The sequence below is a fragment of the Pseudarthrobacter arbutini genome (genome assembly GCF_054510915.1).
The window spans coordinates 111,499-168,264 of record NZ_JBTNDQ010000009.1; the positions used below are offsets into that span (position 1 = coordinate 111,499).

54 protein-coding genes and 1 pseudogene (2 of these 55 cut by a window edge) are annotated in these 56,766 nt (G+C 64.3%); 20 read left to right on the forward strand and 35 right to left on the reverse strand.

The genetic code is table 11. The features are described 5' to 3' along the window. The 4 genes from ACX80V_RS11980 to ACX80V_RS11995 all read right to left on the reverse strand — a co-directional run. Positions 1-455, reverse strand: the 5' end (the start) of a protein-coding gene (locus tag ACX80V_RS11980) for an ABC transporter permease (RefSeq protein ID WP_485843305.1). Its footprint begins 1,312 nt before the window's first position; 455 of the gene's 1,767 nt are visible here — the first part of the coding sequence; the start codon lies at positions 453-455; the stop codon falls past the left edge of the window. Then, positions 437-1,534 (reverse strand): ABC transporter ATP-binding protein, encoded by a 1,098-nt coding sequence (locus ACX80V_RS11985; protein ID WP_485843306.1) that lies wholly within the window; start codon positions 1,532-1,534, stop codon positions 437-439. Before ACX80V_RS11985 ends, ACX80V_RS11980 begins: the two co-directional genes overlap by 19 nt. Before the next feature lie 84 nt (positions 1,535-1,618). Continuing rightward, positions 1,619-2,695, reverse strand: coding sequence for an extracellular solute-binding protein (locus tag ACX80V_RS11990; protein WP_485843307.1), 1,077 nt, complete (start codon positions 2,693-2,695; stop codon positions 1,619-1,621). 59 nt (positions 2,696-2,754) lie between these two features. Continuing rightward, entirely contained in the window at positions 2,755-3,909 is a 1,155-nt protein-coding gene (locus ACX80V_RS11995) for an ROK family protein (RefSeq protein WP_485843308.1), read from the reverse strand. Between the two features lie 545 nt (positions 3,910-4,454). On the opposite strand from ACX80V_RS11995, the gene ACX80V_RS12000 reads away from it, so the two are divergent. From ACX80V_RS12000 to ACX80V_RS12020, 5 genes are all read left to right on the forward strand, one after another. Beyond that, entirely contained in the window at positions 4,455-4,940 is a 486-nt protein-coding gene (locus tag ACX80V_RS12000; RefSeq protein WP_485843309.1) for a DUF2127 domain-containing protein, read from the forward strand. A 286-nt stretch (positions 4,941-5,226) separates the two neighbouring features. After that, positions 5,227-5,664, forward strand: a complete 438-nt coding sequence (locus ACX80V_RS12005) for a DUF1003 domain-containing protein (RefSeq protein ID WP_485843310.1) — start codon at positions 5,227-5,229, stop codon at positions 5,662-5,664. A 177-nt stretch (positions 5,665-5,841) separates the two neighbouring features. Beyond that, positions 5,842-6,138 carry a hypothetical protein gene (locus ACX80V_RS12010; RefSeq protein WP_485843311.1) on the forward strand — a complete coding sequence of 99 codons (297 nt, stop codon included), beginning with the start codon at positions 5,842-5,844 and terminating at the stop codon, positions 6,136-6,138. Between the two features lie 99 nt (positions 6,139-6,237). Then, the gene (locus ACX80V_RS12015) at positions 6,238-6,462 is read left to right on the forward strand and encodes a hypothetical protein (protein WP_485843312.1); all 225 of its coding nucleotides are present in this window, start codon (positions 6,238-6,240) and stop codon (positions 6,460-6,462) included. A gap of 76 nt (positions 6,463-6,538) precedes the next feature. Next, on the forward strand, positions 6,539-7,969 hold the full coding sequence (locus ACX80V_RS12020; RefSeq protein WP_485843313.1) for an MFS transporter: 1,431 nt from the start codon (positions 6,539-6,541) through the stop codon (positions 7,967-7,969). 108 nt (positions 7,970-8,077) lie between these two features. Here ACX80V_RS12020 and ACX80V_RS12025 read toward each other — a convergent pair whose 3' ends face one another. From ACX80V_RS12025 to ACX80V_RS12040, 4 genes are all read right to left on the reverse strand, one after another. Beyond that, positions 8,078-8,746, reverse strand: coding sequence for a GntR family transcriptional regulator (locus tag ACX80V_RS12025; RefSeq protein ID WP_485843314.1), 669 nt, complete (start codon positions 8,744-8,746; stop codon positions 8,078-8,080). A gap of 35 nt (positions 8,747-8,781) precedes the next feature. After that, the gene (locus ACX80V_RS12030; RefSeq protein WP_485843315.1) at positions 8,782-9,768 is read right to left on the reverse strand and encodes an ornithine cyclodeaminase family protein; all 987 of its coding nucleotides are present in this window, start codon (positions 9,766-9,768) and stop codon (positions 8,782-8,784) included. 86 nt (positions 9,769-9,854) lie between these two features. Beyond that, positions 9,855-11,192: an amidohydrolase family protein gene (locus tag ACX80V_RS12035; RefSeq protein ID WP_485843316.1), complete on the reverse strand. Its 1,338-nt coding sequence runs from the start codon at positions 11,190-11,192 to the stop codon at positions 9,855-9,857. Between the two features lie 160 nt (positions 11,193-11,352). Then, positions 11,353-12,831, reverse strand: coding sequence for an amidohydrolase family protein (locus tag ACX80V_RS12040; RefSeq protein ID WP_485843317.1), 1,479 nt, complete (start codon positions 12,829-12,831; stop codon positions 11,353-11,355). A gap of 144 nt (positions 12,832-12,975) precedes the next feature. Here ACX80V_RS12040 and ACX80V_RS12045 point away from each other — a divergent pair, with 144 nt between their 5' ends. The 3 genes from ACX80V_RS12045 (at position 12,976) to ACX80V_RS12055 (ending at position 16,814) form a co-directional block, all read left to right on the forward strand. Further along, the gene (locus ACX80V_RS12045) at positions 12,976-14,433 is read left to right on the forward strand and encodes a DUF3100 domain-containing protein (protein WP_485843318.1); all 1,458 of its coding nucleotides are present in this window, start codon (positions 12,976-12,978) and stop codon (positions 14,431-14,433) included. An 86-nt stretch (positions 14,434-14,519) separates the two neighbouring features. Beyond that, complete coding sequence (locus ACX80V_RS12050; protein WP_485843319.1) at positions 14,520-15,752, forward strand: amidohydrolase family protein; 1,233 nt, start codon at positions 14,520-14,522, stop codon at positions 15,750-15,752. A gap of 150 nt (positions 15,753-15,902) precedes the next feature. Then, the gene (locus tag ACX80V_RS12055) at positions 15,903-16,814 is read left to right on the forward strand and encodes an alpha/beta fold hydrolase (RefSeq protein ID WP_485843320.1); all 912 of its coding nucleotides are present in this window, start codon (positions 15,903-15,905) and stop codon (positions 16,812-16,814) included. Positions 16,815-16,824: 10 nt separating this feature from the next. On the opposite strand, the gene ACX80V_RS12060 is transcribed toward ACX80V_RS12055, so the two are convergent. From ACX80V_RS12060 to ACX80V_RS12085, 6 genes are all read right to left on the reverse strand, one after another. Next, positions 16,825-17,580, reverse strand: a complete 756-nt coding sequence (locus tag ACX80V_RS12060) for a GOLPH3/VPS74 family protein (RefSeq protein ID WP_485843321.1) — start codon at positions 17,578-17,580, stop codon at positions 16,825-16,827. 308 nt (positions 17,581-17,888) lie between these two features. Beyond that, a complete protein-coding gene (locus ACX80V_RS12065) occupies positions 17,889-19,061 on the reverse strand; it encodes a M24 family metallopeptidase (RefSeq protein WP_485843322.1) in 1,173 nt (390 codons plus the stop codon). Between the two features lie 46 nt (positions 19,062-19,107). Further along, on the reverse strand, positions 19,108-19,926 hold the full coding sequence (locus ACX80V_RS12070) for an HpcH/HpaI aldolase family protein (RefSeq protein ID WP_485843323.1): 819 nt from the start codon (positions 19,924-19,926) through the stop codon (positions 19,108-19,110). 179 nt (positions 19,927-20,105) lie between these two features. Next, the gene (locus tag ACX80V_RS12075; protein ID WP_485843324.1) at positions 20,106-21,059 is read right to left on the reverse strand and encodes a sugar ABC transporter substrate-binding protein; all 954 of its coding nucleotides are present in this window, start codon (positions 21,057-21,059) and stop codon (positions 20,106-20,108) included. 16 nt (positions 21,060-21,075) lie between these two features. Further along, positions 21,076-21,873 carry an ATP-binding cassette domain-containing protein gene (locus ACX80V_RS12080; RefSeq protein ID WP_485843325.1) on the reverse strand — a complete coding sequence of 266 codons (798 nt, stop codon included), beginning with the start codon at positions 21,871-21,873 and terminating at the stop codon, positions 21,076-21,078. Next, a complete protein-coding gene (locus tag ACX80V_RS12085) occupies positions 21,870-22,847 on the reverse strand; it encodes an ABC transporter permease (RefSeq protein WP_485843326.1) in 978 nt (325 codons plus the stop codon). Before ACX80V_RS12085 ends, ACX80V_RS12080 begins: the two co-directional genes overlap by 4 nt. A gap of 321 nt (positions 22,848-23,168) precedes the next feature. Between ACX80V_RS12085 and ACX80V_RS12090 the strand changes: the two genes are divergently transcribed. Beyond that, positions 23,169-24,371, forward strand: a complete 1,203-nt coding sequence (locus ACX80V_RS12090; protein ID WP_485843327.1) for a Gfo/Idh/MocA family protein — start codon at positions 23,169-23,171, stop codon at positions 24,369-24,371. A 2-nt stretch (positions 24,372-24,373) separates the two neighbouring features. Further along, positions 24,374-25,495: a Gfo/Idh/MocA family protein gene (locus ACX80V_RS12095; protein ID WP_485843328.1), complete on the forward strand. Its 1,122-nt coding sequence runs from the start codon at positions 24,374-24,376 to the stop codon at positions 25,493-25,495. Positions 25,496-25,544: 49 nt separating this feature from the next. On the opposite strand, the gene ACX80V_RS12100 is transcribed toward ACX80V_RS12095, so the two are convergent. The 13 genes from ACX80V_RS12100 to ACX80V_RS12160 form a co-directional block, all read right to left on the reverse strand. Continuing rightward, on the reverse strand, positions 25,545-26,270 hold the full coding sequence (locus ACX80V_RS12100) for a FadR/GntR family transcriptional regulator (protein WP_485843329.1): 726 nt from the start codon (positions 26,268-26,270) through the stop codon (positions 25,545-25,547). Positions 26,271-27,037: 767 nt separating this feature from the next. Further along, complete coding sequence (locus tag ACX80V_RS12105) at positions 27,038-27,205, reverse strand: hypothetical protein (RefSeq protein ID WP_485843330.1); 168 nt, start codon at positions 27,203-27,205, stop codon at positions 27,038-27,040. Between the two features lie 56 nt (positions 27,206-27,261). Further along, the gene (locus ACX80V_RS12110) at positions 27,262-28,908 is read right to left on the reverse strand and encodes a serine hydrolase (RefSeq protein ID WP_485843331.1); all 1,647 of its coding nucleotides are present in this window, start codon (positions 28,906-28,908) and stop codon (positions 27,262-27,264) included. Between the two features lie 160 nt (positions 28,909-29,068). Then, a complete protein-coding gene (locus ACX80V_RS12115; protein ID WP_485843332.1) occupies positions 29,069-29,878 on the reverse strand; it encodes an HAD family hydrolase in 810 nt (269 codons plus the stop codon). Next, positions 29,875-32,415, reverse strand: a complete 2,541-nt coding sequence (locus ACX80V_RS12120; protein WP_485843333.1) for a phosphoribosyltransferase domain-containing protein — start codon at positions 32,413-32,415, stop codon at positions 29,875-29,877. Before ACX80V_RS12120 ends, ACX80V_RS12115 begins: the two co-directional genes overlap by 4 nt. After that, a complete protein-coding gene (locus ACX80V_RS12125; protein WP_485843334.1) occupies positions 32,412-33,632 on the reverse strand; it encodes an HpcH/HpaI aldolase/citrate lyase family protein in 1,221 nt (406 codons plus the stop codon). The genes ACX80V_RS12120 and ACX80V_RS12125 overlap by 4 nt, the downstream gene beginning before the upstream one ends. A 9-nt stretch (positions 33,633-33,641) precedes the next feature. Beyond that, the gene (locus ACX80V_RS12130; protein ID WP_485843335.1) at positions 33,642-34,436 is read right to left on the reverse strand and encodes a hypothetical protein; all 795 of its coding nucleotides are present in this window, start codon (positions 34,434-34,436) and stop codon (positions 33,642-33,644) included. A 3-nt stretch (positions 34,437-34,439) separates the two neighbouring features. Next, the gene (locus tag ACX80V_RS12135; RefSeq protein WP_485843336.1) at positions 34,440-34,991 is read right to left on the reverse strand and encodes a TerD family protein; all 552 of its coding nucleotides are present in this window, start codon (positions 34,989-34,991) and stop codon (positions 34,440-34,442) included. Beyond that, positions 34,991-35,494: a hypothetical protein gene (locus ACX80V_RS12140; RefSeq protein ID WP_485838255.1), complete on the reverse strand. Its 504-nt coding sequence runs from the start codon at positions 35,492-35,494 to the stop codon at positions 34,991-34,993. Before ACX80V_RS12140 ends, ACX80V_RS12135 begins: the two co-directional genes overlap by 1 nt. Positions 35,495-35,525: 31 nt before the next feature. Continuing rightward, positions 35,526-36,719, reverse strand: coding sequence for a toxic anion resistance protein (locus tag ACX80V_RS12145; RefSeq protein ID WP_485843337.1), 1,194 nt, complete (start codon positions 36,717-36,719; stop codon positions 35,526-35,528). A gap of 118 nt (positions 36,720-36,837) precedes the next feature. Further along, entirely contained in the window at positions 36,838-37,419 is a 582-nt protein-coding gene (locus tag ACX80V_RS12150) for a TerD family protein (RefSeq protein ID WP_248763928.1), read from the reverse strand. 38 nt (positions 37,420-37,457) lie between these two features. Beyond that, a complete protein-coding gene (locus tag ACX80V_RS12155; protein ID WP_485843338.1) occupies positions 37,458-38,039 on the reverse strand; it encodes a TerD family protein in 582 nt (193 codons plus the stop codon). Positions 38,040-38,060: 21 nt separating this feature from the next. After that, complete coding sequence (locus ACX80V_RS12160) at positions 38,061-38,651, reverse strand: TerD family protein (protein WP_252568464.1); 591 nt, start codon at positions 38,649-38,651, stop codon at positions 38,061-38,063. A 442-nt stretch (positions 38,652-39,093) separates the two neighbouring features. On the opposite strand from ACX80V_RS12160, the gene ACX80V_RS12165 reads away from it, so the two are divergent. Then, entirely contained in the window at positions 39,094-40,212 is a 1,119-nt protein-coding gene (locus ACX80V_RS12165; RefSeq protein ID WP_485843339.1) for a type I restriction enzyme HsdR N-terminal domain-containing protein, read from the forward strand. 99 nt (positions 40,213-40,311) lie between these two features. Here the strand turns inward: ACX80V_RS12165 and ACX80V_RS12170 are convergent, their stop codons facing one another. Beyond that, entirely contained in the window at positions 40,312-41,073 is a 762-nt protein-coding gene (locus tag ACX80V_RS12170) for a FadR/GntR family transcriptional regulator (protein WP_485843340.1), read from the reverse strand. A 209-nt stretch (positions 41,074-41,282) separates the two neighbouring features. On the opposite strand from ACX80V_RS12170, the gene eat reads away from it, so the two are divergent. The 6 genes from eat (at position 41,283) to ACX80V_RS12200 (ending at position 49,165) form a co-directional block, all read left to right on the forward strand. After that, the gene (gene eat / locus ACX80V_RS12175) at positions 41,283-42,719 is read left to right on the forward strand and encodes an ethanolamine permease (protein WP_485843341.1); all 1,437 of its coding nucleotides are present in this window, start codon (positions 41,283-41,285) and stop codon (positions 42,717-42,719) included. A gap of 62 nt (positions 42,720-42,781) precedes the next feature. Beyond that, a complete protein-coding gene (locus ACX80V_RS12180) occupies positions 42,782-44,164 on the forward strand; it encodes a glutamine synthetase family protein (RefSeq protein WP_485843342.1) in 1,383 nt (460 codons plus the stop codon). Next, positions 44,145-44,906 (forward strand): gamma-glutamyl-gamma-aminobutyrate hydrolase family protein, encoded by a 762-nt coding sequence (locus ACX80V_RS12185; RefSeq protein ID WP_485843343.1) that lies wholly within the window; start codon positions 44,145-44,147, stop codon positions 44,904-44,906. Before ACX80V_RS12180 ends, ACX80V_RS12185 begins: the two co-directional genes overlap by 20 nt. Continuing rightward, positions 44,887-46,254 (forward strand): aldehyde dehydrogenase family protein, encoded by a 1,368-nt coding sequence (locus ACX80V_RS12190; RefSeq protein WP_485843344.1) that lies wholly within the window; start codon positions 44,887-44,889, stop codon positions 46,252-46,254. The genes ACX80V_RS12185 and ACX80V_RS12190 overlap by 20 nt, the downstream gene beginning before the upstream one ends. 26 nt (positions 46,255-46,280) lie before the next feature. Next, on the forward strand, positions 46,281-47,060 hold the full coding sequence (locus ACX80V_RS12195; protein ID WP_056340975.1) for a 3-oxoacyl-ACP reductase: 780 nt from the start codon (positions 46,281-46,283) through the stop codon (positions 47,058-47,060). An 884-nt stretch (positions 47,061-47,944) separates the two neighbouring features. Then, positions 47,945-49,165 carry a CBM96 family carbohydrate-binding protein gene (locus ACX80V_RS12200; RefSeq protein ID WP_485843345.1) on the forward strand — a complete coding sequence of 407 codons (1,221 nt, stop codon included), beginning with the start codon at positions 47,945-47,947 and terminating at the stop codon, positions 49,163-49,165. A 36-nt stretch (positions 49,166-49,201) separates the two neighbouring features. On the opposite strand, the pseudogene ACX80V_RS12205 reads toward ACX80V_RS12200, so the two are convergent. Continuing rightward, positions 49,202-49,376, reverse strand: a pseudogene (locus ACX80V_RS12205) (M18 family aminopeptidase); the annotation flags it as partial. Positions 49,377-49,418: 42 nt separating this feature from the next. Between ACX80V_RS12205 and ACX80V_RS12210 the strand changes: the two are divergent. After that, positions 49,419-49,694, forward strand: a complete 276-nt coding sequence (locus tag ACX80V_RS12210; RefSeq protein WP_485843390.1) for a hypothetical protein — start codon at positions 49,419-49,421, stop codon at positions 49,692-49,694. 72 nt (positions 49,695-49,766) lie between these two features. Here the strand turns inward: ACX80V_RS12210 and ACX80V_RS12215 are convergent, their stop codons facing one another. From ACX80V_RS12215 to ACX80V_RS12240, 6 genes are all read right to left on the reverse strand, one after another. Then, a complete protein-coding gene (locus ACX80V_RS12215; RefSeq protein WP_485843346.1) occupies positions 49,767-50,030 on the reverse strand; it encodes a hypothetical protein in 264 nt (87 codons plus the stop codon). Next, positions 50,027-50,830, reverse strand: a complete 804-nt coding sequence (locus ACX80V_RS12220; protein WP_485843347.1) for a putative hydro-lyase — start codon at positions 50,828-50,830, stop codon at positions 50,027-50,029. Before ACX80V_RS12220 ends, ACX80V_RS12215 begins: the two co-directional genes overlap by 4 nt. Beyond that, a complete protein-coding gene (locus tag ACX80V_RS12225) occupies positions 50,827-52,191 on the reverse strand; it encodes an MFS transporter (protein ID WP_485843348.1) in 1,365 nt (454 codons plus the stop codon). Before ACX80V_RS12225 ends, ACX80V_RS12220 begins: the two co-directional genes overlap by 4 nt. A 288-nt stretch (positions 52,192-52,479) precedes the next feature. Continuing rightward, the gene (locus ACX80V_RS12230) at positions 52,480-53,523 is read right to left on the reverse strand and encodes a metallophosphoesterase family protein (protein WP_485843349.1); all 1,044 of its coding nucleotides are present in this window, start codon (positions 53,521-53,523) and stop codon (positions 52,480-52,482) included. A 34-nt stretch (positions 53,524-53,557) separates the two neighbouring features. Next, positions 53,558-54,415, reverse strand: coding sequence for a phosphatidylinositol-specific phospholipase C/glycerophosphodiester phosphodiesterase family protein (locus ACX80V_RS12235; protein ID WP_485843350.1), 858 nt, complete (start codon positions 54,413-54,415; stop codon positions 53,558-53,560). 172 nt (positions 54,416-54,587) lie between these two features. Then, positions 54,588-55,760 carry a response regulator gene (locus tag ACX80V_RS12240; RefSeq protein WP_485843351.1) on the reverse strand — a complete coding sequence of 391 codons (1,173 nt, stop codon included), beginning with the start codon at positions 55,758-55,760 and terminating at the stop codon, positions 54,588-54,590. Between the two features lie 201 nt (positions 55,761-55,961). On the opposite strand from ACX80V_RS12240, the gene ACX80V_RS12245 reads away from it, so the two are divergent. Together ACX80V_RS12245 and ACX80V_RS12250 are read left to right on the forward strand one after the other, a co-directional pair. Continuing rightward, a complete protein-coding gene (locus ACX80V_RS12245) occupies positions 55,962-56,285 on the forward strand; it encodes a hypothetical protein (RefSeq protein WP_485843352.1) in 324 nt (107 codons plus the stop codon). A gap of 89 nt (positions 56,286-56,374) precedes the next feature. Continuing rightward, positions 56,375-56,766: the start of a type I glutamate--ammonia ligase gene (locus tag ACX80V_RS12250; RefSeq protein WP_485843353.1), read on the forward strand. Its footprint extends 973 nt past the window's final position; only the first 392 of its 1,365 coding nucleotides appear in the window; the start codon lies at positions 56,375-56,377; the stop codon falls past the right edge of the window.

Consider the following 56,766-nt stretch of genomic DNA (forward strand, 5'->3'; position numbering starts at 1 on the left):
ACCGCCGCGGCGTCGGCGCCGAAGTAGCGCTCCAGGAAGCGCGGAACAATGCCGCTTTCGGCGTACAGGAAGTAGAAGGACACGGCGCCGATCAGCGGAGGCAGCGCCATGGGCAGCAGCGCAAAGAGCCGCAGGACCTTTCGGCCCGGAAAATCAAAGCGCGACAGCAGGACAGCGAGCGCCGTGCCGAGTACGCCCGTGGTCAGAACCGATCCCACGGAGATGCCCACCGAGAGGCCCAGCGCGTTTGCTGACGAGCCGCTGAGGAATCCCTTGTACGCGCTTCCGCCCCCCTCGGCACTGGTGGTGGCGGTGGCAAGCATCGGCACCACGATGTACACCAGGAGCACCAGCACCACCGGGGCGGCGAGGAAGTAGACGAACCGGTCCGACGACGTGAGGGAGGACCGGTTCCGCAGCCTCGGAACGGCGACCGTCACGGCTCCACCAGCCACACGCGGTCCTGGTGCGGTGCCATTGATACGAGGTCCCCGGGTTCGGCACGGTCCACGGTGTCCGGCGCAGAGACAACGATCTGCTCGCCGTGCCAGTCGATCTCGTAGATATTGACCGCGCCGGTGAACTCCGCGGTAAGGACCCTCCCGCCGAGTTGGCCCGCCGTCTCCTTCCCCGGGCTGACGGTGAGGCCGATGGATTCCGGCCGGAGCGACACCGCGGCCTTATCCCCGGCAGAGACCCGGGCCGAGATCGACCCCTCCACCCGGGGTGTTTTGAGGACTGTGCCGTCGGCCAGGCTGATGCTGACGGAGCCGCCGTCGACGCCGCCGTCCACACCCAGCACGGTACAGGGCAGCACGTTGGAGCGGCCGATGAATCTGGCGACGAATGCCGTGGCGGGGCGGTTGTAGACCTCGCGGGGTGACCCGACCTGATGGAGCTCGCCTTCATTAAGCACCGCCACGCGGTCGCTCATCGCCATGGCCTCGGCCTGGTCATGGGTGACGTAGAGGCACGTGGTGCCTGCCGCCTTCTGCGTGGACCTGATTTCCGTACGCGTTTCCTCGCGCAGCTTCGCGTCCAGGTTGGAGAGCGGCTCGTCCAGCAGCAGGGCCGCCGGGCGGATCACCAAGGCCCGGGCCAAAGCCACGCGCTGCTGCTGCCCGCCGGAAAGCATGTCGATCCGGCGGTCGCCGAACTCCTGGAGTCCCACCTGGGCGAGTGCCTCGTCGATCCGCCTGTTTTTGTCCTGCTTGGGCACATTGCGCGCATTCAGGCCGTAGGCAACGTTTCCCCGGACGGTCATGTGCGGGAACAAGGCGTAGTTCTGGAAGACCATGCCGGTGTCCCGCTTGTTCGGTGCCGTGTTGGTGACGTCCTTGTCGCCGAAGTGGATGCTTCCGCTGGAAGGCTGGATGAATCCTGCCACCATCCGCAGCGTTGTTGACTTGCCACAGCCGGAAGGACCCAGCAGGGTGAAGAATTCGCCGTCCTCGATGGTGACCGTGAGGTTCGATACCGCCGGCTTGGCCCCCGGGTACTGCTTGCTGATGGCGTTGAGGAAGACGCGTGTCATGGTTGCTCCACAGGGGTGGTAGTTGTGTGCTGGCCGTGGGGTGGTTCGGCGGGGCAGCCGGTGGCCGCCCCGCCGTGCGCGGTGCTATTTGTTGCCTTGGCCCTTGATGTTCGCGGCCCAGTAAGCGCTCCATTCGGGCTCGCTCTTGTTGACGCGTTCCCAGTTGACCTTCATTTCCTTCAGGTCCAGGTCAGCCAGCCAGGACGGTTCCTTGGGCAGTGAGATCGTCGGGATCTGGAAGTACGTCTCTGACAGCTTGGTCTGTTCGTCCTTGCTCATAAGGAAGGACAGGAAGGCGTCCGCTCCGGCAGGAGACGGGCCGTCCTTGATCTTTGCCACACCGTCAATGAGCATCGGCGCACCGGATGCAGGCACCACTGGTGTGAAAGGGGCCTTCTGGTTCTTAATCTGCAGCATGACATCCTGCAGGTTCCAGGCAGTCACCGCAGCTTCCTGGCGTGTGATCCTCAGGTAGAGGTCCGTCGGGTTGGCAGCGTAGACCTTGGTGTTGGCATCGAGTTTCTTGAGCCACTCGTAGCCTGCGTCGGGGCTGCCCGCGGCGTCGAATTGGCGGTCAATCATCGCCGCATAAATGCTGCGCATGGTGCCGGATGCCAGGACGTCGCGGATGGCGATCTTGTCCTTCATCGCGGGGCTGATGAGGTCATCCCAGTCCTTGGGAGCCTGGTCGGCGGTGAGCATGTCCTTGTTGTAGAAGATGACCTCGGCCAGCTTCATCTCACCTACCCAGAGGCCGTCGGCGTCGCGCTGTTCGGCGGGGACGGCGTCGATAACGTCCTTCGGCGCAGGAGACAGGACCTGCTCGGCAGCGGCCTGCTGCATCTGCTGCTGAGTGCCGCCCCACCAGATGTCGCCCTGCGGGTTGGACTTCTCGGCCTTGACGCGTTCCAGGGCCTCCTGGGCGCCAAGTGTCAGCAGTTGGACTTTGCCCGCGTACTTCGGGTTGGCCTTTTCGAAATCTGCTATCACCTCGGTAGCGAGGGCTTTGTCCCGTGCCGTGTAAATGGTCAGGGTCCCGGTGTCCTCGGCACCGGCCGACGTTCCAGAGGGCTGCGGCGAGTCGAGTCCGCAGGCAGACATTCCAAGCGTGAGTGCGAGACCACCTGCTAGCATCGCGGATCGCAATGGTCGTAACGTCATTGGTTTCTCCTAGTACTTTTGTGTGGCTGATGGCTGGAATTTGAAACTTCGTGGTTCGTTCATCCGGCGACCTCGGTGAAGAGGGTCGCGGGGCTCTTCACCACCTTCGCGATGGCGCCATGCAGGATTGCCGCCTGTCCGAGCTCTGCGAAGACGACGTCGGTCAGGGACGGCGCTGACCTCTGGACCGTGCCGCGGAGCTTTTCCCGCGCATCGCGGGTCAGGAGGACGGCGTCGCCGGAGAAGATCACACGTGCCGGGTTGACGACGCAGGCGCAGATGATGGCGGCGAAGGCCCAGGCCTGAATAACGTCATCCAGCAGCCGGACAGCCGCCGGCGAATCGGCGCTGCAGAGGGATTCAACCACCGTTTCCTCAGCGAGCGACAGACCGAGCCGCGCGCCGGACTCGCGGATGCCGGCGGCGGTCCAGCGCCGTTCGTAGTCTCCGCGTTCCCCACGCGGGCTTGCCGCCAAACCCTGCGGAAGGAAGCCGATTTCGCCTGCGGAACGGCTTGATCCCTCCAGGACCTCTCCGCCGGCGATGATCGTCGCCCCAATGCCTTCGGCAACGTGGATCAGGACCAGGTCCTCCACGCCGTTGCCCGCGCCGTCCACCCGCTCCCCCAGGGCGATGAGGTTGACGTCGTTTTCCACCGTGGTGCGGAGCCCTGTTGTGGCTTCGAGTTCGTCCACGAGGCGGAGGTGGGCAACGGGGCCGAACGCGGGCGCCAGGGCCACGGAACCGTCGGAGGCGACGACGCCGGGCAGTGCCACCACCACGTGAACGGGCGGAATCACCGCCCGGCGGTGGAGTGACATCACAGTGCTCGCCGTGCTGCCCACTGGGTCCGCGGGATCGAAATCCTGTTCAGCGGCATCCAGGCGGTTGCCGTCCAGGTCCACCAGGGCGCACCAGATCCGGGTGCCGCGGAGACCGACGACGGCGATGGTCACCGAGGAGCGGTTGAGCTCGATCAGGGTCCGCCGCCGGCCGCCGGTCGATTCCTGTTGCCCCACAACCCGCAGGTAGCCGGCCTCGCTGAGGTCCTGCACGATGCCCGTGACCGTGGAAGGGCTGTAACCGGTCCGGTGCGCCAGGTCTGTCCGGGCCAGGGGTCCTGCCTCCAGCAGGGTGCTGAAGATGGCGCTGACCCGGATTCTGCGCAGCGCATCCCTCCCCGTCGGGGCGCTGCGCTGTGATCCAGGTAACATACTTACTTTATACGGCGAATAAAGTAAGAGTGCAAGGGTGCAGGGACGTACGACGGCGGGACCTCCCGCCGTCGTCCGCTTGCCTTGGGTGCCCGGCCCGTTGAACACCGCCGTACCGTGGAGGACTTCGTCGAGATACACCTCTGTGACCGTGTCCGCGACTGACAGTTGTCAGTAAACTGGGACGCGTGACCGAGCACGAACCGGCCCCGGCCGGCGTCGCAGCGGCTCTAGGCCCGGCCGATGCCGACGCTATCGACACGTCCTTACGCAGTTCGGCACAGCCGTCCCGCACGCCCTGCCCTCTGGGGCGTGCTCATCACTCGCCCTTCGACCAGATCCGCGGAGGGGCTGCGTCACTCGGGAACCTTAGCGGCTGCCGCGCAAGGAGGGCCAGCGTGTTGAGGGTTGAATGCGCAGTGCGGCGCATCGGGTTACTGTGAGGCAGACTCCGCAGCGGGAGGAAGGCCCGTTCGGGCCCGGTGCCAGGGTGGACCCGCCAAGGCATCCCGTGAAAACTCGTTGACGGAAGAAGTGAGGGAACCGTGGGATACTCCAGGCCCCGCGACTGGTGGGACCGGTTCTTCGCCGCCGGTGTTGTCCTCAAGGGACTGGACGGCGTGGCGGAACTAACCGGCGGCTTGCTGCTGCTCTTGCTGGATCCTGCCCGGATTCACCGCTTCGTCTTGCGCCTCGCTCAGCCGGAGCTGTCCGCAGACCCGAAGGACTTCATTGCCGTCCACCTGTTACAAGCCGCCGGCACCCTGACTGGCAGCACCGTCTTCTACGCCGCGCTCTACCTTCTCGCTCACGGTGCGGTAAAGGTGGTGCTCGTGGCGGCCCTGCTAATGAACAGGCTCTGGGCCTACCCCTGGATGATCGGGGTGCTCCTGGCCTTCATCGCCTACCAGCTTTACCAGTTCGCGGTCGCGCCGACGGCAGGTCTGGCCGCCCTGACCATCTTCGACGCACTGGTCGTATTCCTGACCTGGCACGAATACGGCAGGCAGCGCCGGTACCAAGGAACCTAGCCAGCCGACCGGACAAGTGCTCCGGGCCGCCTACTGGGTTTCGCTGACAACACGCGATGAAGCTTTGACGCGACAGACGGGGCCCGGCCCAGGATCTCGTTCTGCTGCTCCAGCAGCCGGATCCGCTTCCTGGCATCCCTGCTGGCTTCGCCCGGTAGTAGGGCACGTCAGCTCCTTGTCGGGCTGGCCGACTGGGCGGTCGCTGACACCGGGGTTGGGCAACCGGTTCCTGAGAGCCTGTCTCAGTCCCTCGTAGATTCCTGAACCGCCGGGACTACTCTGAGGCATGAATAATCGAGTACAGACCTGGCACGACAAGCACAAAGCATCCCTGACACGAGGCCAGCGGGCCGCCGATGTCATGCGCAACGGCATGGGAAGCTGGCCCTTCGTGGGAAGCTTCATCGGTTTCATGCTGATTTGGGCCGCCATCAACACCTTGGCGCTGGCGAACAACGCCTGGGACCCATATCCCTATATTCTTTTGAACCTCTTGCTCTCCATGCTGGCCGGGCTCCAAGGCGCCATCCTGCTTATCGCCGCCAAGCGCCAGGATGCGATCGCCGCGGCGATGGCGCAGCACGACTACGACACCAACGTGAAAGCAAGAGAAGAGATCGAGCTTTTGCTGGCCATCAACAACCAGCAACTGGAAATCCTGCACGAGCTAAGAAGGCTGGCGACCGCAGAAGGCCTTGACCGGGACCGCAGCCCGGGCACCTGACACGCCGTTACCCTCCCAAAATTTGCGCACTTCACCGTGCGCACGGCACAACGCTGAGGTCGGTGGATCTCACCGCCGGTGTCTGGCAGTGGATGAGCATCGGGGCGGACTGGCTTTCACAGCCTCCCCAAAGGCAAGCGGTGCCCTGTTCCCATGTGGGGAGACCCTGATCAGGGTATGAGCGCATGGAGAAGAAAAATAGTTCCCGGGCTGGCAGCCGTCGCGGCGTTTCTCCTGATCGCAGCCGGCGTGGCCGGAATCGATGAAATGGCCAACGCCAAAATACCGGGTCTGGCCACCGGAACCGTCCAGACAACGACCATGAACACCGAGCCGGGACTTGAGCATGTCCTTCTGGCTGGCCTGAACCACGGCACACTTCCCGGTGGTTTCCCGAATGATGAACCCCGGGACGAAAAGTACGAGGAAAACTATCTTGAAACACTCCACTTCCGGCCACGTCCCCCGGCCTGAGAACACCGGACCACCAGCAGGCCATCGATACCGGAACGGTCTGCTGCGCAAGCTACGACTCCCGATCGTATCCCCAGTCTGGGGGCGCTGCCAGGGCCCATGCTGATCCTCGACGGCGTTGTAACGCTCATGAATAACCGGGCCATCACCATCTATCTGTGGCACAACCTGCTGCTCGTCGCCGCAGTCCCGCTAATAGACCTCCGCTGGGACCCGACCCACAGCGAGGCCGTTCCCTGGCTGCTAGAAAGTGAAGACCTCGCCGCCCGCAGATCCCCGCGGACGTGGCCGGTAGGATCCGGCCCCGCGCCGGTTTCCGCGTGATCGACTGCCCGGCGCTGGGCCAGATAGATCACTGTGACCGTGTCCACGACCGCCACCCGTCAGTAAACTGGGACCCATGACCGAGCACGAACCGGCACCGGCCGGAGTCGCCGAGTCTCCAGGCCCGGCCGACGCTATCAACACGTCCTTGCGCAGTCCGGCACAACGGTCCCGCACGTTCGCCGGGATCCTGGTGAACACCGCCCTGGCCAACATCACCACCAGCTACCTGTGGTTCGCCCTGACGTTCTGGGTGTACCTGGAGACGCGAAACGTGATCGCCACCGGGGTGATCGGCGGCGCGTACATGCTGTTGATCGCCCTTTCCAGCATCAGTTTCGGCACCTTCGTGGACCGCTACCGCAAGCTGGCCGTGATGCGCTTCGCCGCCGGTTTCACGCTGGTGATGTTCGTCCTGTCCGGGGTTATGTTCCTGCTGACACCTGCCGCCAGCATGCTGGACCTGACACAGCCGTGGTTCTGGATCTTCGCCATGATCATCCTGATCGGCGCGGTGGTGGAGAACATGCGGAACATCGCCCTTTCCACCACGGTCACCATCCTCATCGACCCGGACCGGCGGGCCAATGCCAACGGGCTGGTGGGCATGGTGCAGGGGCTAATGTTCCTCGTCACCTCCGTGCTCTCGGGGCTGTCGGTGGGACTGCTTGGCATGGGCTGGACGATCGTCGTCGCCCTGGTGCTCACGGCGCTGGCCTTCGCGCACCTGCTGACGCTCCGCATGCCCGAGGAGGTGCGCGCGGCCGCCACGGACGCGCACGGCGGATTCGACCTCCGCGGTTCGCTCGCCGCAGTGCTGGCCATTGCCGGACTGTTCGCCCTGATCCTGTTCTCCACCTTCAACAACTTCATCGGTGGCGTCTACATGGCGTTGATGGATCCCTACGGCCTGGAGATGTTCCCCGTGGAACTGTGGGGAACCGTCTTCGCAGTCGGCGCCACCGGGTTCATCCTGGGTGGCGCTGTGATCGGCAAATTCGGGCTCGGGTCCAACCCGCTGCGCACCATGCTCATCGCGGTGATCCTGATGGGGGTCCTCGGTGCGGTGTTCACGGTGCGGGAGTGGGCATGGCTGTACATCGCCGGCATCTGGCTGTACATGGTCCTGATCCCCTTCGTGGAGGCCGCCGAACAGACGGTCATCCAGCGGGTGGTGCCCTTGCCGCGGCAGGGCCGGGTATTCGGATTCGCCATGGCGTTCGAGTCCGCCGCAGCGCCGATCACCGCATTCCTCATCGCGCCGATCGCCCAGGTCTGGATCATCCCGTACGCGCGGTCCACGGAGGGCGCCGCCCAGCTGGCCCCGCTGCTGGGCGAGGGCGTCTCCCGCGGCATCGCCCTGGTGTTCCTGGTGGCCGGGATCATCATGATCGCGGCCGCGCTGCTGGCCTTCCTGACCCCGGTCTACCGCCGCGTCTCGGCGTCGTATGCGCAGGCGGCGGCCGAAGCGCCGGAGACGGCGGAACCGTCCGCTGTGGATGAGTAGGGACGTACAGAAAGCGGACGACGGCGGGACCTCCCGCCGTCGTCCGCTTCTGTTTGGGGGCCGTTCCCCACGGCGCCAGGCACAAAACAGCATGAACTCCCTTGACGGTCAGCTTTCGGGGAGGCGTCCGGCCAGTCCTTGGAGCGACGGTTCACGGCCCAGCTCCACATGCGCGAAGGCCAGTGCCGCCGCCAGGTCCGCCTTGCCGTCATAAATGGCCTTGCACAGGCTCAGGTGCTCCGCGCACTGAACCTGGGGGTCACGGTGCCCGGTCAAGGTGAAGAGCCACTGCATCCTGCCCAACAGGGGCTTCATGGCGGACTCCAGCAGCGCGTTGCCCCCCATCGCTACGATCTCTGCATGCAGGGCCGTATTGCTGAGCGGTATCTGCGCATGGTCGTGTCGCAGGGTTGCTTCTTCTGCCTGGTCCATCATCTGCTGCAGCCGCGACGACGGCTGGCCTCCTGCGGCGGCCTGGGCGGCGAGGCGTGCGGCGAGGACTTCCAGGCTGAGCCGCACATCAAAGAGTTCGTTGACGTCGCGCAGGGTGATCTGCTTGACGGTGGCACCACGCCGGGGGGAGGCATCAATGAAGCCTTCGGCCTCGAGCTGCTGGAGGGCTTCCCGGACGGGTACCCGGGAAACAGCCAGCGTCTGGGACAGCTCACGTTCCCTGAGCCGGGACCCTGGCGCGAAGTCACCGGAGATGATCAATTCCCGGATCCGTGCCCGGGCAGTGTCAGCCGAGGACGCGGGAGCTTCCGCTTGGACTGTCATTCATGCCTCCCGTTATTGCATACTTCCGCGCTTACTCAGTTATTCAGCTCCACGCGGGTGCCAACCCCCTGATGGAGCGCAGCGTCGTACAGGAGCCGCCCGATGGCAAGATCCTGCAAACCGATACCAACCGAGTTGAACAAGGTTACGTCCTCATCACCAAGGCGACCTGCTTTTGTCCCCGCCGCCACGTCACCAAGCTCGGCCACCACGTCCTCAAAACTCATCACGCCTTCGGCCACCGGGATGATCAGCCCGCCGGATTTGGCTCTGGCCGTGGCCAGGCTGTCAACGAAGACCCGTGCCCTCACCATGCCCGCCGAATCAATCTCCCGGTGGTCCGCCCGCGGACGGGATCCGACGGCGTTCACGTGCAGTCCGGGCTTGAACCACTCGCCCTTAACCAAAGGCTCAACGGCCGGGGTGAGGGTGCACAGCACGTCGGCGGCCTCCACAACTTCCCGGACGCTGGACGCCCGTGTGACGTTCAGGCCGTAATGGGAAATCTCGCCGCAGAAGGCGGCGACGGTGTCCGCGGAACGGGACCACACCACCACTTTTTCAATCGGGAGGACGGCCAGCATGGCTTCCACGTGTGCCACGGCCAGGGCGCCTGCACCGACCAGTCCCAGGGTGGTGCTGCCAGGCCTCGCGAGGAGCTTCGTCGCCACGGCACTGGCGGCGGCAGTGCGGACCCGTGTGGGGACTTTGCCGTCCAGGATGGCCAGGGTTTCGCCGGTTAGCTGGGAGACAAGCATGATCGTGGACCGCTGCGTGGGCAGGCTGGACTCCCGGTTTGCCGGGATGTCCGCCAGTAATTTGACGGATGCCAGCTCCTCGGCGCCGGACAGCGCTGCCATCGGCAAGAACCTGGCGTCCGAGGACGGCAGGAGGAGGGAATCCGGCGCAGGCTGAACGGCGGTGCCTCGGCTGAGGCCGGCAAAGACGCGTTCGACGGCGGCGATGGTCCCGGGCATATCGGCCAGGGCCTGGAGCTCGGAGGCTTTAAGAATCAGGGTCATGGGTGGCTTTCTGGATTGGGAGGGCGCGTTGCCCGGGCAGGAGGACGGTGGGAAGGGACAGCGTCGCGCTTATCCCTAACGACCCATCAGAGGTCATTCCGTACCAGGACCCCCTGCGCCACCACGGCCTTGATTTGTTCCAGGGCCGAGGCGCTGTTCAAGGGATCAGAGTCCACGATGACGGCGTCTGCAAAGGAACCGCGCACCAGGCGTCCCGCACTCTCGCCCCAGCCGAGCAGGGCGGCGGCATTGACTGTCGCGGCCCTTAGCGCGTCCAGTGGTGAAAGCCCGGCCTCAGCCAGTAGACGCGCTTCAGTGCCTATCGGGGTCACATCGGATCCGAACGAGTCCGTCCCTGCCACCACCGTCACGCCGGCTTCATGGGCGGCCTTCACGGCTGCTTTGATGATGGGCGTGTACTCCGTGCCGCGGGCGGCAAGGATTGGGTTGGAAGAGCGCGCCATGCTCGTGATGGCGTCCAAGGTGGGGGTGAAGTACGTGCCACGGCTGGCCATCCGGGAGATGGTCTCCTCGCTGACGAAGACGCCGTGCTCGATGCTGCGCACACCGGCCCGGACGGCACCATCTATCCCCTCGGCGCTGTAGGCGTGGCAAAGCACGCCTGCTTTGCCAGCGGCCTTGACCACCGCGGAGAGCTGTTCGTAGTTGTAGACCAGTTCGCGGGGGTCTTGTTCCGCCAGGCCCGCCCGGGGGTTGGCTCGGGTCTTGATCACCTGGGCACCGCGTTTCAGGTTGACGCGGGTGAGGTAGGCAAGGTCCCTTGGTTCTGTGACTCCCCCGGACAGGGACGCGAGCGGTGCAAGGTCCGGGTCTGCAAGGAGCGAGTCCCCGAGATCGGGTGAGATGAACAGCCCGGCCGGGCTCATCCGGGGCGAGGCGCCGGCGGCCCAGGAAGGCAGGGCAGCGAGGGCGACGTCCTGGTAGAAGCTGCTTGAACCACTTCTGACGCTGGTCGCTCCGCCCTGCAGGATGGCCCGCGCATCCGAAAGCGCGTTCGCATGAACATGCACGTCGATGAGGCCGGGAAGGACCCACCGGCCGGAGGCATCCACGATGCGGGCGCGGCCGGCAAGGGCGGCCACTGCACGCCGTGTTTCCTCCCGGGTGCCCACCGCGGTGACCTTCCCTTCTTCCAGCACAAGGACCCCGTCCTGCACTGCATTGCCCGTCTTGGGGTCCACTATGGTGCCGCCCTCGATGATCATGGGCGGGGGCGAAGCGGGGCGGTCAGGGTAGCCGGGGCTTGATGCGTTGCCCGCTGCCCTCGCTGCCGGGGCACTTCCAAGCTGGGCAGCCAGGCTTGCCACCGATATTCCTGCCAGGGCGGCCGCCCCGGCCAGGATGCCGCGGCGTGGAACGGCAGTTGGAGGCAGGGCAGCAGAGGTGTGGTCGTGCAGGCACATTGTTCTCTCCAATGGGAAGGGCGCTGCCGGAGTAGCGCGGGTCAGGTGTCAATAGGTCAAAGTCGTGGTTCCAACGAGGGCGGCTGAGCTTCCCCACAATGTGCTGGCCTCTCGCGTGCCCTCATCATACCGCTTTTGGTATACCAAGCCAAGAGAATGATCAGACCGACTGAGTGATTTCCGCGCGTGGATAGGTGGGCGGAAACAGCTCGTCAGGCTCCCGGAGCTGGGCGTCCCGCACCGAGTAGGCCGCCCGCATCTCGTCGAAAAGCCGCTGCCCCTCAACCCGCAGCGCGTCGAGGTCGATCCCGGGCAGGGCGCCGCCCACCACGACGGGGCGCCCTGCCACGAACGTATCGGTCACCTGGCGCGCCGTCCCGTTGAGCACGAGCGTGCGGAGCGGGTCTTCCACGACACCGTCGCCGAAGCTGGCCAGGGAGACCACGGTGATGTCGGCCTGCATACCGGGGGCGAGCCTCCCCAGGTCAGCCCGTCCGAGGGCCCGCGCGCCGCCGAGGGTGGCGGCGTCGAAGTAGTCGGCCAGGGTCCCGGCGTCAGGCCTCCCCTCGACCAGCCGGGTCAGGTGCATGCCGGTGTCGATGCCGCGCACCAGATCCGGCGGGAAGGAGTCTGTACCCAGGCAAATGTTGATGCCCGCCTCGCGGAAACGGTCGAACGAAACAAGCTGCTTCTGGTAGCGGAACGATGTCAGCGGGCAGTGGACAATGCTGACGCCGTGGCGGGCCAGTGTGTCAAGGGGGCCGCCCGGCGCTGACGCGGCCGGGTCCTTGCCGTTGATGACCACACCATGCGGAATGAGAAGCCGGGTGCCAAACAGGCCGGTGGATTCGAGCAGTTCCAGGACGCCGCGTCCAGCGGAATGCTGCAGGAGCTCGTCCTCCAGCGGGGACTGAAGGCAGTGGAGCCGGACCAGCGCGTCCCGCTCCCTGGCGATCCGTGCCGTCTCCCGCATCAGGTCTTCGGACAGCGTCTCAATGCGGCACGGCAGCAAGGCCCCGGTGACAAGCGGGTCTGCGAGACCGGCGGCGTAGTCCATAAAGCGCTCTGCGTCGCGCAGGCCTGCAAGCCCCCGGGCCTCGTCGAAGTGGACCTCGCGGCCGCCTGCGGCAGTGACGACATGGACCCCGGAACGGTAGGCCGGCCCCAGGTAGCCGCGCAGTCCGATCCGCCGGCTTGTCTCAGCCATATCCACGAGTTCATCGAGGCCCTCAGCCCAGGAACTGTGGATTTCCGAGGCGATCGGCATGTAGGTCGTAATGCCGTGCAGGGCGAGCTGCGCCAAGGCGAACTCGCGGACTGTGGCGCGCTCCGACGGCGTGAACACGTCCCGGCGACGGTTGGCGAAGTAGTCCTCCGACCACAGGTGGCCGGCGGCGACATCGGGTGAGGGCCACGCGTCCAGGATGAGGTGATCGATGTCGGCGAGGGCGTCCAGGTCTATCAGGCCAGGCATGACCAAACTCTGGCCATAGTCGCGCTCCTCATCGACCGGGCCCCCGTAGTTGCGCCCCACGAAGACGATGGAATCGCCCTCGAAGACGACCTCGCCGTCCTCGATGAGTGTGTGCCGTGTTCCGTCGAACCCCAGAACGTACCTAGCGGAGATTTTCTTGTACATCGTGCCTCCTTGGCGAACTGCCGAAAAATGTGACTTGCCTCTCAATGGGTACGAGTATACAGTCACTTGGTATACCAAGAACCAGATTCCGCAAAAGCTGGATGTTTGTTCTGATCCCTGATCCCCCTCCGAAAGGCCTGCGTCATGCGCAATGAAGCGAAGACCACAGGCGGCTCCGTGTCCGCCCTAGTGGACGCACCGCCGTCCCGTTCTTTCAGTGCCCGCCCCGCCATGTGGTTCGCGATGATCGCACTCTCCACGGCCATCTGTGCCGTGGCCATCACGATCGGAACCCACAAGTTCCACCTCGGCCCGGCCGCCATCGTCCTGATGCCCATCCTGTGGACCGTGCTCATCGGCGGATTCCTCGGTGTCCAGAAATGGAAGCCAATCGGAGGGCGTGCCCGTGCGGTGTCCACCCACCTGATGGACGTATCCATAGTTTTCTTCCTGGCAGGCCTGGGCACTCAGATAGGCCCGTCGCTGACCAAGTTCACCGGTCTCGGCCCCGCGATACTCCTGCAGGAGGTGGGGCACGTGGTGGGCACGGTGATCCTGGCCCTGCCGGTTGCAGTAGCCCTTGGATTGGGCCGAACCGCGATCGGCGCAACCTGGTCGATCGACCGTGAGTCCTACCTTGCCTTCGCCATCCAGCGCTTCGGTGTCCGCTCCCCCGAGTACCGCGGCGTGTTCGCCGTGTGGGTGCTGGGCAGCGTCTTTGGCGCCGTGTTCATCTCGCTCCTGGCCGGCCTGCTCGGCGGAATGGACTTCTTTGATCCCCGGGCCCTCGCGTTGGGCCTGGGGCTGGGGTCCGCCTCCATGATGCTCGGGGGCGTTGGCGCCCTGTCCATCCTGTATCCGGAGATGGCAGGGGAGATCATGGCCCTCGCCGCACTCTCCAACCTCGTCACCAACATCGTCGGGTTCTACGCAGGTGTCTTTATCGCGCTGCCGATGTGCCAGAAGCTTTACAAGATGTGGTCCCGCATTTTCGGGCGGGACGACCTCGGCCGCCGGGTCCGCCGGGGTGCCCTCATTGGCACTGCTGTTGGAACCCAAGCGGTCAGCTCCGGCCCGGTACGCCAGGGCGGCGCAGTGATCGAGTCCGGTGAGGCGTCCGGCGTCGACACCGTGGACGTCAACGGCATCGAGGCGGACCCCACTGTTGTCCGGACACCCAAGACGTGGCTCGTCGCGTTCGCCGCAACCGGTGTGGCCGGCTTCCTGCTTAACGCCCTCGGCACCGGTTCCGTGCTGCCGGTGGATGCCGTCGGCGTCCTCATCCTCCTGGCCCTCACCGCCGTCGCGCTTGTGCTCGCGAAGCTCGTCCCGGTGGTTCCGTCCAGCATCTGGGTCCTGGCTCTGGCCACCCTTGCCTCCGCGACGTTCCTACCCATCGGCCCCTTCGTCGCCTCCACCACGCAGCACATCAACGTCCTCTTTGCCGGACTGCCCATGATCGCTCTGATCGGAATGTCGCTCGGCCGTGACGTCAAGGCCCTGCGCTCACTGAGCTGGAAGATCGTCATCGTCGCACTGATGACGTTCACGGCGAGTTTCGTCGCCGCAGCCGTTATCGCGCAGGTTGCCTTTCACTTCTAGTACATGCTGCGCTAGGGGAGGCACCGGTCCCGCGGGACCGGTGCCTCCCATGCTGTCATTCTTAGCCCTGCCGAAAGGAATGAACAATGCTCATTACCAACGTCCGCCCCTGGGGCGGGGACGCCGTAGACCTTGAGGTTCGCCAGGGGCGGATTGCGGCCGTTCACCCCGCGGGGACCGCCGTCGTAGTTGCAGACGCCGCCGGCGGGGCAGTCGACGGGCGAGGCCGGATCGCCGTGCCCGCGTTCACCGACGTGCACGTCCATCTCGACTCGACCCGGATCGGGTTGCCGTTCCGGGAGCACACAGCCTCGCCCGGCGTGCGGAACATGATGCGCAACGACCGGGAAAACTGGCGCGACACCCCCATCCCCTACGTGGACGTGGTGCGGGGAACGCTCGAACGAATGATTGCGCGGGGCACTACCCGCGTTCGTTCCTACGCCCAGATCGACGTGGACTGCAAGCTTGAGCGCTTCGAGGCAGTCATGGCCGCGAAGGAGCACTTCGCCTACGCCGCCGAGGTAGAAGTCATGGCTTTCCCCCAGGCAGGCCTGCTGCTCGAGGACGGCACCATCCAGCTCCTCGAGGAGGCCCTCCGCTCGGGTGCGACGACCATCGGCGGCATTGATCCCTGCCAGCTGGACCGAGACCCGGTTCGCCATCTGGACATCGTCTTCGGTCTGGCGGAGAAGTACGGCGTCGACGTCGACATTCATCTGCACGAGCCTGGCCACCTGGGGGTCTTCAGCGCTGAACTTGTCTTCGAACGCACCCGCGCGCTGGGTATGGAAGGACGCGTCTCGCTGTCCCACGCTTACGATCTGGCCAATGTCCACCCCGACGTGACCGCTCGGCTCGTGGAGCAGATGGCCGAGCTCGACGTTGCCTGGGCGACGGTCGCCCCGGCTAGCGGCGGCACGCAGTTCGACCTCGCCCGGATGACGGAGGCGGGGATCCGTGTCGGTTTGGGCGAGGACGGGCAGAGGGACTACTGGAGCCCATACGGCAATTGCGACATGCTCGACCGCACGTGGCAGTTGGCGTTCACACACCGGCTGCGCAAGGACCGGCTGATCGAGCACTGTGCGGCGATCGCCACCATTGGAGGCGCGTCCATCATGGACCGTACTGTCCAGCGCCTCACGAGTCCCGACGACCGGCCGGGCCTGGCTCCCGGAGATCGGGCCGACATCGTCCTGGTTGACGGCGAGACCATCACGAGCACCGTCATGGATCGCGGCACCGACCGCACCGTCATCCACGAGGGCAGGCTCGTCGCCGACAACCTGGTGGTTCTGCCGAACCCGGCCGCGTAGTCAGCCCGCCGCCCAGTGACGTCGACGACGGCGGGACCTCCCGCCGTCGTCCACTTCCGTTTAGTGCCTAACCAGGCAGCTGTGCTCACATCCGGTCCGGTAACGTCGCGGCTCCGAATCCTTGGTAGAGATCACCAGAGGAAGGCGGGCATGAGCGTTCGGCAGGAATCCGCGACGTGGGCGGCCACGCTGCGGCGGCACATCATTCCAACCGGGCTGGGCCCGTGCACGGTGCGTGTCCAACCGGCCTCCGGTGGCGGGTCGCCGGCGTCCGGCATACCGGAGGTGTACCTTCACGGCGCCGCGGGCTCCTGGACCACTTTCCGGCCGCTGCTGTCCGAAGCATCGCCCCACGATCGTATCCTGATTGATCTGCCGGGGTGGGGCGAATCCACCAAGGACGCCAGGCTGGAACTCTTCGGCATCGAGGCCATGGCATGCGCCGTCACCGAGGTGCTGAACTCGCTCAGCTACCCACGATGGAACCTCGTGGGCCATTCCATGGGAGGCTTCCTGGCGTTGCATATTGCGGCGGCGTGGCCGGAGCGGACCGCGAGCGTTGCCGCCATTTCGGCCACGACATTCGGCGTGTCTGAGGCCGCCCGCGAGCCACTGCGCAGCCTGTCGAGGTTCCCGGCGTTTGTCGGCATGAGGCTGCTCATGCGCTCACTGGCGTCCCTGGGTCCAGCAGGGCCGGCCCTGCTCCGTGCAGTCGGTGCCACCCCCGTGATGGGACCGTTGACGTCACCGCTGTTCGCCGAGCCCGCAGGCATATCCGCAGGGGTGATCCGCGGGCTCGGTCATGACGCCCGTCCGGCCAGCTTCTCCGCGGCCGCCCGGGCAGTGGCGCACTACGACTTTGACCAGTGGCGCGGCATCCGCTGCCCCGTGCTGGCGACCCGCGGGGGCAGTGACGTGTTTACGTCTCCGTCCGACCTGGACCGGCTGGACGCGATGGTGCCGAATGTGCAGACTGTGACGATCCCGCGCTGCGGCCACTTCGCCAACGTCGAGCAGCCGGAGCACGTGCAGCAACTGCTCAATGACCTGTGGTCACTGTGAAGGAGTCGAATCACAGGTTTGCGGCTTCTTGCTCCGCCAGTCTGATCATACGAAGCTCGTCCTCCACCGCGCGGGACGGCCAATAGTCCTTCGACAGCTCAGTTGCCCGCGTCAGATCTGCCGCCGGGAAGAGCTTGCCGAGCATTCCGGCCGCCTGAAGCAGGGCGATCAGCACTATGGTCCTGGCATCGGGCGCCTTCGAATCAGGCTTGGCATCAGGCGCCCCGGCAGCTGGCTTCGTGGCCTCGGACGCCCCCGCATCAGACTCGGCATCCGTCGCCGTGGTATCCGGCGGCTCAAGTTCGGACGGCGGGCCGCTGAGGGCGGCCTGGATCCTTTCCAGGAGCGCCGCCTCCGGAGCATGGTCCTTCTCCGGGTACCGCACGGCCCGGAACCGGCCCAGGTGCTTTTCGCCGACATGTTCCACGATGCCCAGTGACGCCATCGCCTCGTAGACACGCTGCACCACGGCGCGGCCCTCCAGCATGCCCACCCACCCTTTTGGAGTGTGGGGCCGGGATTTGCCACGGATGGCTTCCAGCTCGTGCTGGAAATCCGTTGGCGGGGCGTCGCCGGTGGCCCTGACGCGCTTCCCCTGCAGCTCGATTGCACCGATCAGGTCCAGCTCGGCCAGTATTGCCCCTGCCACAGTGGTCCTGAGTGCGAACACCGGCACTTCAGGTTTGCCGTTCATGTCGTTCGTTGCGAGAAGGAGGAAGGCCTGGGGAAGGTTCAGCTCCGCTGCCTTCGGTGTTTCAGCGTCCATACGAACATGGTGGCCCTGTTGGCCGCACACCACAATGAGGATTTACAAGCGTCGACGTCGCCGTCTACATTGCGCGGTAACTGCCCAACCGCTTAAGGAGAACAGCCACCGGGTGGAACCTCCGAGGTGTCCGTTGCAGGGACCCACCGTTGGAACAGAAACGGCAACGTTTCGGGGCGACTGCCTCGGGCGGGAGTCCTGGCTGAGCAGCTCTCGTGAGCCTCAACGCCCTACTTAGTATTGGCAGGTTCCTGAGAGCTAATCGTCCGGCGGCCCGTCCGGCGTTTTCCGGACGGACCGCCGGTGGGTTAGAGGCCTGCGCCGGTGCGGTTCCACCCGCGCGCGGAATCGCCGGGAGCTTCCCAGCCGTCGTCGGTCACGATCAGTGTGTCCTCGAGCTTGATGAATCCGGAGTCGTGGTCCTCGAACCACGACTCGATGGAGAGGACCATGCCGGACTTCAACGGATCATTCGCGTGCGCCCCGAAATAGGGAACGGGTCCGGTTGAAGTCAGCCGGGGAACTTCGTGGGTGATCAGGCCCATTCCATGGGCGACGAATTTCATGTTGGCACCATCAGGCAGCTTCGAGATCGTGTCGAGGGCTGTGACGAAGATGTCGCCGCCGCGTTTGCCTGCCGCGACAGCGGTCCGTGCCTCCTGCTGCACGGTTTCGATCTGCGCCAGCAGATCGGTCTGTCGCGCGGTGGGCTCGGTGTCAATTGCCATCCGGGACAGATCGCCGATGTATCCCTCGTACATGCCCCCGGAATCGATCGACAGGCTGGTGCCGGAGCGCCACACGTCGGAGGACGGGGACCGGTTCATGGATCCTCCGCCAAGAGTCACCAAGGCGTATTCGTAGAACAGGCCTCTCTTGGTCTGCTCGAGGCGGAAGATCTCGGCGATGTCGTGTTTGGTCATTCCGGGTTTGACCAGGCCGAATGAGGCCTGCATTGAATCGATGATGCCATGGGACGCGGTACGGACCAGCTCAAGTTCTCGTTCGGACTTGACCCCGCGAAGGGATTCCAGAACCGGGTGGACCTCCACGAATGTCGCTTCGGGGAGGAGCTCGCGCAGGGTGTCGAGGGCGTCGGCGGGGATGAACGACTTCTCAACCCCAATTGTGGCGCGGGCGAGCCCGCGCTTCTCCAGAGCCGCCGTTGCGGCCCGGGCCGTGTCGATACTGGTCCAACTGATGTTCTGGATATCGGATACCCAGATTGCTCCGCCCGCGGTTCCCCAGTCCTCGTTCCCTGCTCCGATGTAGAAGGAGTCATCGAGTTTGCCTCGCACGATTCCGACGGCGGGAAGGTAGCGGCTGACTCCGGTGGCGTCAGCATGAGCGAAGAAGAAGAACCGGTAACCGCCCAGCAGATGCTGCACGTTGTGTTTTGTCGTGGCGAGTAGGGCATCAATGCCCGCTGCCTCCATAAGGTCCTCGAGGTACTGCTCATCGAAAGGTACCGAAACTGCCATGGGATACTCCAGACTTCGTTTTTTTATTCGTCGCCGATGCGATCAATTATGTGAGCGAACTTGTGGACATCCCCGGGTCGGCATCCGCCGTCTGAACGGCTTCCCTGGCGCTGCCGACGGCGCCGCGGAATGCGTCGGCGAGGAGTTTGGTGGAGTTGAAGAGAATGATCCGGGCGCCGCGTTGTGCCCAGGAGGCTGCTTCTTCGGTGGAGTCCGCGATGACGCACAGGGCGCAGTCCGCTGAACTGGTGACGTTGTCGGCGATGCGCTCGATGGCTGCCGCGACGACCGGGTGGGAGCTCTGGCCCGGCAGTCCGAGGGACATGGACAGATCGCTCGGTCCGATCCAGACGGCGTTCAGGCCGGGGACCGCGGCGATAGCGGCACTGTTGGCGGAGGCTTCTTTGTCTTCTGCCTGGGCTACGACGAAGGTGGTCGCCGCCGCCGCTTCGAGGTGGGTCTTCAGTGGCACCGTTCCGTGGTGGCCGGCGATGGTGCTCACAGCCAGGCCGCGTGTGCCCATAGGCGGATAGTGCGCGGCGGCGACCGCCGCAGCGGCTTCCCCTGCTGTTGATACATGGGGAACGACGACGCCGGTGGCGCCGGCATCGAGGGCGCGCAGGATCAGGAGCGGATCGTTGTGGCCGAGGCGGACAAGCGTTGACACGCCGGCCAGCCTAGCCGAGCGCAGATGGTTTTCCAGCGTCGAATCATCGGCCATGCCGTGTTCGGTGTCGATCATGACCAGATCGAAACCGGTATAGCCGGCCATTTCAACCATCGGCTGATTGGGCATTTTTACAATGAGCCCGTAGAGACAGTCTCCGGCGGCAATTCTGTCCCTGAGGGAATGGTCGGTTGTCATGGTCCTTCGATTCTTCAGCGCGCGGAGGCGCCGTCGTGATGCGTTTACGTGGGGATGGAGATGGTTTCCGGAAGGGCGTCACCCGCTCCGGATGCTGCGGTTTGGGCCGGTCCTGGCTGTGCTCGCAGTGCCGGGCCGCTCGTATCGAGGACCCGGCACTGCGCGTAGTCCGTTTCCGGCTACTGGAAGGTGGTGAACTTTTGGGCGTTGTCTTTGGTGACGACTTCGGTTCCGGTGTCGATCCGGGCTTCGACCTTGTCCCCGCGCGCGGCAGCAGCGGCCGTTGTCACAGCGGTGGTGCCCATCTTCTGGGGAAACTGGGCGATGCTGGCAGTCTGCGTGCCCTCCAGAATGGCTTTTGCCTCGTCGGGAAGTGCGTCGAAACCGACCAGAAGCAGGTTCTCCTTGAACGGGTCGGACTTTTTGCGGGCCTCGATGGCGCCCAGGACCGGCGGGCCGCAGGCACTGTAGACCGCATCCACCTCAGGGTTGGCGGCTCCGAAGGCCTGCATCACGTCAACGCCCTTGGTCTGGTCACAGTTGGTGGACAGGGTGTTGACGACCTTGATGTCGGTCGTTTTGAGGACCTCGAGGACTCCGTTGACGCGGGCGTCCAGTGCCGGTACTCCGGGGACCCCGGACATGATGGCGATTGTGCCCTGGCCCTTGAGCTGTTCGTTGATGTAATTGCCGGCTTTGGTGCCGCCGGCCAGGTTGTCGGTTCCGATGTAGCTGGAGGCGCCCTCCCAGCCCGGAAGGTCGTTATCGATCAGGACGATCTTCACGCCCTGTGAGATGGCGCGGTCCAGGGCCGGCTGGATCTGGGGTCCGATGGGTGCGATAGCGATGGCGTTTGCCCCGCGGGTGACCATGCCTTCAATGGCGGTGATCTGCGGTTGCGCGTCCTTGCCGTCGCCGGGGGCCTCCACGCCCAGGAAGTCGATGCCGTCCTTGGGCATGCCGTTGATGCCATCTTTCATGGCGTTGAAGTACGCGTTGGCGGTCTTGAGGATGACGCCGACTTTGGGTTTGCTCTCTCCGCCGGGGCTTGCGGGGCTTCCGCCGCAGGCGGTCATTGAGAGGGCGAGGGATCCGGCCATCAGGCCGGCGGCAAGCCATTTGAGTTGTTTCATGTTTTTCTCCTGGTGACTACGTGGATGAGTCTGATTTTTCGCGGGCAGCTGTTGCATCGGCGCCGCCGACGATGAGTGAGACGAGGCGTTCGTGAGTGGCGGCGCTGGGTATTTCTTCGCCGACGACCCGCCCGCGGCGCAGGACAATTGCCCGGTCGGCCACTTCGATGACGTCGTCGAGCTGGTGGGAGATCAGGATGACGGAGATACCGCGCGCGGGAAGAGTTTTGATGAGATCGAGCACCTGCCGTGTCTCGCGAAGGCCCAGTGCGGCGGTGGGCTCGTCGAGCAGGACGACCTGCTTGGCGAACGCCACGGCCCGTGCCACGGCGATCGCCTGGCGCTGGCCGCCGGACATGAGCCCGACCGGCATGGTCATGCTCGGGATCCTGACTTTCAGTTCCTCGAGCAGTTTGGTGGTTTCGGTCTGCATTCCGCGGTTCTTCAGGAAACCCCAGCTGCGGGAGAACCGGCCGGGGCCGACGAGTTCCCGGCCGGCGTAGAAGTTCGCCGACGCCGGTAGATTATCGAAAAGGGCCAGGTCCTGGTAGACGGTTTCGATCCCGGCTGCCCGGGCGTCGGCGCTGCTGCGGAAGGACGCAGGCTCACCGTTGATGAGGATTTCACCGCCGTCGATCTGGTGGGTGCCGCTGATGCTCTTGACCAGCGTGGACTTGCCCGCTCCGTTGTCGCCCAGCAGCGCCAGGATCTCGCCGCGGCCCAGCGTGAGCGAGGCCCCGTCAAGGGCAACGACGTTGCCGAAGCGCTTGACGGCGTTGCGGACCTCAAGGACGGGAGCTTCGGTGGTGTTCATGCGCTGACTCCTTTGTCGGCCAGGATTGATTTCTCGGCCAGCATGGCCCGGAAGCGCCCTTCGGCGCGGGTGCGGTAGACATCGAGCAGGACAGCCAGGACGATGGTGACGCCGATAATGACGATCTGCAGGAAGGGATCGACGCCGAGGAGGTTCAGCCCGTTGCGGATGACCGCCAGGGTGAGCGCGCCGATGAGGGCGTTGCTGATTCCGCCGCGGCCGCCGGTGAAGCTGGCCCCGCCGATGATGACGGCGGCGATGGCGTCAAGTTCGGCCAGGGATCCTGCCGTCGGGTAGCCGGAGTTGGTGCGTCCGGAGACGATGATCGCTGCCAGCGCCGCGGATATTCCGGCGAAGACATAGACCGAGATGAGCACTTTTCGGACGGGGATTCCGACGCGGCGGGCCGCTTCCTCGTTGCTGCCGATCGCGTAGATCCAGCGGCCCCAGGTCATTTTGCGGGTCAGAACATATACGGCGGCTGCCAGTGCGGCGACGAACAGCAGGGACACCGGAATGGGGCCGATGAAAGCGCTTCCGAGCCAGTTCACCTCGTCCGGTACGCCGATGATCGGCTGTCCGCGGGAGATGGACAGGGCCAGTCCGCTGGCGACGCTTAGCATGGCCAGGGTCACGATGAACGGGCTGGGTATCTTGCCCAACACGAACACCGCACCGTTAATCCATCCGGCCGCGGCGCCAACCAGGATCATCACGCCCATCACGAGCAGGCCGTTGCCGAGGCCCGTGACGAAGGCAGTGGCCCCGACGACGCTGCTCAGGGAGAGTATCGAGCCGACCGAGAGGTCGATGCCGCCGGTCAGGATCACCAGCAGCATTCCCAGGGCGAGAATGGCGATGGAGGCGGACTGCATCGAGAGGTTCTGCAGGTTCCGGGCTGAGGCGAAGACGGGGTTGGCAATGGTCATTCCGATGGCCAGGACCACCAGGATCAGGACCGGGCCCAGTTTCATCAGCCACAAGGCTGCTGAAATCGCCGAAGTGCCCCCGCTGGGCCGTGTAGCCCTTGGTGGGGATATCGCTGTGGTATTGCTCATGACGCTCCTACAGAGTCCTGTGGCCGGGTTGTCGTTTCCCACGAGGGGAAGGTTGATTTGCGTGGCATAAAATCACAGCCTACGCTCGAATGGTTCACCGGTCTACCATTTGCCCGAAATTGGTTAGCCATTGCAGAAATCAATGGTCGACCGGTTGCCCATTGCGTCGAATCGGCCTAGCATGAAAGCGTGTACGGGCAGCCGCCCGGCATGATCACTCGACGAAGAGGCAGACCTATGTCCCACGAATCGCTTGTTTCACGTCTCGGACGCCGCGTCCGGTTCGGCATCATCGGAGGCGGCCTGGACTCCGTCATCGGTGAAACCCACCTCCTGGCCTTGCGCGTGGACGGTCTGGCCGACATCGTCGCCGGCGCGATGAGCATCGATCCCCAAATTGCTGATGCGTCGGCCGCTGCGCTGCTGATCGATCCGACGCGGCGGTATCCCACCTGGCAGGACATGCTGGCCGCGGAGCCGGCGCGCGAGGACGGCATCGACGCCGTCGTGGTCATTACCCCGCCCCAGTTCCATGCCGAAATTTCCGCGGCGTTCCTGGAGGCCGGGATCCATGTTCTTTGCGAAAAGCCGCTGACCTCGACCCTTGAGCAGGCTGAAAACCTCGCCCGCGTTGCGGAGGAATCCGAGGCGATGTTCACGGTCACGCACTGCTATACCGGCTACCCGATGGTCCGGGAGGCCCGCGAACTCATCCGTTCCGGCGCCCTCGGACGCATCACGCTCATTGAAGGCCAGTTTGCCGCCGGCGACCCCGGGGTCCTGCGCGAGCCGGAGGATCCGACCAAACGCCACTGGCATTTCAAGCCATCATCCATGGGCAAGGCCGTCGTGCTCGGGGAAGTGGGCTCGCACGCCCACAACATTGTCGAGTACGTCACCGGCCAACGGGTCACCGAAGTCACCGCCCAGCTCACGACCATCGCCGAGCGCCGCGAAATCTATGACAACGCCTATCTGACCCTGCGGTTCAGCGACGGCGCCGTCGGCCGGCTGTGGGCAAGCTTCGTCGCCGCCGGCAATGACCACGGTCTGGCCTTCAGCATCTACGGGGACGAGGGTGCACTGAAGTGGGAGCAGGAATCGCCGGAATACCTGTGGCTGTTCCGCCCGGGTCAGGCGGCCACGCGCATCGCCCGCGCCCTCGACACCACAAGCGAGCAGTCCCGGGCGGCAACACGCATCCGCCCCGGGCACCCGGAAGGCTACCTGATGGCCTTCGCGAACATTTACCGCGACTTCTTCAGCGCCGTCCTGCTGAAACTGCTCGGCGAAGACCCGGGCGCCGCCATCCAGGCGCTCCCCACCGCCCAGGACGGGCTCAGCACGATGCGCCTCATCGACGCCGCTGTCCGGTCCAACGACCAGCAGGGCCCTATGACTCTGAATACCCAGCCGCTCACCGCCTCATTGGAGAACTGAACATGACTAAGACGACTGTGCGGGTCGGGCAACTCGGTGCCGGCTTCATCGGACAAATGCACTCCCTCGCTTTCAGCAACGCCGGATACTCCCGGCTGCAGCCCGAGGTGCGCGCCGATCTCGTGGCCATCGCCGACGTGAACCAGGCCGCGGCCGCCGACATCGCCGAACGCTATGGATGGGCCGCCACCCACAACGACTGGAAGGACCTGATCAGCGAGGACCTCGGCCTCTTCGTCAACGCCGGACCCAACGACCTGCACTCGGCGCCCACCATCGCCGCGGCACAGGCCGGAATCCCCGTTTTCTGCGAGAAGCCCCTCGCGTCCTCCGGCGACGTTGCCTACAGGCTGTGGAAAGCCGTCGCCGCCGCCGGCGTCGAACACCGGTGCGCATTCATGCACCGTTTCATCCCCGCCGTCCAGTTCGCCCGCCAACTCATCGCCTCAGGCGAGCTGGGCGAAATCCGGCACTTCCGCTCCCGCTTCCTGATGAACATGCTCGCCCCCGGCGGCTCCGTCAGCTGGCGCTTTGACCGAGGCCGCTCAGGAGCCGGCGCCATCGGCGACCTGGGCTCCCACCACATCGACCTCGCCCGGTTCCTGGTCGGAGAGGTCCAGGAAATCGCCGCGCTCACGGGCACCTGGACCGTTGACCCGGCACAGCTGATCACCGACGTGAACGATGACTCGTTCATCGCCATCGGCCGGCTCGAAAACGGGGCAACAGCATCATTCGAGGCATCACGCGTCGTCGCATCCCACGCACTGACCGGTGAATTCGAGATCGACGGCACCAAAGGGTCGATCTCCTGGAACATGGAACGGCTCAACGAACTCACGATCCGCCGCCCCGGCCAGGGGCCCATGACACAGATGGTGAGCCGCCCCGGACACCCGCTGGAAGGATTCTGGCTTCCCGGCGGCGTCCAGGGCTCCCACCCGCTCGGATGGAACGAATGCTTCGCCCACCAGGCCCACGACATGCTCGGACTGGCCAGCGGCCAACTCACCGATTCCGTTGCAGCAACCTTTGAAGACGGCTACCGGGTCGCCGAAATCGTCGACACCATCGAACGCGCGGCAAAAGAACGGCGCACACTCCCCGTAGCATTCAGCTCATAAGAAAAGCGGTGGAGGACCTCGAGGTCCTCCACCGCTTTTTCTGTCATTTCTACCCTGGGAAACTGGCCTTCAGACGCTTGGTCGCCCGTTCCATATGGGCCGTCATGGCTGCGGCAGCCTCGTCCGGGTCCGAAGCCTCAATGGCCCTCAGAATGGGTTCATGCACGGCATACGAGGTCCGGGTCTCCCCCGCCGTCCTCAGCACACGCGAGGCCCACGCCTGCAGGAGCGACCGGATATTCTCCAGGACCCCGCAGAGCACGATGTTGTGACTGGCACGGGCGATCTCCAGATGAAATGCGATGTCCGCCTGAACATAGGTGTCGATGTCATCCTCGGCAAGCCGCATCGTTTCAGCCAGGGCCTGGATGGTAGCCAGCTGCTCGGGAGTCCTGCGCGTGGCTGCCAGTCCCGCCAGCTGGACCTCAAGGATGAACCGCGCTTCCAGCAGATCATCGAAGCGCTTCTCACCGAGGAGGAGACCCCACTCGATGACTTGGGGCAGCAGATCCGAACTGGATTTGCTCAGGTATGTGCCGTCCCCGACTCTCTGCTCGAGCAGGCCGAGCAGGCTCAACGACTTGATCGCCTCCCGGATCATCCCCCGTCCGACTTTAAGTTCCTCGGCCAGCGTCCTCTCCGACGGAATTCGCGAACCGGGCGCGACATCGCCGGAAAGCAGCGCATCCAGGAGGCGCTTGACTATTTCCTGGCTCGCCGGCTGACGGACCGGGGTATCCCTGCCCGCACCTTTCTCCGCAAGTGAAAAACTCATGCACACTCCTCAGCCGACGGTCCCCAGTCTAATGGCAGACCGGTGAACCAATCCTATGTCGGATTAGCCCCAAACCCAACCCCGTCGTTGCATAGTTTTTTCGACGATCCGGGTCGATGGAGGTTGGGACCGGTCGAAGCAGAGGCGGTGCCATCGCAACACCGCAACGCCCTGCCCGACCATGCAAGACGCCCTGCTGGAATTTCCGGCCGGGCGCCTTGCGTGACCTATTGATAAATACCTAACCAGTCCCGGTGGAAACCGCGGCCTAGGTGCTATTTTTCCTGGGCCGAAGCTGACGCGCATCGGCAGGGCTTCATAGAAAAACGGAGTAGAAATGGCCGTCTCTCCTAAGACTCGGGGGGCAGGACAACATCGAAGCGGCCGTGTTACGTGCCGCTTCATCAGGGTCCGGGTTGTCGGGAAGTCCTTGACGAGGGATCCCTTGACGGCGAATACGGCATCGGAGTTGATGTAGCCGGACCCGCCGATGAAGAACTTGCCACATTGGCCAATTGGCTCAACCACATTAGGTACGCGCATCTACGGCACCCTCGCCGTTCCGGCATACCTCCTGGCTCGCACGAGCTACTCTCGACCCAGTTGCGACCTAACGCTGCTTGGGACATTGATCTAGCGTTTCCTACGACGAACCCTTTTGGCCGCAACCGACCGAATCTGCCCGTGACGGATCCCGACTGGGCCCTGATTCCGTTTCCCTCGACCAATCATTCGAACGTCGCGATGCCGCCATCATTGCCGTTCGGCTAGTCGGAATGCGGCGGGACATCCCGCCGTCGTCCGCTTGCCTTTGGTGCCGCCACCTGCAGCGCCGACCAGCCGCCGGCGGACGCGAGGACCACAGCGCGGGTGAGGCACATGAGGGCGGTGACGTTGATCCGGAAGACGCGGTCCCAGAGGCTGGTTGCAGCCACCGCACCCTCGGTGTACACCCCCGCGGAATCACCAAGTGCGGCCGGAATCCGTAGCCTTACGAGGCCCGCGTGAATGTCCCCAGCCCGGTTCTGTCGTAAAAGTCCAGGGTGACACTTGGCGAGGAGCCGCTGCCTGCTCCTTCAAACAGCGCACCGGCCAGGCCGTTGGCGTTCTCTCCGATGGATTCGAAGCTGAATGTGTCGCCGTCAAAGTGGGTCAGCGGGAAAGTCGTGGGACTGCCCGGCGGTCCCAGTCTCATGGCCAGTTTCCCGCCGTCTTCGAGCACCACAAGCTGGCCATAGTAGGAGTTGTCATAGGTGCCTGTGTAGGCACTGTTTGTCCGGGGAGGAGTGGGGGCAGCCGGAGTCTTGGTGTAGTCGACCTCAGGCTTCTCGGACTCATCGATTTGTTTGAAGACGCCGGCGGTGAACGCCAGCCAATCGACCGTGGGCGATCCGTGCTGGGCTGCATCCAGAAAGCCAGCGGCGATTGCTTCAGGAATCCCCTGTGGGCGCCCGTTGGTCAGGACTACTATGGCCAGTTGTTCACCCGGAAGCATCGAGACGGCGGTGGCTGCGCCAAGATTAAATGCCCCGGAGTGTCCCAGCTGGACGCGGGCCTGGTCGTCGTAGGAGACGTTCCAGCCCAGGCCGTAGAAACGGGACCGGGCAGCCGGAGCCGATGCCGGGCCGGAGACTATATGGGGAACGTGGGTTGTTTGGAGGGCAGCCGGATCAATAACGGGTTTGCCCTCGTAACTGCCGGTTCCGAGCTGCAGCCGGAGCCACTGGGCCAGGTCCCGCACCGACGAGCTCGCGCCGCCGGCCGGAGCCTGGGGATCGGCGTTGCGGCGGTATTTCGCTGCCCACTCCTTGTTCCCGAGCGGCACGTGGAGAACGGCCTTGTTTGTGGCTTTCTCATAGTCCGAATGACGGTAACTGCTGGCGGACATGCCCAGCTTCCGGAACAGGACCTCGTCGGCCAGATCTTCCCAGGTCGTTTCCATCGCATCGGTTGCTGCCTGGCCGGCTTCCGTGTAGCCGAAATTGCTGTAGTTGTAGCTGGACCGGAACGTATCAAGGGGCTCCTGATGGAGGTGGCCAAGGATGTACGCCCGATCGAATCCGAGGTCCTCCAGCAGATCACCCGAACTCGTTTTCAGCCCACTGCGGTGAGAGAGCAGATCGGCAAAGCTCGCATTCCGCGTGACGTAGTCATCCTTGAGCGCGAAGTTCTGATTGTGTTCAATGACGGCGTCGGTCCAGTTGATGACCTGCTGCCCCACCAACCCTGCCACCACTGTGGACGCCAGCGGCTTGGACACAGAAGCCACCTGGAACACCGTGTCAGGACCGATCTCCTCCGGCATACCGACTTCCCGGACCCCAAAGCCCTTGGAGTACACCACCTCGTCCCGATACACCACGGCTACGGCCATCCCCGGCAGCCCGGTGCTCTCCATGGCGTCCCGGACCAGTCCGTCGAGCTTGGCCAAGGCGTTTGTAACTTTCGCCCGGTCCAGCAGTGGTTCGATCTGTCCCGGCGGGGCGGGGAGCAGTGCTGGCGACGCCGATGACGCCAGCCGCGCGGGTTCGCCGGTGCAGGAGGACAGGAGGGGTATGGCGGCAATACTGGCCGCCCCAATCCCGGCCGCCTTCAGCAGCGAACGTCGGTTCGGGGAAATAAAACCGGTGCTGTCCATGGACTCTCCCTTGAGCCGTCAAGCGGTGAGCGCTCCGGACCGAGCCGGCCGTCCCGTTCCCATCCATAGTGAACCCGCGAACTGCGGCCAGGCAATGGATGCTGCGGAAATAGGGGGACGGTGTCCAAGGCCGGGCAGGCGGCCGCCTGTAGACGCCTGCCTAGAGCTGGACCAGCGCATGTATGCGCCGGGAGATTTCTTCGCCTGCCAGGATGCCGCGGGCATCGGTGACGCGCAGGTGATCCCTGCGGAAGTCGACGTCGGCGAGTTCTCCGTGGGCGGGCCGGAAGGCGACGTCGGCTTCGGCCAGCATCGGACCGTCCAGCAGCGAATCCCCGGCGGCGATCACCCGGGAGGCCCCAGTCCGCCGGGCGACTTCTGCGACGGCGCTGTTTTTCGTCACCGCGTGCGGTACGCAGTAGAGCTTGCGGCCCTGCACGGACACCGTCCAGCCGAGCGAGGCACACCATGCGTCCAGCTCCCGCACGAATTCCGCGGGCATAACCTCCCGGTCCACCATGGCGTAGAGGAAGAGTTCTTCGGCCCGGCGCAGCCGGAGGATCCAGGACCGGTAGGCCTCCCGGGAAAGAAACTCCTCGATGACGGCCAGCGGTGCGGAGCCTTCCGAAACCCGTTGCCCCACTGTGGCCTGCCACTCGATGTCCCGCTGGCCGTTCTTGAGCAGGACACCGCCGTTGGTGGTGACCGCGTATTCAGGCACGGCTCCGGGCAGCCGGACCCGCCGGTACTGGGCCTCGGTCCGGGTGGTCACCGGGACGAAAATGGTTGTCCGCGTCAGTTCGAGCAGCAGCCGCTCGGCGGTGCGGGTCATAAACGAGATCGGCACCCCCTCGTGGAGCTCCGCAACCACCATGTCCGGTGCCAGGTGGTCGGGGACGTCCAGGAAGAAGGCCTTCGCGGAATAGATGAGGGTCCGGTCAAGGTCCGAGGCCACCAGGACGGAATTCACAGGGCGGCCGCCGCAGGAACTCCATCGGCATCCGATACCCCGCTGAACGTCGGCTCGATGAGCCCCACGCAGCTGAAGGGCAGGTCCGGCACCTCCAGCACCGGTACGCCGCGCTGCTGGGCCAGCAGCAGGATGTGGGCTATCTCGGGTGCGGCATCTGGACGCACCAGGACTTTCCACGGCACCCTGCGCAGCAGCACCCGGGTTGTCTCGCCGACTCCGGGTTTGACGAGGTTCAGGTCGTCGATCCCGTGTACCCGGCCAAGGCTTTCCACGGCGAGCCTGCCCGCCCAGGTGGGCGTCCGGTCCGCGGCCATCAGGGCCCTGGCTGCTGCCCGGGCGGACGCTTCGACGGCTGGGAAATGGGCGGAGACGGCGGCCAGGAAATCCCGTGAAACGTCGTCACCGCGCAGCTGGTGGTAAAACTTGGCCCCGTGGAAGTCGTACGGGCCGATGAACTCCGTGTTGAGGACCGTGCGGGACACGAGCCCGGACACGGTCGAGTTCAGGCAGGCGGAGGGGATGAGGTAGTCCTCGCGCGTGCCGTACATGTCGGCGCAGTGCCCGGGATCGGCGAGCACGGCGAGGTCCTTCGGGAAGGCAACACCATCGGTTTCGGCGAAGCGGTCGACGGCGGCCGAGAGTTCGCGGGTGATCGCGCCTTTTCCGGTCCAGCCGTCCACAAAGAGGATCTGCTCCGGGTCATGGTGGGCGGCCAGGTATCGCAGCGCCGTCTGGTCCAGGCCGACGCCGCGCACGATGCTCATGGTGTAGTGGGGCAGGTCGATGCCGTGGATCTGCTGCGCCCAGCGGCGCATCAGGATACCGACCGGTGTGCCGGCCCTGGCCAGGGAAACCAACACAGGCCGGTTCCGGCGCGCGGCCAGCGCCATCTCGGTCACGGTGCCCACGGCCTGCGCGACGCGCGCGGAGGAGCGGTCCAAGGCGTCCCGGTACAGCTGCTGGTACTCCTGCGAGGGCGAATATTCGATCGGCAGGGATTCTGCATAGCTCCCCCGGCCCGATTGCATCGCGGCTTCACGATCTTCCGCCGGCGCTTCCAGCGCCGCATCGCCGATGTCCTTCAGCAGCCACGTGACATCGTCCGGCGCGTAGGACCCGAACGCCGGTCCGGCCAGCGGCGCCGGGAGGACGGGCGAGGCGGGCAGGAGGACGACGACGACCGCGCGGCAGACGGCGCTGAGCACCTCCGATACGCTGCCGGGACCCGAGAGGACATCCGCGGTGGTTCCGGGTTCGGGCATCAGGACGATCGTGCCGAATCTGCGGCCGGCGGGGGAAACATTGTGGGCGAAGCGCACACCGGGCCCGTCCACAGTGGTGTCATGGCTGGCGAACTGAACACTGCTGTTGATGGCGTAATCCGGGCGGTCAAGGGCGACAATCGGGGATCGGGTGGTGGTGGAGAACCGGACGACGCGGTCCGGATTCAGCCGGTCCAGCTCATCGGCAACGGCCAGGGGCACGTGGATGAACTCCTCGCTGCCCAGGACCAGGACGGGTTCATCGATTGCCCCCTGCGGAAGCACTTGCTGGATCGATGCCCCGATGTCGGCCAGCATGGCCGCCGAGGGGGAACCGCCGTTGCCGAACCGGTCGCTCCGGACAGCGCCCCCGGCGTTGAGGAAGGTCACCGTTCCGGATGCCTCCTCCGGGGTTGCCGGCGCCTGCGGCAGTGCCGCCACCACGTCCTCGGCACGCTGAAGAATGTCCGCGCCCAGGGTGATCTGCCCCGTGCCCAGGGCCACCACCCGGATGCGGGTTCCGAGCCTTTCCGCCAGTTCGTCGAACCTGGCCCGGTCGCCCGGTGTCCGCAGGTCCACGAGCGCGGCCACCGTGTAGCTGGGATGGGGCGCCAGGGCGTGGAGTTCGGTAATGGTGTTGATGATCGTGGCCCCGGTGCTGAGTTCGTCGTCGACCAGCACCACCGGTTCAGGGGCGTTCAGGCGCCGCGGATCCGTGGGGAGCAGCCGGTGTGAGGTGGCGTGCGAATGTGATTCCTCGAAGGACCCGTAGGCGGCGGCGCCCGCCGGGGCGTGCCGGGATGAATGGATGTAATACGAGCCGATGGTGTCGGCCACAAGCCGTCCCAGCCCGGTGGCCGTCTCCGCGTAGCCGATGGTAATGATCTGCGGGTTGCGGGACTTCAACCCGGCGAGCTGCCGCCGGAGGCTCTGCAACGCGGCTCGCCGGCCGCCGTCGTGCGTTTCCCCTCGCAGGACCGCGGCGAGCCCGGCAGCAACGGTCCGAGCGGCCGGCAGTGATGCCGGGGAGGCGGACAGCGCCTCCCCGACGAGCACCCCCAGCAGCTCACCGGCGGCCATGACCAGCCCGGGTTCCGACGGGACGTGTTTGCCCAACACCTGGGACACCAGCAGATGGGCCCGCTTGGGATTGCGCCGCAGTGCCAGTCCCACCAGGTCCTCGACCGGCAGCAGGCTAGCGGAGTGGTCCGTCTTGATGCCGACGCCGAGCGCGTCCCGCACAAAGCCGCCGGTCCAGGGGTGCTGGCTCAATTCATGCTCGCTTCCAGAAGGTCAACGTAGGTGATGTTCTCGGCGGCAACGCCGAAGGCTGCGGCACGCAGCAGCGTCTGGCCGGCCCAGGCCTGATGGGGCTTCATCTCATTCATCTTGTTGCCGTACGGCGAGGCCGAGGCGCCGCCGCCGTTCTTGCCGGCAATCTCCTGTGCGTCCACGTATTCCTCGTGGCTGACGACGCACATGGCGTGGACCAGCGGGACATGGGTGGGGTGGATGACCGTCTTGCCCAGCAGCCCGTTGGCCAGGTCCAGTTCGATTTCGCGGATCAGCCCGTCGAGGTTGGCCGTCAGGATCCGATCGCGAAGGGGCATCTCGTTGGCGTCGGCGAAGGGAGTGCGCCGCAACAGGGGGCGCAGCACCCGCTCGCTGTTGCTGTAGTGCTCCCAGACCGGGCCGGAGATCACGAATCCGTTGTCCGGCCGGCCCAGCATATTGACGATGTCCCCGATCACGGAGGCTACCACCTTGACGTCATAGATGGTCAGGTCCCGGGAACGGCGCAGGCCGAAAGCACTGGACATGTCCGTGGCGCCCACGCGGACCGCCAGAACATCCTCCCGGTTGGCTTGCAGCAGGTCGCAGATCCCGGTCAAGGTCCTGGCCCGGGTCTCGCCGTGGATCATGGCCGGCGATTCCAAGATGGGCATGATCCGCAGCCTGCGGCCGCCCCCACGGGAAGCGTTGATGTTATGCAGGGCATCCAGGAACCGCTGCGCCTGGCCGGTCTCATTCTCAAACTTCGGAATGACAAAGCCCATCAGCAGGTCCAGGGCCTCGCCGCAGCGGCGGGCCAGGCTCAGCATCTGCTCCGGGGTCCGGACCCGGAGGAACAGCAACGGGCCCTCTTCGGGGTGGAAGGCGGTTTCGGGGTCGCTGCCGGTGCCGCTCCCGCGGCGCGGCCCGGCGGAACCGGCATGCAGCCGGGTCAGCGTGTCCACAACGTTGGTCTCGGCGGAGTCCACCGCATCATCGGCGATGGAATCCTCAAGGCAGATCACCATGCTCAGGCAGCCGCGGGCCGCCTGTTTGCGGATATCCTGGGCCAGGTTCGGGCGGTCCGCCGGAGTGTAGAGCGTGGCGCCCAGGGCCACGGCCAGCAGAGCGGGAGCGGAGCCCAGGCTCAGCTCCTGCGGAGCGATGTGAAACAGGCGCGAGGCATGCTCGTCGGTAAGAAAACTGAAATGGCGCATGCCGTCCCGTCAGCGTCCCTGCCGGCGGGCGGCAGCTTGGGTGGTCATGGAAAAGCCAAATTCCTGCCAAAGCAAGGAAGCGTCGGCGCTGTCCGGCACCGGTTCGGCGCGCAGCTCGATGACTCCATCGATCGCGGCCAGGGACAGGATGTATCTAGGCTCCCCTTCAGCTGCGGGCAGCGTGACGGTGCCGCCGTCGAAGATCTCCACGGTCAGAGGGGCCGCATACGGTGCGACAAAGAGCGCCCGGCGCAGTTCGCGGATATGCCGCAGCGCCACCACGGCCGTCCCGTCCACGTAGCCCACCAGCGGGCGGTTTCCCGAACACCTGACGGAAGTGCCGGAGACCGCGCCATCAACGGTCATGGCCCCGGTCACGCGCTCGGAGCTTTCCCATGCCGCCGAGGTTGCCCCGGTCACCAGCAGGCTGCCGATCGCTGACTGGCGCGGGTCAAGGCGGATCATCGGCGTCTGGGCATCGAGCAGCCGCGTCGCGCCGATGCCAGGAGCCGGAAACAGCCTGGTGGGCCGGGCCGCGGCCATCGGCCGGGCTCCGGCCGATGGGGGCGCGGCTGAGGTGGCTGCTGCTGGGGAGGCGGGCGCGGAGGATCGGCTCAGGGACAGCGACGGGGCGGCCGCGGGGGAAACAGCCGACGACGGCGGAGCTGTCGCCGAGGCGGGTGCAGGGGCGGATGTGGCCGCGGCCCCTGATGCTGGGGCGGATGTTTCAGCGCGGGCGGCCGGCTTGACTCGCCGGCTGAGGTAGGTGATGTCCGTGCGGATGCTGGACCTGTTCAGAGACATGGCTTAGACATCGAACCGGAAGTCGGCTGCCACGCCGCGCAGGCCGGTGGTGTAGCCCTGGCCCAGGGCACGGAACTTCCAGTCCTCGCGGTGGCGGTACAGTTCGCCGAACATCATGGCGGTGATGTTGTCCTGCGGGGACTGGGGAATGTCGAAGCGCACCAGCTCCTGATTCTGTGCGGTGGCCACCCTGATGTACTGGCCGCGGATGGCGGAGAAGGTGCCGGGGCCGCGGAGATCGGGGTCCACATAGACAATGAACGTAATCTTGGCGACGCTGGCCGGCACCAGGGACAGGTCGACGTCGATCTGCTCCTGGTCGTCGGTGCCGGCGAAGGCCATCGAGCCCTCCGGGCTGGCGATCTGGTTGAAAAATACCAGGTGATCGTTCGAGACGGCCCGGCCGCCGGCGTCGCACATGATCGCCAGGGGAACCAGCTCGGACTGGGGCCCCCGGCTGGGGATGGACTGCCAGCCCAAGCCGACCAGGATCTTGCTCAGTCCCGGGTTCTCGGCCGTCAGCGCGGCGTTGGCCCCGGCCACAAGATTGCCCATCAGCGGCCTTCCAGACGAAGGCTGGACGGCGCGAACTTATCCTCGAGGAACCGGCCGTGGGTGGACAGCTCGGCAATGGCACCGATCCGCACCTGATTGGCCAGGTCACGAGCTATTTCCTCGAGCGTGGCGAACTGTTCCGCCAGCAGCCGCGTCGGCCCGGACTCCTCAGTCCTGGCACTGTCCGGGAGCGCCAGATACGTGCGCAGGGGATCCGGGATGTAGCTGCAAACGATGGAATTCAACAGCACCTGCTGCTCCATCGAAGCCCCCTGCTCGGCCATATGGCTCACCAGCGGGCGCAGCACATCGTCGATTTGGCGCAACTGCGAGGACACCGACGTCGGCAGCTCAGCGCCGGCCCGCCGGATGGCGCTGCGCAGGTTGTCCAAGGATCCGGCGGTCTGCGCCATCTCGGCGTCGGCCGTTGGCTCGGGAGCCTGTTCGGTGATGCCCGGCACGGGGGCGCCGCCGAACAGGGAGCCGATGAACTTACCAATCACTGCGTTACCGCCTGCTGCTTTCCGCCGTCACTTAGTCTGTCTGGCCCTGCCGCGCGCGTTCCAGGTACGGCTTGGCCTTCAGCACGCTGGCTTCGAGGGCCCCGACGGTGCTCTCCATGTTCTTGGCCGCCTCCGACCGGAAGGTGTCGATGGCATCCATCGTGGCGAAGACATTGTCGAAGGCCTTCTGCAGCGTCTCCACACTGACCCCGGAGCTGGAAGCCTGCTGGTGGATTCGGGAAGTCTGGTCCTTGAGCATTTCGCTGGTGCTCAGGATCATGTTGTTGGTGGTGGTATTGACGGCATCGATCTGGTCCAGGACCATCTTCTGGTTGGCCAGGGCCTGGGCCACGATCACCGCCGTGCGCAGGGCAGAGATGGTGGTGGTCCGCGCCCGCTCCACACCCTTGATCAGTTCAACGTTGTTCTTACGGATCAGGTCCATCGCCAGGTACCCTTGCACCGAGACAGCAAGCTGGGTCAGGATGTCCTGGTGGCGCTGGCGAACGGGGAACAGGACGTCCGCCTCCATCTTCTGCGCCTCGGCAATCTGCCCGGCGGCGCGGGTGGAGTCGATCTTCTCCACGCAGGCGGCATCCAGCGCCTTCGCGAAGACGGCATATTCGCTCAGGGCCTGCATCGTTTCCCAGAGCTGGATTTTTTCGTTGGCCAGGCTGGCATTGTCCTTGAGCAACTCGTCCTGGCCCGTCATCAGGGACTTGATGATCTGGTTCAGCTGGGTCTGCGCCGACTCGTATTTCTGGAAGTACTTGGCCAGCTTGTTGCCGCCGGGGATGAAGCCCAGGATCTTCTTGCCCACGCTCATATTTGCCGCGTTGGGAGTGAGGTCCTCCACCGTGCTGCGCAGCTCACCCAGGGTGTTGGCCACCGCAACCTGGGCGCTGCTCCCGGACTTCTTGGCGCCGGCAATGGACGTCGAGGAACGCTCCAGCAGCCTGCTGGACGAGTTGCTGGACGCTGTGATCTCGGCGCTGCCGATCTTGTTGATGCCATCGACCTGTGCGGAGAACTCCGGGCTGCGCGCGTCCAGTTGGGCCAGGCCGGCCACGAACTCCCTGGCCTGCTGATTGATCTCGGCCCTTCGTTCGTCGGGGACCGGCACCATGCCGGGAGCGTCTTCGGGCTGGACTATGGCAGGGGCGTCCGGAGCCTGAAGCACCAATGAAGCCTCTGCGGCGTCGGGGGGAGTCAACGGAGAATTCATGATGCTGCCTTTTCGAGAGAGCGGTGGTGTCCCGGTTACAAGCAACCGGGACACCACCTCAGGTGGAAACGATGCGGAGCGGATGCAGTCAGTTCCGGACGTCAGTCCGGAACACGAATCAGCTAAGGTCGACGCCGAAGTCCTTGGCGATCCCGGCGAGTCCGGTGGCGTAGCCCTGTCCGACGGCCTTGAACTTCCAGTCCCCGTTGTTGCGGTAGACCTCAGCGAAAATCATCGACGTTTCGGGCGCTGCGTCCTCGCTCAGGTCGTAGCGGACGATTTCCTTGTCGTCGACCTGGTTGATCACGCGGCAGTAGGCGCTGCGCACCTGGCCGAAGTTCTGGCCGCGCGTTTCTCCCTGGTCGATGGAGACCACAATGACAACGCGCTCGACGTCGGCCGCAACCAGGGAGAGATCGATCAGGATCTGTTCGTCGTCGCCAGCGCCTTCGCCGGACCGGTTATCCCCCAGGTGGCTGACGGAGCCGTCCGCGGCAGCGGGCTGGTTGTAGAAAATGAAGTCCGCGGAGGACCGGACCTTGCCGTCCGCCGCCACCAGGAGGGCAGAAGCGTCGAGGTCGAAAGGCTCACCCGTCGTCGTACGCGGGTCCCAGCCCAGCCCCACCACAGCCTTCGACAGACCTGGTGCGCTCTTCGTCAGGGACAGATTGCTGCCTTTGGTAAGGGTTAGTCCTGCCATGTTTGTACCATTCCTTCGTGTTGAATCGGTCTTGCGAACTAGTCCAGCGAGATGCCGAAGTCGGTGGCGATGCCGTGGAGGCCCGTGGCATAGCCTTGGCCAACCGCCCGGAACTTCCATTCGGCACGGTTGCAGTAAATCTCGGCGAAAATCATTGACGTTTCAGGTGCCGCGTCCTCGCTCAAATCGTAGCGGACCACTTCCTGGTCCGTGTCCTGGTTCAGCACACGGCAGTACGCGCCACGGATCTGGCCGAAGTTCTGGCCGCGGGGATCCGCCCGGTCTATGGACACAACGATGACCACGCGGTCCACATCTGTTGCGATCAGGCTGAGGTCGATCAGGATCTGTTCGTCGTCGCCGTCGCCCACACCGCTGCGGTTGTCGCCCAGGTGGACTACCGAACCATCTTTGGCCTGGAGTTGGTTGTAGAAGATGAAGTCGTCCTGGGACCGGACCTTGCCGTCCGCCCCGACGATGAGAGCCGAAGCGTCCAGGTCGAAGGCTTCGCCGCTGGTGGTCCGCGGATCCCAGCCCAGGCCGATCAGGGCCCGTTCCAGCCCCGGATCGGCCTTGGTGAGTGAGAGATTATTGCCTTTGGTAAGGGTCAAGCTCGACACAATAAGGGATCCTTTGAACGACTAGAGGACGGCGGCAGCTGGTGCGATCAGATCCGCGACCGAGCGGCCCTGGGCCCGCTCCCCGATGGCCTTAAAGGTCCAGCCCGCGCCGTCACGGGATACTTTGGACATGATCATGGCCGAATGGGTCCCCGAGTCGGTCAGCTGGTACTTGGCAATTTCCGGGCTTCCTGGCGTGGAGTCGTCCACCAGCCGGCAGAAGGCATTCTGCACCTGGTCGAAGGTCTGGCCGGTGTAGCTGCTGATGACGAAGACGATGTGTGCCACGGCCGGGGAGACGAGCTCCAAATTGACCAGGATGGTCTCGTCATCGCCGTCGCCGTCGCCCGTCAGGTTGTCCCCGGTATGACGCGTGGAGCCGTCTTTGCTCTGCAGCTGGTTGTACCAGACCTGATCCAGCGACTTGCCGGCCGCGTCGAAGAAAATGGCCGACGCATCGAGGTCGACCTCCACGGACTTGGCCTTTCCGAAAAAGCCCTTCTTGACCGGGGCCGCCGAGTCCCAGCCCAGCCCCATCTTGGTCTTAGTGAGCGAACCGCCGTCTTTTTTGGTCAGCGACAGCGACTGGCCCTTCTGCAAGCTCAATCCCATAATTTTCTCAACCTCCAGCTAGTTTGAATACTCGTGTTCTCAGGTCCCAACGACTCCGGCCGTGCGCTAGTTCCGTGCGTACATGTGAAGTTAGTTGGGGGGTGAGGACGCGGACCATGCCGATCAGGCGGGTTCGAGAGCGATCCTAGCCGGAATCGAGGTGATGGCGAAGCCGCCTGACGCTGGCGGCAGGAGCAAAGACCCAGCGAAGGCATGGACTGGCGCTACGACCGGAATAACCGACGACCAGCCAGAGGCGTTCAAGAACACTTCGCGTGCGGCACTTTGAGTTCGAATTGGAGTCGTGGCGCGGGCGGGGCCGGACAAGGCGGCCGTGTATCGTCTCGTCTAATTGGGCGTATTTCAAACGCAGGACGGCTTTTACTGGACATTCACGTGAAATTAATGTTCAGTGCGAATCGAATTCAATATTGGGGGAAAAATGACTGACGTCAAGTATCAGGCGCGTCTGCAGGTGCTGTCCCAGTGGGCGACGGAGGCAGCCGGGCAGGGCCACCTTGTTCCGCGTATCGCCGATCTGGAGGCCATCTCCGCGGCCAGGACCGTCGAGGCCCCGGGAGTAAGCAGGGAGGCCGTCGAGCCATGGTTGCCGACAATCCAGTGGCTGTTGAAACAAGCGGCTTTTGGTGTTGTGGACCCACATGTCCAGCTCCCCGACGAATTGTCGCGTCCCGTGCGTGCGGCCCACGCTCTCCAAGTCGTTCCACCCGACGAAAATTCAGCCGACGCGCCGGCGCCGCCGGTGATGGAAGTAAGCCTCGTGGCGGTCCTTTCCCCGGACACGGAACACGGAAGCAGCCACGACGCCGAAGCCGTCACAGTCATCGCGGAGATCAAACCCGCTCCCCCCATTGCCAAGGGACCGAAGTGGGAGTCCGAGGCCCATGAGCAGGTTAAAGATGCCGTTCAGCGATTCACCAAACCACTCCACGATCTCCTTACCCGTGATGCCAATGAGGGCGACACCCGCCTTTTGATTACGGACATGCTCTGCGAGGGTTTGGGCTATGACAAATTCCGCGACCTGACCACCGAATACATGGTCAGGCAGGATTTCGCGGACTACGGCGTCAGAATTGACAAGCAGCTGATTGCCTTCATAGAGGTCAAACGGGTGAGCCAGAAACTCAATGAGCGCCACCTTCGCCAGGTCCAAATGTATGCGGTCAACGAGGGTGTGGAATGGATGATCCTCACCAACGGCCAGGTTTGGCAGGCCTATCACCTGACCGGTGGGCTCCCCGTGATTTTGAATCTCGCTTTCGAGGTTGACCTCCTCGGCCCTGAATCGCTGGAGGCAAAAGCGGACAAAATGTTCTTCCTCCACCGAGAGGCGCTCAAGCGCCGTCGGATCGATGAGCTGTGGAAGCACCGCGCGGCAACATCGCCGGATGCGCTGCTGGACGTCATCCTGTCCGACTCGGTGCTGGACATCATCCGCAAGGAAATCAAGCGGAATACCGGGATCACCACAACGGTCCAGACGCTGGCGACAGTGATCCGGACAGAGATCGTTGACCCTAAGCTTCGAAACAAGTAGAGCGGACGACGGCGGGACCTCCCGCCATCGTCCGCTCAAGGCCCAGGCGGACGTCCTCCGCGATACTTTTAGGAGTTTCAGCGGGGAAGCCGTGTCAACTCAACGCTGTGGTGCAGTCGATTGAGGGGAAACCTCAGGCTGGGAATGTCCGAGGAATCCATGTAGCAGCGACGCTGTTCCCTGCAGATGATCTTGCGCCGCCTTGAAGGCTGCCTCATCGTCGCCCCGGAGTATGGCGTCCACGATTTCCTGGTGCTGCCGGTTGGAATGTTCCAGGTTGGGTTGGATAAGAGGTATCCGGTCCAGCAGGTCACTTACCTTTGAGCGGACATCCGCCACCGCGAGCGCAAGGCTTGGCGACCCTGCCACTTCTGCGATCGCCACATGGAATCTTGCGTCCTTCGGCCGGTACAGATTCGCAGGCGCACTGGCCACCTCGGCCAAAGACCTCAGCAGGTGACCGCGCTGGGCAGGTGATAACGTCGCCCTGGCCGCCAAGGATGCGGCCGCCGGCTCGAGTACGCCGCGAAAGGTTAGGACGTCGTCTACCTCGGCCGGATCGAGTTCCGGGTAGGACCCCGAACCTGCAGGGGGCCGGCTGCACACGTACGTTCCTCCATAGCGGCCGCGCTGAACTTCAACGTATCCGGCCTTCTGCAGCTCGGCCAGGGCATCCCGCAGGGTGGCGCGCGATACGCCCAGCGTCTCGGCAAGTTCCCGCTCAGCTGGCAGCTTGGTCCCTACACCGAACAGACCGAGTTTGATGTTCTGGAGCAAGCGTTCGATGGTCTCCTCGAAGGCGTTGCCGTGCCGGACCGGGCGGAGAATCGGTGCGGGGTTTCCGAGCAGTTCCTCTTCCATACGCTTATCCTAATCGGTCCAAAAACAGGCCTATGGCAGGGGGCCCATTGAAGCGGGAAAAACCGCCGCGCCGGCCGGAAGCACGGTTGAACCGAGGAAAAGTTGGCCGACATCAAGGAACCCCTTGACCGTGCTCGTGATCTGCCACACACTGTAACGAGTTTATGGTCTTATTTCATACCAATAACCTTGGACGATGGGAACTAACAGTGGCATCCTCTGATTCAGCCCAGCCTACCGACGACAAGCGATATCTCCAGCACCGGCAACTGAAACGCGGGGCCGCGGGGTGGATCCTGCTTGCCGGACTCGGAGTTGCTTATGTCATCTCCGGCGACTTCGCAGGGTGGAACCTCGGCCTCGCCCAAGGCGGCTGGGGCGGTCTCCTCATCGCATTTGTTCTCATGGGCGTCATGTACACCTGCATGGCTTTCGGACTCGCCGAGCTATCCTCGGCGCTTCCTGCCACAGGCGCCGGATATGGCTTCGCCCGTCGCGCACTGGGCCCCTTGGGCGGATTCGCCACCGGGATGGCCGTGCTCATTGAATACGCCGTTGCGCCAGCTGCGATAGCCATCTTCATTGGCGGCTACGTTGAAGCGCTGGGACTCTTTGGCCTGACCAACTCTTGGCCGGTGTATCTGGTGACCTACGCTGTTTTTGTGGGCATCCATCTCCGCGGAGTGGGAGAGGCTCTCAAGATGATCTTCGGCATCACCGCAGTCGCCGTCGTCGCCCTGGCCGCCGTCGTCGTGGGCCTGATCCCACATTTCAACGCCCAGAACCTCTTTGACATAGTCCCTGACGGCTCGCCCACCTCGAGCGCTTTTCTCCCGATGGGAATCAGCGGCGCCGTCGGTGCACTCGTGTATGGCATCTGGTTCTTCCTTGCAGTCGAAGGGGTTCCCCTGGCCGCTGAGGAGACGGCCAATCCGAAGAAGGACATGCCGCGGGGCATCATGGTCGCTGTTGTGATCCTGGTTGTCTTCGGGGCCCTGATGCTCGTACTCGTTCCGGGGGCCGCAGGGTCAGCCGCAATGAGTGAATCCGATAACCCCCTCCCGGAGGCCCTGCGCCTGGCGTACGGTGGCAACACTTTCCTGGCAGACTTCGTCAACTATGCTGGCCTCGCCGGGCTCGTAGCCAGCTTCTTCTCCATCATTTATGCCTATTCCCGCCAGCTCTTCGCGCTGTCCCGGGCAGGGTATCTTCCCAAATGGCTGTCCCTGACAGGCAAACGGCGGACCCCTTATTGGGCACTGATCGTCCCTGGCTCAATCGGCTTCTTGCTGGCGGCAATAACCGGTGACGGCGCACTCCTGATCAACATTGCCGTCTTTGGTGCAACAGTCTCCTATGTCCTCCTGAACCTCTCGCACATTGTGCTGAGGAGGAAGGAACCGGACCTGCCCCGCGGTTACCGGACACCCGGAGGGGTCGCCACCACCTCAATCGCGCTGGTCCTTGCTGCCGTCGCGGTCGTCGCAACATTCGTGGTCGACGTATTCGCGGCATCCCTAACAGCTGCAATCTTCGGCGCAGCGCTCCTCTACTACTGGTTCTACAGCCGGCACCGCATCGTTGCAGGCGCTCCCGAAGAGGAATTCGCGCAGTTGGCTGCAGCCGAGGCCGAACTCAAGAGCTGACACGCGTCCCGTCACGGTCCATAAATTTCTCTCATAAATACGATCAAAGTTACGGAAATCAAATGACGAATCAAACAACCGGTACGTCCGCGCAAGGCCAACTCGGCGTCGATGAGCTGAGGGACCTGGTCGCGTCCGGTGACATCGACACCGTTGTCGTTGCCATCACCGATTCCATGGGACGCCTGCAGGGTAAACGCTGCGGGGCAAGGTCTTTCCTCGAAGACGTGCTGGGGCACGGGGCCGAAGGCTGCAACTACCTACTCAGCGTGGATGTGGAGATGAACACCATTGACGGGTACTCCATGTCCTCGTGGGCGAACGGCTATGGAGACATGGTGATGCGGCCCGACGTCGCCACCCTGCGCCGGGTGCCGTGGCTGGAAGGCACTGCCATGATCCAGTGCGATATCTTCTGGCTGGACGGCCGCCCCGTCTCCCAGTCCCCACGCCAGATCCTGCGCGCGCAGATCGAACGCCTGGAGGCCCTGGGATACCGCGCCCATATCGGCACAGAGCTCGAATTCATCATGTTTGATGACAGCTACGAAGAAGCATGGGACAAGAAGTACGAGGGACTCACGCCCTCAACCCGCTACAACGTGGACTACTCCCTCCTGGCCACAGCAAGACTGGAACCGGTCATCCGAAGCATTCGAACGGGCATGGAAAAGGCAGGCCTGGTCGTTGAATCTTCCAAGGGCGAGTGCAACCTGGGCCAGCAGGAAATCACGTTCCGATACGCAGAAGCGCTTACTGCGTGCGACAACCACGTCTTCTACAAAAACGGGGCCAAGGAAATCGCCGCCCAACAGGGCAAGAGCATTACGTTCATGGCGAAGTACAACGAACGTGAAGGCAGTTCCTGCCATATCCACTTCAGCTTGACCGACCTGGACGGGCATCCGGTCCTGGCCGGGGATGGCGAGCATGGCTTCAGCCCTGTCATGGAGCACTTCATCGCAGGCCAACTCGCCGGACTGAAGGAGCTGGCCTACTTCGTCGCCCCGAACATCAATTCCTACAAACGCTTCGTAGAAGGCAGCTTCGCTCCCACAGCCATCGCTTGGGGGCTGGACAACCGTAGTTGTGCACTGCGCATCGTCGGCCGCGGTCCCAGCCTTCGGGTGGAAAACCGCGTTGGAGGCGGGGACGTCAACCCTTATCTCGCAGCCGCCGCGCTTATCGCCGCCGCCATCCACGGTATCGAGAATGAGCTCCCCCTCGAACCGATCATGACAGGTAACGCCTACCAGTCCGACGCAGATCGCATACCCACCAACCTGCGGGACTCCCGTGCCCTGCTGACCAACAGCGAGATTGCACGCAAATCCTTCGGCGATGAAGTTGTGGACCACTACGTCTTCGCAGCAGATGTCGAGCTGAAGGCTTTTGACAGCGCAGTAACGGACTGGGAGCGCAAGCGTGTCTTTGAACGGCTCTGATAGCTACCGCCCACGGATCGGGCTGACAACCTACTTTCAGCAGGCTTCCTGGGGCGTTTGGACAGCGGATGCGGCAGTTCTGCCGGGAACCTACGTCCAGGCGGTCGTCGCTGCCGGCGGCACTCCTGTCCTGTTGCCGCCCGTCGGCACTGACCCATCGATCGTGGAGGTCCTGGACGGACTGATCATCTCCGGAGGCAGCGACGTGGGCCCGGAACAGTACGGGGCGCAGCCCCACCGGCTCACCCGCGCCCAACCGGCCAGGGACGTGCACGATATCGCCCTGACCAAGGCAGCTTTGGACGCCGAAGTCCCCCTTTTCGCCATCTGCCGGGGAGCCCAGATCCTCAATGTCGCCATGGGCGGGTCGCTGATTCAGCACATCCCCGATGTGAACCCGGAGGCGGACTACCAACCGGCGCCGGGTGTGTACGGCAACGTGGAGTTCACGACGGCGCCGGGCAGCATCAGCCGGCATCTGCTGGGAGCATCGGCCAGCGCACCCTGTTACCACCACCAGGCCATGGACCGCATCGCTGACGGCCTTTCCGTCACGGCGGCGGCGGCCGACGGCACGGTGGAAGCCCTCGAAACGGCAACGGGCGGTTGGGCACTAGGTGTCCAATTCCACCCGGAACAGAATCCCAACGACCTCCGGCTTTTCAATGGGTTCATTGAGGCTGCAACCAACTACCGCAAAAATCGAACGGAGAGCCCGGGCAATGTCCACCAGCACGTTTGACGTACTGAATCCGGCAACGGAAGAGGTAATCGAGACCATAACCCTTGCAACACTTGGGGACACTGACAGGGCAATCGAAAAAGCCGTCCAGGCATTCGAGACCTGGCGCCATGTTGCCCCTGCAGACCGGGCTCTCCTGCTGCGCAGGTTTGCTGCGGCAGTAGACGCCGACCTGGAAAATCTCGCCCAGCTGGAGGTACGCAACGCCGGGCACACCATCGGTAACGCCCGGTGGGAAGCAGGGAATGTCCGCGATGTCCTGACGTACTACTCCGCAGCCCCCGAAAGGCACCTTGGCCAGCAGATTCCAGTAGCTGGAGGGGTCAACATCACCTTCAACGAACCCCTCGGGGTCGTTGGGGTAATCGTCCCGTGGAACTTCCCCATGCCCATTGCCGCGTGGGGCTTCGCCCCCGCCCTTGCCGCTGGCAACACTGTCGTTCTGAAACCGGCGGAACTGACTCCCATGACTGCCATCCGGCTCGGACAGCTGGCAAGGGAGGCAGGCCTGCCCGAAGGAGTCCTGCAGATCATCCCCGGCAAGGGCTCAGTCGTCGGGGAACGCTTCGTCACCCATCCGGCAGTGCGGAAGGTTGTCTTCACCGGTTCAACCGGCGTCGGTAAGCGGATCATGGCCGGCTGCGCTGAGCAGGTCAAGCCCGTCACCCTGGAGCTGGGCGGCAAGAGCGCCAACATCATCTTCGCGGATTCGGACCTCGAAGCCGCTGCCGCAGCAGCACCCGGAGGCGCTTTTGACAACGCCGGACAGGACTGCTGCTCCCGCTCCAGAATCCTGGTCCAGGACAGCGTCTATGAAAAATTCCTCGAGCTCCTGGAACCCGTAGTGAAAGCCCTGCGAGTGGGCGACCCCAGCGACGAGGCTTCGTTCATGGGGCCGCTGATTTCCGCAGCCCAACACCGCACAGTCTCCGGCTTCGTCCCGGACGGCTCATCTGTGGCTTTCCAGGGATCCGCGCCGGACGGAAAAGGGTTTTGGTTCCCCCCCACCGTTCTTACGCCCTCCCGAGAGGACAGGGTAATGCATGAGGAGATCTTCGGCCCCGTCGTGGCAGTCGTTCCCTTCAAGGACGAAGCCGACGCACTCCGCCTGGCGAATGACTCGATCTACGGCCTGTCCGGATCCATCTGGACACGTGACATCGGTCAGGCGCTGAGGATGGCCCGGGGACTCGAGTCGGGAAACCTTTCAGTCAACTCCCACTCCTCGGTGCGCTACTCCACACCCTTTGGCGGATTCAAGCAGTCAGGACTCGGACGGGAACTCGGCCCGGACGCCCTGAACGCGTTCACCGAAACAAAAAACGTCTTCATCTCCACCAACCCATAACGTCCTCACCACAAAAGGAAGAAAAAATGATTGAAGTAATTTCCAACCGCCTCAAGGGACGCAGCGCTGTCATCACCGGCGGCGCCAGCGGGATCGGGCTCGCAACAGCTCGCCGCTTCGCCGCAGAAGGGGCTCATGTAGTCATCGCAGATCTGGACCCAACCGCTGGGCAGCGGGCCGCCGACGAGGTGGGCGGCCTCTATGTGAAGGTGGATGTCACCAGCGAAGAGGAAGTGAAGAACCTCTACGCCGTCACCAATGAAACGTACGGAAGCGTGGACATCAGCTTCAACAACGCCGGAATTTCGCCGGCAGACGATGCCTCAATCATCGATACAGGAATCGATGCGTGGCGCAGAGTCCAGGAAGTAAACCTGACCTCCGTTTTCTACTGCTGCAAATACGCCCTCCCTTACATGCAGGCACAAGGCAAGGGCTCAATCATCAATACTGCGTCGTTCGTTGCGGTCATGGGTGCTGCCACCTCGCAGATCTCCTACAGCGCATCCAAGGGCGGAGTGCTGGCCATGAGCCGGGAACTCGGCGTCGAATTCGCCCGACAGGGAATCCGGGTCAACGCACTCTGCCCGGGACCCGTCAACACGCCCCTGCTGAAGGAACTCTTCGCCAAGGATCCCGAAAAGGCAGCCCGCCGCCTCGTCCACGTTCCCTTGGGCAGGTTCGCTGAACCGGAAGAACTGGCAGCAGCAGTCGCCTTCCTCGCCAGCGACGATTCATCCTTCATCACCGCCTCGACCTTCCTGGTTGACGGCGGCATTTCAGGCGCTTACGTAACACCCGAGTGACGGCCAGGTCTTCCGCGTGGACCCTATCCCCAAGGCACGTGCGCAGCAGATCGGGGGCGTCGCAGATTACTTAGCGGACGACGGCGGGAGGCACCCGCCGTCGTCCGCTCGCGTTGGGTGCCACTCCCCTACAGCGCCGACCAGCCGCCGTCGGACGCGAGGATGGTGCCGTTGATGTTGGTGCCGTCGACGCTGAGCAGGAAGGTGTTAGTGCGTGAGTTTTGGGTGGTGGATGGCATCGAGGATGGCTTGCTGTTCGGTGGCGATGTCGGGGGCGAATCTCTGGGTGGCGCCGTTCACTAATTAGGCATAGGGGTTATCGTTCAGTTCACTAATTAGGCATAGGGGTTTTCGCACATTCCTTGGACATAGGTATAGGGGATCGGTTGCGCATTCTTTCGCTCCTGGTCTACGCTTTCGCATATCTGGCAGTTACATTTAGCCGTCGTTGTTTCTGGGTCGACGCTTGCTTAACCCAATCGGATACTTTAAATCCCCAGTAGAAACAGCGATGAATATGAAAGCTACGTCCGCTGACTTAGTAAAGCCCTCGTCTTCGCCACAAGCGACACTACAAGTCTGCTCGGTAATTCCAGCGGTGCTTGGGCCGCCGGCAATTACGGCTATCAGAGCATCAGTCATTCAGGCGTTGCCAATCCGCCGAGGTCGGACAAGTCACAGAGAAAGCTGTGGTGGAACGACGGGACCTGGTGGGCCAACATGTGGAAGTCCGGCAGCGGGTGGCACATCTACCGGCTGCGCCGCAGCCCGGAGACGTGGATGGACCGGCACGAACTTCCCGATTGTTCCTAATGGCGGCGATGTAACAATCGCATGGGACAGCGGGTCCAACAAGATTTTTAGGCTTGATAGGGGGCAGGCTGATGTTCTGGCGTAAATGCGTAGCGGTTGCATCATCCATTCTGGTTGGGTTCGCAATCATTACTCCGACAACGGCAAGCGCCGCAACGACGATCTCGCCGACCATAGACACATACGTACAGGCGGACAAGGCGACTACCAACTTTGGGGCTAGCGTCCGTTTGTCCACAGAGGGCCGTGCGAACATCTGGCGGAACACACTCCTACGGTTCAATGTTCCAGTTCCCGCTGGCGAACATGTTGTTTCGGCTAAACTGCGGGCATATTCGGAGGCATCCACAACTTCCACTGAGTTCGTGGATGTTTTCACTACGTCTGGCGGCTGGACCGAGAGGGGAGTTACTTGGAATAACGCACCAGTACGCGGGACGTGGCTGGGGAAGGCTGGCGGGTTCGCTACCGGCTCGTGGGTTGAATGGGATGTTACTAAGGGCGTTAGCGCAAAGGGTGGCGAGCAGAACTTCAAGCTGGAAAGCAACGCGCAGAAGTGGATCGGATTCAAGTCGAAGGAATCTTCTTCCGCCCTGCGTCCAAGGCTGGTCGTTACGACCGCGCCTGACACGTTAACACCTACCGAGGCGGCCGTAGTCCATGGTTGGGGCACGCGTGTAACTGGCGACGAGTTCAATTACACAGGTGCGCCGGATGCCACGAAGTGGATTGTTTACAACAGCGCCGGGCACGCGGGCAACGGTGTCCGGAGTCCACAGCAGGTTACCGTGGACGGTTCCAAAATGGTCATGACTGGAAGTCCGGACGGCACGACCGCTGGAATGGGCGCGAAGTTCGCAAACCAGAAGTACGGGCGGTGGGAAGTCCGTGCGGCCGGGTCCGGTGATAATGAGTACCATATGGTGTCCATCCTGTGGCCGGATAGTGAGAATTGGCCCTGTGACGGCGAAGTTGACTACGCGGAGACGACTGGTGACTGGAACCTCATCACGTTCTTCCACCACTATGGATGTTCGAACTCGCAGACGTCGGCGTCCAGGGCTCTGGACGTTACTCAGTTCCACAACTACGCGGTTGACTGGTCTCCGAATGGGATCGTCGGCTACGTCGATGGGGTGAAGTGGTTTGAGGACAACAACTCCGCGCACCAGCCTCCCGGTACGATGCACCAGACGCTACAACTGGACTGGTTCCCAGACAGCACTGCTAATGGCGCTGGCGAGATGCGAGTGGATTGGGTTCGCGTGTATGCAGCGGCTGGAACGGCCTAGACCTACACCTTGACCCGACTGCCGGGCGAGACCCGGTTACGCAGACCCCGTGGCCGCGGTCCGGAAGAACAACTCCGTGACCGTGGCCAGCCGGTGCGGATCTTCCCGCGCCACAGAGTTCCCGGGAGGAGTGCATGGACAGCAGCGGCACGCCTACGTCCACGGTCCGGATTCCAAGCCTCGGTGAGGTGAGCGGTCCGATGGTGGGTCCTTCCAGACGTTGCTGAGGGTGATGCGCTCCACCATGCGCCCGGTGACGATTGATCCCGATGCCGTGGCGGCCATCGCGCTGCGGCTGATCGCCGAACATCCCGAGCTGGCCAGCCGGAGTTACGAGTCCCTGGCGCCGCAGCGCGAGCGCGCACGGGCGTACCTTGTTTCGGCCGGCGTCGACGAGGATGTGGCGGGGTATCTGTGCGCCGCGTTCATGGGCGCTACGTTCGAGGCCTGGATGCGGTGGGCCGCGGGGACGGATCCGGATCCCGTCCCCTATCTGGTGGCGGCCGCCGAGGTGCTGCGCCTGCCGTAGCACCCCGATTAACGCAAGCGGACGACGACGGGAGGTCCCGCCGTCGTCCGCTTGCGTTTACGTTTGCGGCAATTACTGTCTGTGGTGTTCAGCAGTGGCCACGCGGGCCTCGCGCGAATCCGTCTTGTTTGCCGGGAGGCCTGCGTACGTCCAGACGCAGGGCCGGCCGGAATCGCTCGGAATGAGCTGGCCCTCGTAGAGCTGAATGCTCGCCCCCGCGGGGCTCCGCCAGACGCCGGTCAGCTCGCAGTGTGTGCCGGTGGCCTGCTGGCGTGGCACCGACAGGTTGATGACGCGGCGGGCCCGCTTCTCGGCCACGGGAAGTCTCCGCTTCACGATGGCTCTCCCGCCGGTTCCCGGTAGGTGCTTTCCGGAACATCAGTGATGAACATGTGCCCGGGAGCGTGGCTGATGGCGAAGGAGGGCCTGGATGCCATCACTGCGCTCTGCGGTGTCACGCCGCAGGCCCAGAAAACCGGCACCTCCCCCGGCCGGATCTCCACCGCATCCCCGAAGTCGGGACGGTTGATGTCGGCAATGCCCAGATCCTCCGGCGACCCGACGTGAACCGGGCTGCCGTGGACCTTCGGCACTTCCGACGTGACCCTGACCGCGGTTTCAACCAGCTCGGGCAGCATGGGACGCATGGAGACCACCATGGGGCCGTGGATCCGTCCCGCCGGGGTGCACTCCACAGTGGTGCGGTACATGGGCACGTTGCGGCCGGTTTCGGTGTGCCGCAGCGGGATCCCCGCAGTGGCTAGCGCCGCTTCAAAGGTGAAGCTGCAGCCGATGAGGACGGCCACCATGTCGTCGCGCCAGACAGACGCGACGTCGGTGACCTCCTCGGCCAGTTCGCCGTCCACCCACACGCGGTAGGCGGGGATATCGGTGCGGATATCGGAGCCGGGCGCCAGGGCGCTTTCATACTGTCCCGCCGGAATGATGTCGATGACGGGGCAGGCTTTGGGGTTCAGCCGGCAGAATTCGATGAATTCATCGGCGTAGTCGGCCGTCACCGCTATCAGGTTCGCCTGGGTGTAGCCGTCGCTCCAGCCGGAGGTGGGGGTGACCAGGCCGTTGCGGAACTTCAGGCGCGCGTCGGCGGGGGCCAGGAGGGCGTGTGGCTGGCTCACTTGGACTCAACAAGTTCAGCCGCTGCCTGCCCGTTCTGCAGGTATTCCTCATCCTCGGCAACGTTGGAGTCGCGACCCAGGGCCAGGCCCACCAAGGTCAGCAGGCAGGCGACGCTGAGGTAGATGGCCACCGGGACCCAGCTGTCATACGTGCTCAGCAGGAGGGTGAACATAAACGGGGCGATGGCGCCGCCGATGATGCCGGCGAACGTGTAGGCCAGTGAGCTGCCGGTGGAGCGGAGCCGCGGCGAGAACTGCTCGACGACGAACGCTGCCTGCGGTCCGTACATAAACGAGTGGCAGAGCAGGCCCAGCACGATGCCCACGACCAGCATGACCGGGGACCGGCCTTCGAGGACGATGAAGAACAGGTAGGCCCAGACGGCGGCGCCAACTGCGGCGATCCCGTAGACCAGGCGGCGGTTGATGCGGTCGGAGATGGCGCCGGCGAGCGGCATGGTGAAGATCTGGAGGGCTGACCCGATCAGGACGGCGACGAGAACCTGGCCGCGGTCGAAGCCGAGCTCCTGGATGCCGTAGGTGAGCGTGAAGACGGTGCACATGGCGTACAGAACGTCCGGGCCGATGCGGCTGAGCATGGCGGCGATGAGGGGCCGGCGCTGGGTGGCAAGCACCTCGCGGATGGGAGCCTTGGGCTTGTCGCCCCGGGCTTCCATGGCCTTGAAGATGGGGGTGTCTTCGAGCTTGAGCCGGATCCAGAGGCCGAAGGCCACCAGCAGTGCGGAGATCAGGAACGCGATGCGCCAGCCGAAGCTCAGGAAGTCTTCTTCGGACAGGGTCAGGGTGAGGACGGCGAGTGCACCGTTGGCCATGAGGTTACCGGCGGGCGGGCCGATCTGTGCGGCAGAGGCCCAGAATCCGCGCTTGTTCGGGTCGCCGAATTCGCTGGAGAGCAGCACCGCGCCGCCCCATTCGCCGCCGACGCCAACGCCCTGGGCGAAGCGGAGGAACACGAGGATGGCGGGGGCGATGACGCCGATGTTGTCATACGTGGGCAGCAGGCCGATGAGGAAGGTGGCCACACCGATCAGCATCAGCGTGATGACCAGGATCTTCTTGCGGCCGATCTCGTCCCCGAGCCGGCCGAAGATGATGCCGCCAACAGGACGGGAAATGTAACCGACGGCGTAGGTGGAGAAGGCCAGCAGGGTACCCGTGACCGGGTCCGAGGCCGGGAAGAAGATAAGCGGGAAAACGATCGCAGCCGCGGCGGAGTAGACGGCGAAGTCGTAGAACTCCAGCGCAGTTCCGGTCAGGCTGGCCGCGAATGCCTTGTACATGTCCTTGCGCCCCACCGGGGGCTTTGCGTCAACGGGGGCCATTGCTTGGGGAGTGGCCATGTTAATCCTCCATGAAGAGAGTCGATGTCATCCGAGTGCGGGATGGATGGTGCTGGTGCCCGCTTCTGTCCTCGCCTGCGGCGTTGCAGGGTGGGACATTTGGGCGGCTGGGCGGCTTGCCGTCAGGATGGCTGCGGAAGTCGGAATTGCGGCGATCGTTGGATTGTTGAACAATCCTCTTGTTGAACAAGCTACGCGACGCAGATCACACCGTCAAGGGGTTCATGGGTTTAAACGCAAGCGGACGACGGCGGGAGGCTCCCGCCGTCGTCCGCTTCCGTTTGGTGCCTACTGGCTGAAGGGGACCTTCTCCCAGCTCAGGACATCATCGCCGTCGCTGCCGTTGCCGGCAACGGTGAACCTGACGTAGTTGGTGGCGTTGGCCGATCCGTCCACGGTGATGCGCTGCAGGTCATCCGCGGCGGGCTGGCCGTAGACCTCCAGCCATGGTGAGCCTTCCGCCAGCGGCTGGTTCTCGGCAAAGACGTGGCTGTCGCCGTTGATGAGATAGACCGGGCGGTCAAAGCGGTTGGTCTCTTCAATGATGGCCGCAACGATCTCCCGGAACCCGGAGACCGTTTCCGGGTTGGCAGTGGCCGCGGCGAGAAGCGACGGATCAAACATGTCGGCCTGCGTCATCAGCACCACGGCGCGGTCGTTGCGGCGCTCGGCGTCAGTGAACGTGTCACGTATCTGGCCCAGGACGGCATCCGTCCGGTGCTCAACTTCGGCAAGCTGCTCGGGCGTGGGTGTGGTCTCGCCCAGGCCGCTCCATGGAAGCAGCGAGTTGTTGCTGCCCTGGACGTTCACCACGGAGAAGGCCACGCGGTTCTGGGTGAAGCGGACATTCTCCGGAAGCCCAAGCTCCTCCTGCGTCTTGACCGGCATGGTTGCGCCCAAGGTCTTGCCGGGCTCGTCGAAGAAGACCTCCCGCAGCTTGTCCAGCCGTTCCAGCGGGTTGTAGGCGCCGTTGTTGGTGCGGTGGCAGTCCACCCACTCGTTGTCGCCCGGGGTGAAGACCAGCGGGTGCTCGAAAGTGTCGAACTGGGAGCGGATGTTGGCGAAGTACTCGTCGGAGCACACCGAGGAGCCGTTCTTGATGTCGCCCACATGGGTGACGAACTTCAGTGCGCTGTCGGCGTTGATGTCCTGGATGCGGGACGGGAATTTGGCGATTTCGGCGGCGCCGTAGGGGATGTCGCCGATGACGCCAAAGGTGAACGCCTGGCTGTCAGGGGTGTTATTGGCTGCAATGGCGGGCTGGGACGCAAGGAGGCCGAGCGCCAGGACGGCCGCCGCCGCCGTCGTCGTTTTCACGGTCTTTGAAGGCATGGTGGTGTTCCTGTGTCTGCTGAGTGGGGCGGCTTTAGAGCGTGCGGGCGGCGAGGAACTGTTCCAGCGCCTCAAGGTCGTCGGTGTTGATGTGGTCCACGCCGGCGTCGAAGAGTTCGTTCCAGACAGCTTCGCGTGCGGCGCCGGGCTGGTCAGGGGTGGCCCAGAAGCGGACCCGGTAGCCCTTGGCGTGGGCGTCAGTCACGTATGCGTGGAGCTTGGTGCGTTCGGCCTCGGGCATGGGGCCCACGCCCTGCCAGGTGAAGAGCTTGGTCCAGTTGTTGCTGACCAGCGGCATCAGCTCGGCAGGCATGCCGGAGGTGAGGTCGGCGGAGCGTCCGTCATAGAAGCCGAACCGCTTGTCCTGCGCCTGCATGGTGGCCAAGGGACGGTTTCCGCTGATGACGGCGGTAACGGGCCCGGTTTTGGTGGTGCCGTTGCTGTAGCGGCTCATGATGTCCCGGTGCTCGGCCAGTTCCTGCTCGATGGCGGCGTAGGTGGCCTCCCCTTCACTCTTGATGTCGATCAGGAGCTGCAGGCTGCCGTCCCAGTGGGGATAAACGCTGTGGCCCTGGTTCCGCACCAGCTCGTCCAGCGGATCGAGGTAGAGGCTCTCAAGCGTTACTCCCGGCTTGGCGTCCTCGAGGTCGTGTGCCACCAGAAGTTCGCCGTCAACCAGCCACACGTCTGCTTCAACGCTGGTGAATCCATGCTCCAGCGCATCGAACAGGGGACGGTGGTGCTCATAGTCGTTGTGGGCATGGGCCTGGGCGAGCGGCTGGCCGACGACGACGGGCGCGGGCTTTGGTGCCTCTGTTCGGGCCGGGGCGGCGGCTGTCCCGGCCAGAGAGGCTAGGACGGCGAGGGCGGCAATGGTGCTTTTCACAAACACGGAGTACTCCTACGCATACAGGGGATTCTCCGCCCGGCCGGTTGGGGGTGCCGGGCAAAAGGGGGCGTAAAAAGACTGCTGGTCGCGGGAAAACGGTGGAGGACCTCCCGGTTGCTGGAGGGTGAACTGGGCGGGACCAATGCCCGTGCCGTGCCAGCACGGCCAGCGTGCGTTACGGCGCCCCCAGGTAAACGCTGACGGTGGTCCCTCCGCTGGGGCTGGGAGAGATCTCCAGCCGTCCCCCGTGGGCGGCAGCGATCCTGGCACACGTGGCCAGGCCCAGCCCCGTGCCGGAAGGGTCGCCTTCCCGGTGCAGGCGGACCAGCGGTTCAACCACCCGGCGCCGGTCCCCGGCGCCGATTCCCTTGCCGTTGTCCTCCACCCGCACCACGACGCCGGCTCCGGCTTCCTGCCCGCTGACGCTGATGACCGGGGGAACGTCCGGACGGCGGTAGGCCACCGCGTTCTGGATCAGGTTCTGCAGCGCTACCCGCATCTGGGTTTCGTCAGCGTCGAAATCAAAGTCCTCACACTGCACCACCGCTCCGGCTTCCCGCAGTCCCAGGCTGAGGTCATCGGCGACTTCCTTCACCAGGGCAGCCAGCGACAGCCGGGACCTGGACAGCGAACCGCCGATGGACGCGAACGCAAGCAGCTCCTCCACCATGGACAGCATCCTCCGCGCACTGCTGCCCACGATTTCCAGGTACTCTGTGGCCTCCCCTGTCTGGCCCGATTCCGCGTCCGTGGCACCCAGCTCGATGTAACCCAGGATGGTGGTCAGCGGATTGCGGAGGTCATGGCTGACCCGGCCGGTGAATTCAGCAAGCCGTTCATTGCTGCCCTTGGCTTCATCCAGGGCGTCGGCCAGGGCGCCGTGGAGTGCCGTGACCCGCCGGGCAGCCAGCAGGCGGGTGTGCAGGATGAAGGGGTCCAACGGCTTGGTCACGTAGTCGTCCGCCCCGGCCCGCATGCCTTCCAGCACGTCCTCTTGGGCGCCGTGCGAGGTCAGCAATACAACGTACGTATACGAGCTTGTCTCGGCGGCCCGGATCGCCCGGCACAGGTCAAACCCGTCGAGCCCGGGCATCATCAGGTCGCTGACCACCACCTGGGGACGCCGCTCCAGGTAAAGCTGCCACGCCGTGTCGCCGTCCGCGGCCACAATGCATTTATGCCCGGATTTCTCGACGGCGGCTTTCGCCACGAGCAGGGACCCTTCGTCGTCGACAACCAGCACCGTCATGGCGGCCCCGGAGTTGCCCAGCAGTCCGGAAATCTTCGCGGCGTCCACGTCCGGGCGGCCCAGACCGCCCGGCGCACTCCACTTCGAATCAACAGTCATGAGGCCCCCAGGCCATTTATCGTCACGAAGCCAGCCCACAATCGGTCCGCTGGACCTAATCGTCCCACGGACCACGCTGGCGGTGATCGAACCACCAGCCGCCGTCGGACGCGAGGATGGCACTCCAATTCCAGGGCGACCGCACGGATCAGCAGGCATAAGCTGATAACAGCACTTCTCTTCCAGCGCCGGGAGGTCATCATGGACACTGAAACCGCCGAAGTGATCGGTCATGATGTCACCACCATCACCTGCGTGTGCGGGAACACCGTCAGCCAGGACGGGTTGATTCAGGCCAACTCAGAAGGCGTCCCGGTCTTCATCGGAGAGAGCAGCCCGGTCCCGGCGGAACTGGCGGAATGGCCGGCGGATGGGGAGCTCTACACGCTGTGTCCGTCATGCGGCCGCGTGTACCGTGACTCGGTCATCGAGGAGACGGGGACCGCGCCCGTTGCTTTCCGGGTCGACGTCAGCGCCAGCCCAATGGCCGAGGCCATCCGGGTCCACTGGAACCTCAGCACCTGATCAGGCGGCGTCCTCAGGGGCCAGAAACTGGCAGAGCGGCAGACCTTCCGAACCTTTCATTGGACGGGGAGGGGCCGCATGATAGGCGCATGACTGAAATCGCATCAGCCGACGAATCCGCTGTTGCCAAGGCCCAGCGCGAGCTCGAAGCGGCCGGCGTCCGCACCGTGATCGGCACGGTGGTGAATGCTTCGGGCATCACGCTGGCCAAGAGCGTTCCGTTAGCCCGGCTCAAAGCCTTCCACCAATCCGGCATGGGCGCTGCCCCCGTCTGGCATGTCTTCACCATCGACGGCGGGATAGCGTTCACGGACAGCATCACCCCCGTTGGCGATATGCGCCTCAAGATCGATATCGGGGGACTCCGTGTCCTGCAGGGCGGCCGCGCATGGGCACCGGGCAGCCTTTTCGAACAAGACGGGGCCGCGTCTCCAGCCTGTGCCCGCGGTCTCCTGGCCGATGTCGACGGCAGCCTCGACGA

Coding starts and splice junctions, on each gene's coding strand:
- ACX80V_RS11985 (WP_485843306.1), bottom strand. CDS start 1,534: ATGACACGCGTCTTCCTCAACGCCATCAGCAAGCAGTACCCGGGGGCC.
- ACX80V_RS12190 (WP_485843344.1), top strand. CDS start 44,887: ATGTCCACCAGCACGTTTGACGTACTGAATCCGGCAACGGAAGAGGTA.
- ACX80V_RS12110 (WP_485843331.1), bottom strand. CDS start 28,908: ATGGACAGCACCGGTTTTATTTCCCCGAACCGACGTTCGCTGCTGAAG.
- ACX80V_RS12180 (WP_485843342.1), top strand. CDS start 42,782: ATGACGAATCAAACAACCGGTACGTCCGCGCAAGGCCAACTCGGCGTC.
- ACX80V_RS12055 (WP_485843320.1), top strand. CDS start 15,903: ATGAGCGTTCGGCAGGAATCCGCGACGTGGGCGGCCACGCTGCGGCGG.
- ACX80V_RS12230 (WP_485843349.1), bottom strand. CDS start 53,523: ATGCCTTCAAAGACCGTGAAAACGACGACGGCGGCGGCGGCCGTCCTG.
- ACX80V_RS12095 (WP_485843328.1), top strand. CDS start 24,374: ATGACTAAGACGACTGTGCGGGTCGGGCAACTCGGTGCCGGCTTCATC.
- ACX80V_RS12090 (WP_485843327.1), top strand. CDS start 23,169: ATGTCCCACGAATCGCTTGTTTCACGTCTCGGACGCCGCGTCCGGTTC.
- ACX80V_RS12060 (WP_485843321.1), bottom strand. CDS start 17,580: ATGGACGCTGAAACACCGAAGGCAGCGGAGCTGAACCTTCCCCAGGCC.
- ACX80V_RS12135 (WP_485843336.1), bottom strand. CDS start 34,991: ATGGGCAATCTTGTGGCCGGGGCCAACGCCGCGCTGACGGCCGAGAAC.
- ACX80V_RS12010 (WP_485843311.1), top strand. CDS start 5,842: ATGAGCGCATGGAGAAGAAAAATAGTTCCCGGGCTGGCAGCCGTCGCG.
- ACX80V_RS12035 (WP_485843316.1), bottom strand. CDS start 11,192: ATGTGCCTGCACGACCACACCTCTGCTGCCCTGCCTCCAACTGCCGTT.
- ACX80V_RS11995 (WP_485843308.1), bottom strand. CDS start 3,909: ATGTTACCTGGATCACAGCGCAGCGCCCCGACGGGGAGGGATGCGCTG.
- ACX80V_RS12065 (WP_485843322.1), bottom strand. CDS start 19,061: ATGGCAGTTTCGGTACCTTTCGATGAGCAGTACCTCGAGGACCTTATG.
- ACX80V_RS12145 (WP_485843337.1), bottom strand. CDS start 36,719: ATGAATTCTCCGTTGACTCCCCCCGACGCCGCAGAGGCTTCATTGGTG.
- ACX80V_RS12070 (WP_485843323.1), bottom strand. CDS start 19,926: ATGACAACCGACCATTCCCTCAGGGACAGAATTGCCGCCGGAGACTGT.
- ACX80V_RS12165 (WP_485843339.1), top strand. CDS start 39,094: ATGACTGACGTCAAGTATCAGGCGCGTCTGCAGGTGCTGTCCCAGTGG.
- ACX80V_RS12225 (WP_485843348.1), bottom strand. CDS start 52,191: ATGGCCACTCCCCAAGCAATGGCCCCCGTTGACGCAAAGCCCCCGGTG.
- ACX80V_RS12245 (WP_485843352.1), top strand. CDS start 55,962: ATGGACACTGAAACCGCCGAAGTGATCGGTCATGATGTCACCACCATC.
- ACX80V_RS12150 (WP_248763928.1), bottom strand. CDS start 37,419: ATGGCAGGACTAACCCTTACCAAAGGCAGCAATCTGTCCCTGACGAAG.
- ACX80V_RS12100 (WP_485843329.1), bottom strand. CDS start 26,270: ATGAGTTTTTCACTTGCGGAGAAAGGTGCGGGCAGGGATACCCCGGTC.
- ACX80V_RS12195 (WP_056340975.1), top strand. CDS start 46,281: ATGATTGAAGTAATTTCCAACCGCCTCAAGGGACGCAGCGCTGTCATC.
- ACX80V_RS12020 (WP_485843313.1), top strand. CDS start 6,539: ATGACCGAGCACGAACCGGCACCGGCCGGAGTCGCCGAGTCTCCAGGC.
- ACX80V_RS12040 (WP_485843317.1), bottom strand. CDS start 12,831: ATGTACAAGAAAATCTCCGCTAGGTACGTTCTGGGGTTCGACGGAACA.
- ACX80V_RS12005 (WP_485843310.1), top strand. CDS start 5,227: ATGAATAATCGAGTACAGACCTGGCACGACAAGCACAAAGCATCCCTG.
- ACX80V_RS12130 (WP_485843335.1), bottom strand. CDS start 34,436: ATGTCTCTGAACAGGTCCAGCATCCGCACGGACATCACCTACCTCAGC.
- ACX80V_RS12080 (WP_485843325.1), bottom strand. CDS start 21,873: ATGAACACCACCGAAGCTCCCGTCCTTGAGGTCCGCAACGCCGTCAAG.
- ACX80V_RS11990 (WP_485843307.1), bottom strand. CDS start 2,695: ATGACGTTACGACCATTGCGATCCGCGATGCTAGCAGGTGGTCTCGCA.
- ACX80V_RS12030 (WP_485843315.1), bottom strand. CDS start 9,768: ATGACCCTGATTCTTAAAGCCTCCGAGCTCCAGGCCCTGGCCGATATG.
- ACX80V_RS12015 (WP_485843312.1), top strand. CDS start 6,238: ATGCTGATCCTCGACGGCGTTGTAACGCTCATGAATAACCGGGCCATC.
- ACX80V_RS12050 (WP_485843319.1), top strand. CDS start 14,520: ATGCTCATTACCAACGTCCGCCCCTGGGGCGGGGACGCCGTAGACCTT.
- ACX80V_RS12075 (WP_485843324.1), bottom strand. CDS start 21,059: ATGAAACAACTCAAATGGCTTGCCGCCGGCCTGATGGCCGGATCCCTC.
- ACX80V_RS12025 (WP_485843314.1), bottom strand. CDS start 8,746: ATGACAGTCCAAGCGGAAGCTCCCGCGTCCTCGGCTGACACTGCCCGG.
- ACX80V_RS12170 (WP_485843340.1), bottom strand. CDS start 41,073: ATGGAAGAGGAACTGCTCGGAAACCCCGCACCGATTCTCCGCCCGGTC.
- ACX80V_RS12240 (WP_485843351.1), bottom strand. CDS start 55,760: ATGACTGTTGATTCGAAGTGGAGTGCGCCGGGCGGTCTGGGCCGCCCG.
- ACX80V_RS12200 (WP_485843345.1), top strand. CDS start 47,945: ATGTTCTGGCGTAAATGCGTAGCGGTTGCATCATCCATTCTGGTTGGG.
- ACX80V_RS12125 (WP_485843334.1), bottom strand. CDS start 33,632: ATGCGCCATTTCAGTTTTCTTACCGACGAGCATGCCTCGCGCCTGTTT.
- ACX80V_RS12045 (WP_485843318.1), top strand. CDS start 12,976: ATGCGCAATGAAGCGAAGACCACAGGCGGCTCCGTGTCCGCCCTAGTG.
- ACX80V_RS12085 (WP_485843326.1), bottom strand. CDS start 22,847: ATGAAACTGGGCCCGGTCCTGATCCTGGTGGTCCTGGCCATCGGAATG.
- ACX80V_RS12160 (WP_252568464.1), bottom strand. CDS start 38,651: ATGGGATTGAGCTTGCAGAAGGGCCAGTCGCTGTCGCTGACCAAAAAA.